General features: G+C 59.7%; 39 protein-coding genes (2 of these 39 cut by a window edge). 12 read left to right on the top strand and 27 right to left on the bottom strand.

Annotated features, from left to right (window positions below):
- Positions 1-578, bottom strand: partial view of a S8 family peptidase gene (locus tag M9Q49_RS33670; protein ID WP_254513727.1) — the beginning only. Its footprint begins 1,162 nt before the window's first position; only the first 578 of its 1,740 coding nucleotides appear in the window; it begins with the start codon at positions 576-578; its stop codon lies off the left edge, out of view.
- Positions 579-797: 219 nt separating this feature from the next.
- Here M9Q49_RS33670 and M9Q49_RS33665 point away from each other — a divergent pair, with 219 nt between their 5' ends.
- A complete protein-coding gene (locus tag M9Q49_RS33665; RefSeq protein ID WP_254513726.1) occupies positions 798-1,328 on the top strand; it encodes a chemotaxis protein CheX in 531 nt (176 codons plus the stop codon).
- A gap of 70 nt (positions 1,329-1,398) precedes the next feature.
- Here M9Q49_RS33665 and hemW read toward each other — a convergent pair whose 3' ends face one another.
- The 4 genes from hemW to M9Q49_RS33645 all read right to left on the bottom strand — a co-directional run bounded on the left by hemW (position 1,399) and on the right by M9Q49_RS33645 (position 5,643).
- Complete coding sequence (hemW, locus tag M9Q49_RS33660; RefSeq protein ID WP_254513725.1) at positions 1,399-2,550, bottom strand: radical SAM family heme chaperone HemW; 1,152 nt, start codon at positions 2,548-2,550, stop codon at positions 1,399-1,401.
- Entirely contained in the window at positions 2,547-3,386 is an 840-nt protein-coding gene (locus M9Q49_RS33655) for an MBL fold metallo-hydrolase (protein WP_254513815.1), read from the bottom strand. Before M9Q49_RS33655 ends, hemW begins: the two co-directional genes overlap by 4 nt.
- Before the next feature lie 85 nt (positions 3,387-3,471).
- Complete coding sequence (locus M9Q49_RS33650; RefSeq protein ID WP_254513724.1) at positions 3,472-4,737, bottom strand: FG-GAP repeat domain-containing protein; 1,266 nt, start codon at positions 4,735-4,737, stop codon at positions 3,472-3,474.
- A gap of 264 nt (positions 4,738-5,001) precedes the next feature.
- A complete protein-coding gene (locus M9Q49_RS33645) occupies positions 5,002-5,643 on the bottom strand; it encodes an OmpH family outer membrane protein (protein WP_254513723.1) in 642 nt (213 codons plus the stop codon).
- A 232-nt stretch (positions 5,644-5,875) separates the two neighbouring features.
- Here M9Q49_RS33645 and M9Q49_RS33640 point away from each other — a divergent pair, with 232 nt between their 5' ends.
- From M9Q49_RS33640 to M9Q49_RS33610, 7 genes are read left to right on the top strand one after another with little or no spacing between them, the layout of a single operon-like run.
- Positions 5,876-6,907, top strand: coding sequence for a vWA domain-containing protein (locus tag M9Q49_RS33640; protein ID WP_254513722.1), 1,032 nt, complete (start codon positions 5,876-5,878; stop codon positions 6,905-6,907).
- Complete coding sequence (locus tag M9Q49_RS33635) at positions 6,904-7,689, top strand: hypothetical protein (RefSeq protein WP_254513721.1); 786 nt, start codon at positions 6,904-6,906, stop codon at positions 7,687-7,689. Before M9Q49_RS33640 ends, M9Q49_RS33635 begins: the two co-directional genes overlap by 4 nt.
- A gap of 36 nt (positions 7,690-7,725) precedes the next feature.
- Positions 7,726-11,454 (top strand): hypothetical protein, encoded by a 3,729-nt coding sequence (locus M9Q49_RS33630; protein WP_254513720.1) that lies wholly within the window; start codon positions 7,726-7,728, stop codon positions 11,452-11,454.
- A 42-nt stretch (positions 11,455-11,496) separates the two neighbouring features.
- Positions 11,497-12,483, top strand: a complete 987-nt coding sequence (locus tag M9Q49_RS35895; RefSeq protein ID WP_254513719.1) for an AAA family ATPase — start codon at positions 11,497-11,499, stop codon at positions 12,481-12,483.
- A gap of 9 nt (positions 12,484-12,492) precedes the next feature.
- Complete coding sequence (locus M9Q49_RS33620; RefSeq protein ID WP_254513718.1) at positions 12,493-13,344, top strand: DUF58 domain-containing protein; 852 nt, start codon at positions 12,493-12,495, stop codon at positions 13,342-13,344.
- Positions 13,345-13,347: 3 nt separating this feature from the next.
- Positions 13,348-14,181: a hypothetical protein gene (locus M9Q49_RS33615; RefSeq protein WP_254513717.1), complete on the top strand. Its 834-nt coding sequence runs from the start codon at positions 13,348-13,350 to the stop codon at positions 14,179-14,181.
- Between the two features lie 2 nt (positions 14,182-14,183).
- The gene (locus M9Q49_RS33610) at positions 14,184-15,125 is read left to right on the top strand and encodes a vWA domain-containing protein (protein ID WP_254513716.1); all 942 of its coding nucleotides are present in this window, start codon (positions 14,184-14,186) and stop codon (positions 15,123-15,125) included.
- Between the two features lie 15 nt (positions 15,126-15,140).
- Here the strand turns inward: M9Q49_RS33610 and M9Q49_RS33605 are convergent, their stop codons facing one another.
- The 3 genes from M9Q49_RS33605 to M9Q49_RS33595 all read right to left on the bottom strand — a co-directional run bounded on the left by M9Q49_RS33605 (position 15,141) and on the right by M9Q49_RS33595 (position 18,126).
- On the bottom strand, positions 15,141-16,361 hold the full coding sequence (locus tag M9Q49_RS33605; RefSeq protein ID WP_254513715.1) for a hypothetical protein: 1,221 nt from the start codon (positions 16,359-16,361) through the stop codon (positions 15,141-15,143).
- 78 nt (positions 16,362-16,439) lie between these two features.
- The gene (gene rpsT, locus M9Q49_RS33600; RefSeq protein ID WP_254513714.1) at positions 16,440-16,721 is read right to left on the bottom strand and encodes a 30S ribosomal protein S20; all 282 of its coding nucleotides are present in this window, start codon (positions 16,719-16,721) and stop codon (positions 16,440-16,442) included.
- 97 nt (positions 16,722-16,818) lie between these two features.
- A complete protein-coding gene (locus M9Q49_RS33595) occupies positions 16,819-18,126 on the bottom strand; it encodes a hypothetical protein (protein ID WP_254513713.1) in 1,308 nt (435 codons plus the stop codon).
- A 115-nt stretch (positions 18,127-18,241) separates the two neighbouring features.
- Here M9Q49_RS33595 and cobA point away from each other — a divergent pair, with 115 nt between their 5' ends.
- Positions 18,242-19,774 carry a uroporphyrinogen-III C-methyltransferase gene (cobA, locus tag M9Q49_RS33590; protein WP_254513712.1) on the top strand — a complete coding sequence of 511 codons (1,533 nt, stop codon included), beginning with the start codon at positions 18,242-18,244 and terminating at the stop codon, positions 19,772-19,774.
- A 453-nt stretch (positions 19,775-20,227) separates the two neighbouring features.
- Here the strand turns inward: cobA and M9Q49_RS33585 are convergent, their stop codons facing one another.
- Entirely contained in the window at positions 20,228-20,488 is a 261-nt protein-coding gene (locus tag M9Q49_RS33585; protein WP_254513711.1) for a hypothetical protein, read from the bottom strand.
- A 3-nt stretch (positions 20,489-20,491) separates the two neighbouring features.
- Entirely contained in the window at positions 20,492-20,695 is a 204-nt protein-coding gene (locus M9Q49_RS33580; protein ID WP_254513710.1) for a hypothetical protein, read from the bottom strand.
- 189 nt (positions 20,696-20,884) lie between these two features.
- Between M9Q49_RS33580 and M9Q49_RS33575 the strand changes: the two genes are divergently transcribed.
- Entirely contained in the window at positions 20,885-21,241 is a 357-nt protein-coding gene (locus tag M9Q49_RS33575; RefSeq protein WP_254513709.1) for a hypothetical protein, read from the top strand.
- A 94-nt stretch (positions 21,242-21,335) separates the two neighbouring features.
- Here the strand turns inward: M9Q49_RS33575 and M9Q49_RS33570 are convergent, their stop codons facing one another.
- The 5 genes from M9Q49_RS33570 to M9Q49_RS33550 are packed head-to-tail and all read right to left on the bottom strand — an operon-like array spanning position 21,336 to position 31,307.
- On the bottom strand, positions 21,336-22,745 hold the full coding sequence (locus tag M9Q49_RS33570; RefSeq protein WP_254513708.1) for a hypothetical protein: 1,410 nt from the start codon (positions 22,743-22,745) through the stop codon (positions 21,336-21,338).
- A 2-nt stretch (positions 22,746-22,747) separates the two neighbouring features.
- Positions 22,748-24,940, bottom strand: coding sequence for an ABC transporter substrate-binding protein (locus M9Q49_RS33565; protein WP_254513707.1), 2,193 nt, complete (start codon positions 24,938-24,940; stop codon positions 22,748-22,750).
- A complete protein-coding gene (locus M9Q49_RS33560) occupies positions 24,937-28,731 on the bottom strand; it encodes an outer membrane protein assembly factor BamB family protein (protein ID WP_254513706.1) in 3,795 nt (1,264 codons plus the stop codon). The genes M9Q49_RS33565 and M9Q49_RS33560 overlap by 4 nt, the downstream gene beginning before the upstream one ends.
- Positions 28,732-28,736: 5 nt before the next feature.
- Positions 28,737-29,633, bottom strand: a complete 897-nt coding sequence (locus M9Q49_RS33555; protein ID WP_254513705.1) for a hypothetical protein — start codon at positions 29,631-29,633, stop codon at positions 28,737-28,739.
- Between the two features lie 27 nt (positions 29,634-29,660).
- Positions 29,661-31,307 (bottom strand): hypothetical protein, encoded by a 1,647-nt coding sequence (locus tag M9Q49_RS33550; protein ID WP_254513704.1) that lies wholly within the window; start codon positions 31,305-31,307, stop codon positions 29,661-29,663.
- Positions 31,308-31,693: 386 nt separating this feature from the next.
- Between M9Q49_RS33550 and M9Q49_RS33545 the strand changes: the two genes are divergently transcribed.
- A complete protein-coding gene (locus tag M9Q49_RS33545) occupies positions 31,694-33,061 on the top strand; it encodes an AI-2E family transporter (RefSeq protein ID WP_254513703.1) in 1,368 nt (455 codons plus the stop codon).
- Positions 33,058-34,287, top strand: coding sequence for an AI-2E family transporter (locus M9Q49_RS33540; RefSeq protein WP_254513702.1), 1,230 nt, complete (start codon positions 33,058-33,060; stop codon positions 34,285-34,287). The genes M9Q49_RS33545 and M9Q49_RS33540 overlap by 4 nt, the downstream gene beginning before the upstream one ends.
- 4 nt (positions 34,288-34,291) lie before the next feature.
- Here the strand turns inward: M9Q49_RS33540 and M9Q49_RS33535 are convergent, their stop codons facing one another.
- The 12 genes from M9Q49_RS33535 to M9Q49_RS33480 form a co-directional block, all read right to left on the bottom strand.
- The gene (locus M9Q49_RS33535; protein WP_254513701.1) at positions 34,292-36,043 is read right to left on the bottom strand and encodes a carbon starvation CstA family protein; all 1,752 of its coding nucleotides are present in this window, start codon (positions 36,041-36,043) and stop codon (positions 34,292-34,294) included.
- 107 nt (positions 36,044-36,150) lie between these two features.
- Positions 36,151-37,644, bottom strand: a complete 1,494-nt coding sequence (locus tag M9Q49_RS33530) for a hypothetical protein (RefSeq protein ID WP_254513700.1) — start codon at positions 37,642-37,644, stop codon at positions 36,151-36,153.
- Between the two features lie 230 nt (positions 37,645-37,874).
- A complete protein-coding gene (locus M9Q49_RS33525; protein ID WP_254513699.1) occupies positions 37,875-40,040 on the bottom strand; it encodes an alpha-amylase/4-alpha-glucanotransferase domain-containing protein in 2,166 nt (721 codons plus the stop codon).
- Positions 40,041-40,274: 234 nt separating this feature from the next.
- Positions 40,275-41,288 carry a galactose-1-phosphate uridylyltransferase gene (galT, locus tag M9Q49_RS33520; protein WP_254513698.1) on the bottom strand — a complete coding sequence of 338 codons (1,014 nt, stop codon included), beginning with the start codon at positions 41,286-41,288 and terminating at the stop codon, positions 40,275-40,277.
- A 247-nt stretch (positions 41,289-41,535) separates the two neighbouring features.
- Positions 41,536-42,021, bottom strand: coding sequence for a tetratricopeptide repeat protein (locus M9Q49_RS33515; RefSeq protein ID WP_254513697.1), 486 nt, complete (start codon positions 42,019-42,021; stop codon positions 41,536-41,538).
- Between the two features lie 9 nt (positions 42,022-42,030).
- On the bottom strand, positions 42,031-43,806 hold the full coding sequence (locus M9Q49_RS33510; protein ID WP_254513696.1) for a carboxylesterase family protein: 1,776 nt from the start codon (positions 43,804-43,806) through the stop codon (positions 42,031-42,033).
- 46 nt (positions 43,807-43,852) lie between these two features.
- Positions 43,853-46,765 (bottom strand): hypothetical protein, encoded by a 2,913-nt coding sequence (locus M9Q49_RS33505; RefSeq protein WP_254513695.1) that lies wholly within the window; start codon positions 46,763-46,765, stop codon positions 43,853-43,855.
- A gap of 8 nt (positions 46,766-46,773) precedes the next feature.
- Positions 46,774-49,590: a hypothetical protein gene (locus M9Q49_RS33500; protein ID WP_254513694.1), complete on the bottom strand. Its 2,817-nt coding sequence runs from the start codon at positions 49,588-49,590 to the stop codon at positions 46,774-46,776.
- Between the two features lie 77 nt (positions 49,591-49,667).
- Entirely contained in the window at positions 49,668-52,565 is a 2,898-nt protein-coding gene (locus M9Q49_RS33495) for a hypothetical protein (RefSeq protein ID WP_254513693.1), read from the bottom strand.
- A 1-nt stretch (position 52,566) separates the two neighbouring features.
- Positions 52,567-55,395, bottom strand: coding sequence for a hypothetical protein (locus M9Q49_RS33490; protein WP_254513692.1), 2,829 nt, complete (start codon positions 55,393-55,395; stop codon positions 52,567-52,569).
- An 83-nt stretch (positions 55,396-55,478) separates the two neighbouring features.
- On the bottom strand, positions 55,479-57,512 hold the full coding sequence (locus M9Q49_RS33485; protein ID WP_254513691.1) for a M20/M25/M40 family metallo-hydrolase: 2,034 nt from the start codon (positions 57,510-57,512) through the stop codon (positions 55,479-55,481).
- Positions 57,513-57,598: 86 nt separating this feature from the next.
- Positions 57,599-57,671 carry the 3' portion of a TrmH family RNA methyltransferase gene (locus M9Q49_RS33480; protein ID WP_254513690.1) on the bottom strand. 719 nt of this gene lie beyond the right edge of the window, so the window shows 73 of its 792 coding nt (coding positions 720-792); the start codon falls outside the window, past its right edge; its stop codon occupies positions 57,599-57,601.

The following is a 57,671-nucleotide window of genomic DNA, read 5'->3' as shown; positions in this document are numbered from 1 at the left end:
GGCCGCATGTCGGTCGATCGTGAGACCGGCGGCAAGCGAACGTCGCGATTCGGGTAAACGCCAGAAACCATCGGCATGCGAGTGGGTAGCGCAACCAACTCATCGCGCGTCAACTCCATCGTCATACTGCTCGAACTCCAGAAGACTTCTGGTTGGTACTTGCGCTTGGCATGAATCTCTTTGACGAAGTCCGAACTATTGAGAACTTGGCTAACCCTTTCCTTGCCAAAATGCTCCACTTGATCGCGCGTGGTTGAAAGGTATGCCAATTGAGCTGGCTTGAGTTGGGCCCGCACCGCTCGATCGGTATGCCACGAGGTGCTTGTCTTGGTTTTGCTGCTGACGTTGTTCTTGCCCTTGGTGCGCGGGTTGGGAATCAACTGCTTCGCGCTGATTAACCCGGCCCGGCGTTCCATAATGCTCGCCGAAACCTTGATATAAGTTTCAACATCCTGACTGGCATCCATTTGGATGATCACCCGGCAAACATCTCGGCTGGGAGTCAGGTCCGCCAGTTCTCGACACTGCATTTCCAGCTGAAACGCTCGGTCGTGAATTCGCATCGGTCGGGTGCTCATCGAGTAGCTCAAATGCTGAATGTCAGGGGTGCAGATTTCTGCCTAAAACGTAGCAATTGATGTAATCATTACAATCCTCACGAACTCAATTTCATGGTTTTTCGCACCTTATGAATGACAAGGATTGTCGCTAACGAACGGGAATTTCTGGTGTCTACGTTTATCATTTGACCGCGCGCCGTCCTGACGTAGGTTTCCGCAGCCATTCTCCCAGGCACGATGATCCCACGCCTTTGGAAAGTCACGATGCGCGCCGATTACATCAACCCGTTCATTAGTTCGCTGATCAACACCTTCGAGACGATGCTCGGCTGCACACTCACGCGCGGCCAGTTGTACTTGAAGACCCCGGAGACGCGACTGCACGATGTGAGCGGCATCATCGGGCTCAGCGGCCAAGCCCAAGGGACGGTGGTACTGAGCCTCGATAAGAATGTGGCGCTGCAAGCGACCACCACCATGCTGATGTGCGAAACGACCGAGCTCAACACCGACGTCGTCGATGCGGTCGGCGAACTCACCAACATGGTGGCCGGCAGTGCCAAGGCGCTGCTGACCGATTACAAGCTTTCGATCAGCCTGCCGGGCGTGATCAAGGGCGCCGGCCATGAAGTTTGTTTCCCCTCCGATGTAACGCCGATCTGCGTGCCGTTCACTTGTCCGTGGGGCGATCTGAAGATTGAAGTGGGCCTGGCCGAAGTCCGAGCACTCGTGCCTGGTGCTGCTGCGCCGGCCATGGCGATGGCCTAGCGTACAGATGAGCTCGTGTTGGCCGGAACAAGTTTACTCGCGCAGTTCCGGCCCGCTCTCACAGAGAGCTCTAACTCAGTAAGTAAGGCCATAAGCTATCGCTGATCAAGAGCCCGCGGCGGGTGAGGCGGAGCGAGGTAGCGGTTCGCTCGAGAAAGCCTTGGTCGAGGAAACGCTGCAAATCCGCGCCGCCGAGTTGTTCGATCGAGAAGCCGGTTTCGCGCGCAAACGCCTGTGATTCGATGCCCGCAAGTCGTCGTAAACCAAACACGAGTCGTTCGCGCGCACGCTCTTCTCCGCTCAGCGTTTCGCGCTCGGCTGTTGGCGATTGATCTTGCTCCAAACGCGATAGCCACGCCGTCGTGCTGCGGTGATTCATTTCGCGTACGCCGTTGACATAGCGAGCGGCGCCCGGACCGACCGCGAAATAGCCGCGGCCTAACCAATAGGTCTCGTTGTGGCGGCAGCGATGACCGGGGAGTGCGAAGTTCGAGACTTCGTAATGCTCATAACCAGCTGCCGTCAGCACGTCGATGGTTCGCTCGTACATGGCCGCGGCGGTGTCTTCTTCGGCGGGCTTTAGTTCGCCACGGTTCACGCGCGGGAAAAAGCTCGTTCCCTTTTCGATGGTCAGCCCATATGTCGAAATGTGCTGCGGCTGGAGCGCGAGCGCATTCTGCAAATCATTCTCCCACTCGGTGAGCGTTTCGCCGGGCACGCCGAAGATGAGATCGAGGGAAACCGAAGACGCGACCTCTTTCGCCGAGCGAAAGGCCGCGCCGACTTGCTGCGGTGAATGATCACGCTCGAGGATCGTCAGTTTTCGCTGGCTGAACGACTGCGCGCCGAGGCTGATGCGATTTACACCAGCCGTTTGCAACACCGCGCAGCGCTCGGGAGTCAGATCGAGCGGATTGGCTTCGGCACTGAATTCAAAGCCACGTTGCAGATCAAACCAATCTCGCACGAGCGCAAACAACTGCGCAAGCTGAGCCGGCGGCAGATGCGTCGGCGTGCCACCGCCGAAGAACAGCGTTTCCACTGGCCGGCGCGACTCCAGCAGCATCAGCTCTTTGGCCAGGGCCCGCAGATAGCGCTCGATCAGGTCATCGCGGCCGGCGATCAGCGTGAAGTTGCAATAACCGCAGCGATGCCGACAAAACGGAACATGAACATACGCAGCACGCGGCGGTGGAAACGAGACTGCGAACTCAGCACTCATAGCCACAGCTTCAGCCGGCCGCCGAGCATGTCGGGGAAGGCTTTGTGAACGTAGTGCTTCACTTGCTTGTCGTGATAGCGCGTGCTGAGATGCCCCGCGATGATCAACTCATTTTCGAAGCGGTCCTTGCGCTCGACCCAATCGTCGAGATGCATGTGGCCATGCTTGTGAATCTTTTCCTTGCGATGGCTGGGCGCGACGAAGGTCATCTCCGCGATCAGCACCTTGGCTTGATACATGGCCGGGCAAGCGTCGAGTCCACCCGGCGCGGTGTCGCCCGTGTAGGCCAGCAGCGGCAGTCGCTTTTCTTCCGTCACATCGGCGCCACTGAGGCGGATGTCGCGAATCTGCTCGCCAGTCAAACCCTGATACTCAGCTTTTAGTTTCTTCCGCTTCTCCCACACGACGAAGCCGACCGAGGGAACCGTGTGCTTTGTTGCCGAGACCGTCACGACATGCTCGCGCGACAGATCGATCTCATCGCCAGGCCGCAGGCCGATCAGTTCACACGGCAGGCGGCCGCGATCGAGTTTGCCGACGATCTTCAGCAGCATTTCAACGTTATCGACGGCATGCTCTGGCAGATAGATTGTGGGCGGTTCCATCTTCATCATTCGCCGCCGCGCCACGTAGACCGGGATCGCGGCCATGTGATCGAGATGGAGATGCGAGATGAACCAGGTCTGCGTCCCCATGAAGTCCCAGGGCTGGGCGCCGAGATCAAAGCCCAGCTTGAGTTCAGGAATCCGCCAGTATGACTGCACGGCTGCGCGCGAATACCCTTCGATCGTCAGATCCTGAAAAGGGAGCGAGAGGAAAGGTGCGTTGTCCATGATTCAATTGCAGATTTCAGATTGTAAATTGCAGATTGAAATACAGATTTGTGAATTCAATCTGCAATCTGAAATCTACAATCTGAAATTATTTTCCGTTCCAATAAATCTTGACGTTATGGGTCGCGCGGCCGACGGCGACGATGTCGTTCTTCCCATCACCGTTGAGGTCGCCGACGGCGAGGTCTTCGACGGCGACGCCGCCTTGATCGACGAATTGTCGTTCCCACTTTTGACCGGCGGCATCTTGCGGGTCGTAGATTCGCACGCCGCTCTTGCGGGTCGGGCCTAGGTCGTCGCGGATGCCGATGATGAGCTCTTCTTCTTCGTCATCGTCCATGTTTGCGCACCAAACGGCGTGGCCCCACTTCAGTTCCTCGTCGACGACTTGCCGATTCCACAGGCCTTCGCCAGGCGCGGGCCGATCAGCGGTCGGCTTGGTGTAGACGACAACTTGATTGCCATGCCAAGGCTCGATCGTGGCGATGTAGTCGCTGGTCTTGCCAAGTCGGCCATGCTTGATTTCGCTCGCGCCGCGGTTGGGCGATGTTTTTTGGTTCCCTTCGCCGATGTGCTGATTCTGCCACTTGCCGCTGTCGTCCTTGGTGAGGAGCGACACTCCCTCGAAGCTGACATACAAGATGTCGGGGTTGCCGTCGTGGTTGAAATCGGTCACTTGAAAGTTGTGCGTCACGTGCAGCTTGTCATCGATCACGGTCGGCTCCCACGGCCCCTTCACCGGATCGGCGGGGATCTTGAACGACAGCAACTGGCAGGTCGCTTCCTTCCAATCGGGCGCCTTCGTGCCGCGGCCCATCAGGGGCGACACGATCAGTTCCGGTTTGCCATCGCCATCGAGATCGGCAAAGTTCATACGATGCACGGTCGGCACTTCGCTGATGGGATGGACCTCCCACAGCCGATCGGGGTTCGCTTCATCTGCTTCTTTTTTCGAAACAGCCTTCGATTTATTCGGCCCGATCCACTGCACCGTGCCGCCACTCATCGTATTGAACGGCTTCCAATCGGCGCCGACGGCGAAGTCGAGCGAGCCATCGCCGTCGATATCGGCTGGGGCAAAGCAAACGTTGTCGGGTCGCGTCTGCTTGTCGATCAGGATGTGTTCCTTCCACGTCGGGTTTTCGAGCCAGAGAATCCGCGTCTGATCGACAATACAGATGTCGAGTTTCTTGTCGCCATTCATGTCGAGCAAGCGAACCGCGTAACCGACGCCGAGCTTGGTCGGCAACTCTTCGGCGCGGAGCGGAATTTCAGCGGCGGACGATTTTGCAACAGCTGAAAAAGCGAACGAAACCAGCACGGCCAACAGGCGAGCAGCGGAGGTGAGTCTCATCGGTAGGTTCCTGGGGGAGGAGGTTTGACCCCCAGGATAGCCGCGCGCGCTAGATTTGGGCAGAACGCTACCGGGGTCGGGAGTATTTTCCGGCAGCGCGCCTTATTCGGCATTCGACGGCTGGCCGGAAAATTCTCCCGACCCCCTTCACGCCGAATCGCGAGCGACTGCCGATCAACGTCAGGGGGGCAGGACGATTTTCGGGCCAACCTTTTTCGGCCAATGCGACGTCGTGTTGCCCGAAAGTAGTCCCAACGCCGGCAGCTACCGCTGATTCAGGTGCGCGATGATGTCCTCGGTAATATCGAGTTCCGGCGTGTGGAACACGACGGGGCGGTTCACTCCTTGCAGCACACTGTTGCGGTCTTCACGTTTCATATCGTCGGAGTTAAATCGCACGACTAGATTCACCTTGCGCTGACGCGCGACGACTTTGGTGGCGGCTTCGACCTTGCGATAAGCGTCGTAGTAGACTTGCCCTTCGACAGCCAAAAGGTCGGCTTTCTGCAACGCAACCCGGGCTTGCACTTCTTTCGACTTGGTGTCGTACTCTGCCAGCCGCTGCTTGTGTTCTTCGCTGCCCAGTTCCTTCTGCCGCAACCGCTCGGCCAGCTCAGTCAACTTGTTCAACGCTTCGACATCCCGTTTCACGAGTCGGTCGAAGTCTTCAATTTTCTGCCGGAGCTTGTCCATTTCGTCGTTGAAGGTGCGAAAGCGTTTGAAGGTGGCGGCGATATCAACCACGGCGATGGTTGCTGCCGGCAGTGGAGCTGACTCGTTCGCGTTGGGTTGGGTCGGAGCAGCAAACGCCAATCGCTGTTGCCCCTGACTCTCGATTCGCAACCACAGCCCGCCGAGAGCGAGCAAAACAAGCATCCAGCCATACCGGGACGAGTAACGATTCATGGCAGCCTCCTGAGAATCGAGATGGGAATGACTCAAAATAGCAGGTTGTGGTGGGCGCTGTAGAGCCGCGACAGTTGCAGTCACATCGGGGGATAACTAGATTGGGAGTGCTGCCAGATTTACTTTCCCGCCTGACTACTTCTTACCGCCGATCGCTGCTGGCCAGAGTTCGCGATCAATTGGTGCAGCCGTCAACGCGCTGCCCCATTTCCTCTCACGTTGTTGAATCGTTATGCCCATTGCTGCTTGGAGTCCGAACTTCGTAGCCCTGCTGCTGGCCGCAGTGGTGTTTGCGTTGTCGGCTTGGGCGGAGTGGATTCACGCGCGGCGGAGCGCCGCGCTCGGCCGATTGGCGTTTGGCCCCACGGGTGAGCCGCGCAGTTGGACCAAGGCAGCGCCGCTGCTGCGAGTGGTGGCCGGCAGTTTGCTGGCCTGGGGTTTGGTCATTCTCGCGCTGTCGCCCAGCGAAGCGCTGAGTACCACCGGCGCCGAAGCCGATGAGCCCGCGCCGGAAGATTTGCAGCGGATCATTTTGCTGCTCGATGTTTCGCCGAGCATGGCCATCAGCGACTCGGGAGAAAATCGCAACCTCGAACGCCGGCAGCGGGTGCTGCAGGTGGTGAAAGGGATCTTCCCGCGAATCTCGGTCGCCCGCACGCGGTTCAGCATCATCGCTTTTTTCACTTCCGCACGGCCGGTGGTCGTCGACTCTTACGACACTGCCGTCATCACGAACGTGCTCGATAACCTGCCGCTGGTCTGGGCCTTTGAGCCGGGCAAGACCGACGTGATCAAAGGTCTGCAAGCGACGGCTGATATGGCCCGCGATTGGGCGCCGAAGAGCACGACAGTCATTTTGTGTACCGATGGCGACACGGTCGACTTCAGCCAGATCCCGAAGATGCCGCGCTCGGTCAGCCAGGTGCAGATCTTTGCCGTCGGCGATCCGGTCGTTGGCACCTTCATTGATGGCCATGATTCGCGGCAACAGGCGGGCGTGCTCCGCCGACTCGCTGCCGAGCTGCGTGGCTCTTATTACGATGTCAACACGCGGCATGTGCCGACGTCGGCCCTCACTGAGCTCGCCGTGAATCCGCCGAAGCCCGCGAAGCTTGGTTTCACTTGGAAGGACCTCGCGCTGGGCGCGATTGCCATCGGCGCGACGATCCTCGCGCTGTTGCCACTGCTACTCGAATACTTCGGTTGTGCCTGGAACGCCGGGCGCGAACTGCCGGCAAGTCGCCCGCGGGAGATGGCAGCATGACATCTCCATTAAATCTTAAACTTAATTTCAAAATCATCAGGAAGTGGCTGATCCTGCTGTGGTTGCTCGTGCCTGTCGCGCTGGTGAGTTATCACTTCGGCCCGGGTCAGCGCGAACTCGCCTGGCGCGAAGCGGCCGAGCTAAAAGCTGAGGCAGAGAAGCACGAGCAGAATCAGCACTGGGAACAAGCAATCGCCGCTTACGGCAAGGCCGTGAGCGCCGTGCCGGTGACAAGCGATAACGCCACGGCTGCGACGGTGGCCCGCGATCAATTGCGATTGGCTCAACTCAAAGCGGCGTTCCAGCTCGGCAAGCTCGACGATACACTCACCGACACGCGGCAGTTCGTCGAACACGTCGAAGCCACCCACGGCCCGCAGTCGCAACTGGCCTTCGACGCCCGCGACTTTCTCGGCCGCGTCCATTATCAAGCGATGATCGCGCTCCGACTGGAATCGGCCGAGAAGCAAGTCTGGATGAAACAGTGGGAACTTTCGCGGCAGAACTTTCGTTTCCTTGCCGAGCACAGCCTTGCCGACCGCAACGGCCTCGATCGCAAGAATCTGGAAGTGGTCATCAAATCGGCGAACCTTCCCACACCTCCACCGCCGCCCGCTGGTGGTGGTAGTGGCGGCGGTGCTGCGACGACTGTCACATTCACGCCGCCGACGCAAGCTCCGCCGACCTCGGGAACCAATGTCGCTCCGCCCGACAGTCGCCCGCGTGCCCCCACACTGAACAACAGCGAAATCACGCCGCCTGAGTTTGAAAAAGGCTCGTAAGGAATCGCATTCGTGTTTTGGATTTTGGAATCTGTGATGAAGCATCTCCTCCAAGCCCGTTCTTTCGCAGCCTGCAGCCTGCTCCTGCTGGCCGTGAGCGTTTTGCAGCCATTCGCTCGTGCGCAGGAAAAAGTAGACGAACCGGCCAAGACCGAAACCAAACCGGAAGACCCCAAGAAAGCGGCGGAAGAAGCCAAACGCGCAGCCGAGGAAGCCAAGCGGGCTGCGGAACTCAAGAAAGCCGAGGAAGCGCGACTCAAGGTCGAGGCCCGCCTCAAAGCCGAAGCCGAAGAAGCCGCCGCGCGAGCGGCCATGAAGGTGATCACCGATCGCGGCGATGCTTGCTTGCGAGCTAAGCTCTCGCGCACACCCGAAGAAGTCTTCCGCGCGGTTGCTCGCATGGGCAGCGGTGGCGACAAGGACCTGCCCGACGAAGAGAAATTCCCACTCTACGTGCATGCCGGCGAATGGGAAAAATTCCACGATCTGATTGTCAAATATCCCAGCGATTTTCCGCAGCGGATGTACAGCAAGGTTCTCAACGAACTGATGTGGGCCAACCCCAAGCCGATCTTGCTGCCGCTTGATGTGCTTCGCATCGCCGATGCTGCCCCGACCGAACTCACCGACAAGCAAACGATCTCCATCGGCAAGCTGCTGAACCACGCCATCGCCAAAAACGAGTCGCGCACCGAGCTGATGAATCAGCTGAAGAAGGGAACGGCCCGGCTCGGCGGCAGTGATCCAGCGAAACGAAACGCTGCGGCCCGCGCGCTCGCTTCGGCAGAGTTTTGGACCGAAGCCAAGGAATTTGGACTCAAAGAAAACGAAATTCCTGAGCTCACGGCCGGCCTGAAGCCCGATGCTCCCGCAAAACTGGCCGAGCCCAACTGGGAGCCACTTCTCGCCACGCTGCGTGATGCCAACCGCACCGCCGAAGAACGTGACGAAGCACTCACGAGCCTGCACCTCGCCATGCTGCAATCGACGCCCGAAACGGTTCGAAACCGGCTCGGCGCAGTGCTCGGCGACGATGGCCAGAAGGAAATCGGCTGGGAACTGATCGCGCTCCTCGGCCGCAAAACGGCCCGCGGCCAAATCGATGTCGACTTCCACATTCGCCGCGTCAATCTCGAACTACAAGAGACCGCGATGCAGCTGCTCGCCAAGAACAAGCGACTCAGCAGCCCTCCTGGCCCAACCTTCGCCAACCTCTACGCCCGCAACTGGCACGCAGAAGCTCAGCAGACGTTGAGCGTTTATCCGACCTGGAAAAAGGCCTCGATCGACAGTCGCGAAAAGTATCAGCACGTGGGAATCGAAGAGTTGCTCCGCACCGCCCCTGCCGATGAATGGCTGGCCGTGCTCGAGCCGCAGGTGTCGAGCTCGGTCAAGCTGATGATCGCGCGCGTCACGCTCCTGTCTGACAATCTCGAGCGGCTCGTGCCGCAGCTCGCCGAGTTCAGCCGCCGCGACAAAGCAGCCGCCGGCGAACTCGGTAGCGCTTACCTGCTCCGCTGGACACAACTGCACGACCCCAGCTTCACGCCCGAAGCAATCCGCCAATACAAGCTCGATGGCCACTCGATTGTGCTCACCCGCGCCGAGCAAGAGCAGAGTTTGAGGCAACTTGGAGCGATGCTCAAATCGCTCGATCCCGAAGCACGCAAACTTCTTAACGAGGGAATGGTCGTCACCGCCTTCGATCTCTGCCACAGCAAAGCAGAAATCTACACTCGCGATCAAATGGTGCAGGTCTTCGGTCCCCTCGAAAACTTGCCGCCGACTCTGTTGCTTTCGCTGCTTGAGCGGATGCGTTTCAAGCTCGGCGCTCATTGGCGCAACCTGGCTGTGCAAACCGACGCTGCGACGAAGCGCGACTCCGATGATGTTTTTGAGCTCGTGAACGATGGCTATTCGCAAGCCGACACCATCGCCACCGAGTGGCTGGCCGCTCATCCCGACGATTGGCGAACGACCTGCACCGGCGGCTCGATTCTCGCCGAATGGGCCGAATTCGCTTACTTTCAAGCTGTGGCCTCGAGCACCGGCGGCAGCGATCGCTTTGCCACGTATCTCAAACGCTCTTCGGCCGCTCTCGAGCGCTTTCGCGCTGGCGCCAAAGCCTATGCCGAAGCAGTGCCGAAAATGAGTCGGGCTGAGTTCAGCCTGTTGCCGTATCGCTCATGGTTTTATGGCATCCTCGGGATTGCCAACGACAGCGAAGTGAACTTGCGAAAAGGCGTCACGCACGAGTCGCTCGTCGAAATCAGCCAGGCCATGAAGAGCCTGCCGAAGGGCGCCGGCGGCGTACACCTGCAGATGTTTTCGACGATGGTGGCCGACAACGTGAAAGCCAACGTCATCGCGCCGCAGATGAAGTACCGTTACTTGTCGAGCGCGGTCGAGATCACTGGCCGCAACGCGACGGTCTATCCCGCCGAAGAAAAGGTGCAGTACTACGAATCGCTGCTGAAAGAGATTCGCCTGCGAGCTCGTGTCGACGGCAGCACCAAGATCCGCCAGAACGGCCAGTTCGGCGTCTTTGTGACGCTCGTCCACACTCCCGATCTGGCCCGCGAAGCCGGCGGCTTTGGCAAATACCTGCAGAACGAAACTCGGCGAACGGTCTCTGGAAAAACGATCGTTGAGAATCCTCTCTATCGCGATCGTTTCGAAGAATCGCTTCGCTTGGCTCTCGCCGATTTTTTCGAAATCAAGTCGATCATCTTCGCCGATCCGATGGCCGGCGCTCAGCCGATGATTCCCGAAGGTTTGGAAATGAGCGTGGCGAAAACTGCTGCAGCGCCCGAAGTGAAATCAACCGAATCGAAAGAGAAGTGGCAAGAAACGCCGCTCGCCTATTTGCATCTGGTTGCCAAAGACGGCACAGTCGATCGTGTGCCGCCGCTGGAGATTGAACTCGACTTTTTCGATCGCGATGGCAAGGTGGTTATTCCGCTGCCGTCGACGCCGGTGCTGATCGAGATCGCTCCCGATGCACCGTCGCGCCGCACTGCGGCCGCGATTGCCATCACCGAAATCGTAGATGCCCGCGAACTCGCGGAACACAAACGACTGAAGCTCGACGTGATTGCCACTTCGAACGGATTGGTTCCCGATCTCGACGATCTGCTTGATCTGAAGTCGTTCGGCCTGCCAGTGAAAAACGTCGACAACCGCGAAGGGCTGCACGTCAGCGAGTTACACAGCGGCGACGACGGCTTGTACGCGAAGTCGGAACGCAATTGGACCGTCGAACTCGATCCCGCGCCACTGCTGCAAGGGGCGACGAACAAGGTGGAGTTCCAATTTCCGCAGCCGAAGAACGAAACGACCGCGGTTATCTATCGCACCTACAAAGACATGGATCCTGTCGAAGCGGCCGCGAAAGTGACGCTCGTCGAAGGTCAGGCCGCGGCCGCTCTTGCTCAGCCGAACTACTATGCCTGGATCGGCGGTGGGCTCGTGGTGCTGGTCGTCGCCGGCCTGGTTCTCACGCAATTGCTGTGGAAGCAACCGGTTGCCGAAACAGCAGCGCCGGCCTTTGTCACTCCGCGCGATGCCACGCCGTTTGCCGTGGCGAACTTGCTGCATCGGATCCGCAACAGCAAGCAAGCGACACTGAGCGACGCGCAGCGAACCGAACTCGAGCGTGAGATCAACTCGCTCGAGCGCGGCAGCTTTGCTCCCGACTCAAGCCCGCGCTCGACGAGCGACTTGCGTTCGCTGGCCGATCGTTGGGTACGTACCGCGCTCAGCTAATTCTAGTTTTCAACAAAACAATCCTTTCTCAAAGAACGTACTGTGAGCACTGCTGAAATAAACTCCGTTGCCGCCGCGCAGATCCAAGAGATCCGCGCTCGCGTGGCCAAGGTCGTCGTGGGACAGGATGTCGTCGTCGAACGTATTTTGATCGCCCTGCTAACCGGCGGTCACTTGCTGCTGGAAGGGGTACCGGGCCTCGCCAAGACCCTGCTCGTCAACGCCGTCGCGCGGACCATCGGCATGGGCTTCGGCCGGGTGCAGTTCACCATCGACATGCTGCCGTCCGATGTCATCGGTTCGGAAATTCTCGATCAGGCCACGCACAAGTTTCGCATTCACAAAGGGCCGGTCTTCACCAACCTGCTCCTCGCTGACGAAATCAACCGCGCCGCGCCCAAGGTGCAGGGCTGCTTGCTCGAAGCGATGCAAGAACGCAAAGTCACGCTCGGCGGCAATACGTTTTCCCTGCCAGCGCCGTTTCTCGTCATCGCCACGCAGAATCCGATCGAACAATCAGGCACGTTCGAACTCCCCGAAGCGCAGCTCGATCGCTTCATGCTCTGCCACCGGCTAGAGTTCCCCTCAGCCGATCAGGAAAAGGAAGTCTATCGCCGTCAGCTCAATATGGGTCTCGCCAGGCAAGAGGGTGGCGGCGCAGTCCCCCGTTCGGCCTTCGACATGATCGGCGAAAGCCCGGTATGCGGCATTCCGGAACTCGTCAACATGATGGAGCAGGTGCAGACGATTCACGTCAGCGATGCTTTCACCGAACACGTGGTGCGTACTGTTCGCCGCACGCGCGAACATCCAGCCCTGGCCGTTGGTTGCAGCCCACGCGCGGGACTCGCGCTGCTGCAAGCTTCGCGAGCGCGGGCGTTGTTGCATGACCGCAGTTACGTGGTGCCGGAAGATATGATCGCGCTCGCCGAAGACGTGATCCTGCACCGCATCCGTTTGACTTACGAAAGCGTCGCTCGCGGCGTGCATGCTCGCGATGTGCTCGAAGAGATCATGCGAGAGCTGTAATCCATACCCATGTCGTACTTGCTTCCACCCATCACGAATCCGCGCCGGCAATTTGAATTCGAAATCAAATTGCTGGCCGATAGCCTCAGCTTTGGCGGCGATGCTTCGCGCTTCCTCGGCTCGGGGCTGGAGTACGCGCAGTCGCGCAAGTACGAGCCGGGCGATCCCGTGAAGCTGATCGATTGGCGAGTGACGGCACGTACCGGCAAGCCGTTCGTCAAAGAATACGAAGCGGCCCGCCAAGTGCCGATTTATCTCGCGGTCGATACTTCCGCGTCAATGTGCGTGGGCTCAGTCGAGCGCAACAAGTACTACTGGGCCGTTCGCCTCGCGGCCGGCATTGGTCAGGCGGGGCTCGAACGTCTCAGCCCGGTCGGCTTGATCGCCGGCGGCGAACGTGATTTGCGCATCACGCCGACGCTCTCGTCGCAGAGTTTGCTGCAATGGGCCGAACAGCTGCGGCAGTTCGATTTTCAAGAGCGTACGCAACTGTCGACGCGGCTGCGAACGCTGGCAGCATCACTTAAGTCGCGGTCGATCGTGTTTGTCCTCAGCGATCTGCACGACGAAGGTTCGCTGGAAGTGATGGAACTGCTGGCCACCAATCACGAGCTCGTCGTGCTGTGGCTACAAGATCCCGCCGAAGTGAAACTTCCCCGCGGCGGTATCTTTCGCGCTCGCGAAGCCGAGACCGGGACAAAGGCAGTACTGCATGGCTGGACGAAATTGACCAGCAGCGACCGCATTCGCGAATCACTCGTGCAGAGCGGCATCGAGTTTTTGCACATTCCCATCGACGAGCCAGTCCTGCCGCGAGTGCGGTATTTTCTGAAGCATCGCAAATCGCTGGGGCACGATTAATTCATGTCATCGTCGGCAACTACACCTTCGAGCAACCTGCGATCCGTCTCGCTCCGCGTGACGATCGTGCTGCTGTTGCTGGTTGGCGCGGGAGCTTTCTTTGCGATTCGCTGGCGACGCAACGGTGCTGTGACGATCGGAGTCGAAGGGCAACGGACGATTGAAGTCGCCGGGCCGAAGTTGATCGCAGCGCCGTTCACTCCAGGTGATGCACTTTCCGTTCGCATTGCGAGCGAGGAGAAAACGAAGGACGGCTATCGCTACGACATTCGCTACATGGCCTTCGGTCCCGGCCAGCACGACATCGGCAAGTCGCTCGCCGACCCCGATGGCAAACGCCCCGCGCCGCAAACTGCATTCGATGTTTCCGTAGCAGCTCTCATTCCCGAAAAATATTCGGGAGAGCTATTCAACACCAAGCCTTCATCGATCGACTTGCACACCAACTACAGCCTGCTGATGACGCTCGCTTGGGGTTCGTGGGCTCTGCTACTCGTGCCGCTGATTTATTACAGCCGAGACTGGAGCAAACGCCAGATCACTGCGCCGCCGCGGCCGAATATCACGCAACGATTGCGGCAATTGCTGCAACAGGCAGCTCGCACCGAATTAACGCCGCAACAGCAGACCGATTTGGAACAACTGCTGCTCGCCTTCTGGTCGCAGCGACTCAACCTTTCAGAACAACGGCTGAGCGAGACGATTGAACAATTGCGGCAGCATCCGCAGGCCGGGCCGCAGTGGAGCAGCGTCGAGCGTTGGTTCCATGCACGTTCGACCTCGGCCAGCAATGTCGCAGCCAAGCAACTGCTCACCGATTTAGAAGCCCTCAACTAACCATGATCTTTTCCCGTCCAGGATTGCTGCCGCTTCTCTGCCTGCCAATTTTGCTCGGTTGTTGGCAATGGTGGCGGCGCGGCCGGCCGGTGGTGCTGCCCTTTGATCATGGTCAATTACGCCGCGGGGCCTGGCTGCATTGGTTAGTGCGGACCACGGATTTGCTTCCTGCAGCCATTCTGGCAGTCGCGATTTTCGTATGGGCGGGGCCGCTCATCGAAGGGCCGCCGAACTATCCGTCGCAGGTTGCCAATATTCAGATCGCGCTCGATACCTCGGGCAGCATGAACGATCCGCTCGGCGACAAGATCAAAAAGGACGGCAAGGCCTACACCAAGTATGACGCGGCCATGGAAGCGATCAACGAGTTCACGACGTTTCGCAAAGGGGACGCGTTCGGCTTCACGATTTTCACCTCCGGCGTGATGCACTGGGTGCCGCTGACGACCGATCTCTCTGCCATTCGTCTCGCCACGCCGTTTGTCGGACCGGGGACGTTTCCGCTCAAGTGGTGGGACGGCACGAAGGTGGGAAGCGCCCTGAAGGAATGTGCCCGCGTGCTCGAAGAGCGACACGATGGCGACCGCATGATCATCGTGCTCACCGACGGCGAAAGCCCCGACCTGAAAAACGGCCAGGCCGAGATCATCGCGCGGGAACTGCTGAAGAAAAACATCGTGGTCTACATCCTCTCGATTCGCAACGGCACGCCGCCCGAAGAACTGCGGACCGTCGCGCAGATCACCAAGGGTGAGATTTTCGAATCGGGCGACATGCCGGCGCTGCGCGGCGTATTCAAACGGATCGATAGTCTGCAGCGGGCCAAGCTCGTCGCTGCACAAACAACTTGGCTCGACTACTTCCCGCCGTTCGCGCTCGCCGGGCTAGTGCTACTCGCAGTACAACAACTGACTGCTTTTGGATTGCGATTCACGCCGTGGTGATGGAGGCAGTTGCGACTAGCGCGGCAGCTTCACTGCCGTCATGGCTCCATATCCGGCCGGCCAGCGACTGTTGACTTCGATCTCCGTCAGCAATTCTTTTGCGCCGAGTTGAGCCGGGTATTCCTTCGTCAGCTTGTCGTTGCGATCGAGATAGATTTTGGCTAGGTACTTGCCGGCAGGAAGCGTCGCATTCCGCAGCAGCTCTTTCGCTCGCGGCGAATCTTTGGGCGCGACTAAGCTCAAGTGATTTTGCCACAGGCCACCTTTGCCAAATATCTGCCGATCTGCCGTAGCCCAGCGCTCGCTGGAAAACTTCTTGGTCTGCTCGTCAAACGGATAGAGTTCGAGGCGCAGCACCAGCTGGTCGTACTCGGCGGGAATGTCGGTCAGCTTGAACCAGATTTCGGAAACGACGGCGGCTTCATTGCTTGGCTGCGGCAGCTCCTTCGCAGTTTTGTATTGACCGGCTTGCGTCGCGGCGTAGTCATCGATGAATTTGCGAAACTGCTGATAAGTCCGATCGCCGAAGGTCATCTTCACGCCGCCGCCGTGCTCCACTTTTTTGAGCGGCTTGAGCAGGAGCAGGCTCTTTTCGGGCTCTTTTAGATCGATCAGTTCATGCTCAAGCAGATGCGCGAGCGTGGCTTGCGGATCGCGGAGCTTCATCCAGGAAATGTGTTCGCCGTGCTTCTTCACTTGCTGGGCATTGCGATCGGGCGAATGGCAGGCAGCACAGCGGCCCGCTTCGGCCCAGACGTTGTCGAGGAAGGATTGCAGCACGCGGTCTTGGCGGGCGTGGCGGATCACTTCCGGCGGCAACTGCGGGCCGATGGCGGTGTCGGTCGCTTTGGCGGCAGCGAGCGACGGATCCTTCACGGCGGCTTCGATCCAAGCGCGAAAGGCCGCTGATTCTTCGGCCCGGATCTTTTCGGTGACGATGCTTGGCTTGGCCGGTTTGCGGTCGATGAACTGCAGCAGCTTCGATTTTCCTGGCTGCTGCACATCGATGAGCCCGCCGTCGCGGAGGGCGGCAAAGGTTTCGGGCTGCGTCGGCCGAATGTAGTCCTTCAGGTCGACGCCGCTGAGATGGCATTCACTGCAGCTCGATGGCCGCTGCGCTTGTAGGATCGGCGCGATCCGTTTTTGAAAGATCGCGAGCGCGGTATCCTCGGCGAAGCTGGCCGAGGAGAGGCAAAGAAAGAAGACAGTCGCCGCGAAGAGGATGTGAGTGCGCATGGCAGCAGCTTAGAAAAAGAAAACTGCTGCTGCCACGAAATTTCGCGAAATTGTCACCTGGGGTGACAATAGGCGCGACTACTTGGCGGCCTTGGCCTTCTTCAGCATCGCCGACAGCCGCGACTTCTTGCGGGCGGCAGCGTTCTTGTGGATCACACCCTTGGCGGCGGCGCGGTCGAGCTTTTCGACGGCAGCCTTGAATTCGGCGTCGGTCTGGGCCTTATCGGTGCCAGCCGCGGCGGCGACGACCTTGCGGACCTGGGTCTTGAGAATCGACTTGGTGGCCCGGTTCACGGCCCGATTCTTCAAGTTCTGACGGGCACGTTTCTTAGCGCTGAGGGAGGATTCTGACTTTGGCATGACTAACCTGCGACATCATTCCTGCAAAACGATTCATCAAAGCCGACCAGCGACCGGCGGGAGATCAAGCTCCAGCGGAAGGTCGCCCGGCAGGGAATCAACCTTTATGGCAGATTGCCCGCAAGTTGTCCAGCCTTGCCTGGGCGTCTTTATAGGCGGGATTGGCAACGACGAGCTGCTCCAGCCAGGCCACGGCCGTCGGAACCTGCCCCAAAGCCTCGGCCAGCACGGCCCCCCGGTGCCAACCACGCTGCACATACTCGTTTTGGGGGTCAAGATGCGGCGTGGCGAGTGCCTCCTGATAGGCCGACAAAGCCCGCTCGAACTGCCGCAGTTGTTGCCAGTTCTCGCCGATCGCGACCTGGGCCCGCAGCCGCCAAGCGGGGTCGGCCTTGATCCGTTCGAGATACTTCAGGGCCTCGCTGAAATTGCCGGCCCGCGTCAGGCACTCGGCCAGGTCGAAAATCGTGGTCGCGTCGGACGAGAACCGCTCGTACCGAGCAAAGGCCACGCCCAGCTCAATCCGCCGTTGCTCTGTGAGCAATTCCGGGACGAGTCGCTGCTGCACGGGCGTGGGCGACAATTCGGCCAGTTGCTGCGCGATGGCAGTTCGCTCGCGAGCCCGGCCAACCATGACTTGCTCGCCTAGCCAGCGGAGTTCCAGACTTGCCCCAGCCGCTCCCGATTCCGCGGCCAGCAGTTGTTCGGCGGCATCCCACTGTTGTGCGGTCAGCTGTGCCTCGACACGGTCGATCAGCGTTTGGCCAGCTGGCGTCTGCGATTGCTTGGCTGGAATCAAGACCCGCAAAAACTCTTTCGCCTGCTCATCGCTGGGAAGTTGCTCCAGCAGTTGTCGCCAGATTTCAGCTGCTTCGGTGAACTGTCCTGCCGCACTTAGAGCGAGCGCCAGTGGACGGAGCACGGCCACGTTCTGAGGAGCAGACTTCCGCGCCGCGCGCAGTAACACAATCTGCGTCGGGCCATGATCGAGCGATTCACAAATCTGCGCGAGCTGCCGCAGCACCTCGGCATCGCTGGGGACTTCGCCCAGAAGCGACCAACCGGCGTGCAGCGCACTGGTCCACTGCTTCATCTGAATCGCGCTCGCCAGTTCGCCGCGCAACTTCCAAATTTGCCAGAACCAGGCCGAGGCTGTTTTGCCCTGCGCGTTTTGCAGATTGGCGAGCAGCGTCGCGACGAAGTGTGTATTGCCCGGATCAAGCGTGCAGACCGCCGAGAGAATCTGATGAGCACCACGAAAATCCGGCGGCGAGCGATGCACCAATCGCTGGAAGTCGGCAAACTGCCGCGCCAGCTCGTGCCGCTGCGCCGCCGTGAGCACCGCAGGCGGAGCGTGGCTGGTCGGGCTTTTGTTCAACGGGGTTTCGCTGGCGAGGTTGGTCATTACACTCAAAGGAAATTGAATCGTTACTACAGTCGCCTTTCACTCTGTGAAAGACGCGTCTTGCAGCCGTTGCGGCTTGCGGCAGCAAAAGCCGACAATCAGGAACACTTCCCTCATGGTACCCGCCGAACAACCTGCTGCGACGGGTAACGTCTACCTCGTGGGCGCCGGCCCCGGCGATCCCGGCTTGATCACGCTCCGCGGCGCGGAAGTGCTCGCCCGCGCCGATGTCGTACTGTACGACTATCTCGCCAACCCGCAACTCCTGCAGCATTGCCGTGCGGGTGCCGAATTGCTCTGCCTCGGCCAGCATGGTCGCGGCCGATTGCTGACGCAGCAGGAAGTGAACGAGCGAACGATCGCCGCGGCATCTGCGGGTAAAAGCGTCGTCCGGCTGAAATGCGGCGATCCCACAGTCTTCGCCCGCGCTGCCGAAGAGATCGGCGCCCTCGTCGCCGCGAAAGTTCCCTTCGAAATCGTCCCCGGCATCACGGCTGCGTTTGCCGCGGCCAGTTACGCTGGCCTGCCGCTGACGCAAAAAGAACAAGCCTCCGCCGTCGCCATCGTCACTGGCCAGGAGAACCCCGAGAAAACAGGCGAACGTCTCAACTACGGCGCGCTGGCAAGCTTTCCCGGCACTCTCTGTTTCTACATGGGTGTGACTTCTGCCCGCGAATGGTCGCGCGGTCTGCTCACAGCTGGAAAATCGCCGAGCACTCCCGTCGCGCTGGTTCGCCGCTGTTCGTTTCCCGATCAGCAAGTCTGGCAAACCACGCTCGGCGAAGTCGCTGCCTTCGTCGAACAAACCAAGCTCCGCCCGCCGGTCATTATTGTCGTCGGCGAAGTGGCCGCCGCCTCGCGCGATTGGTCCTGGTTCGATCAGCGGCCTCTGTTTGGGCAGCGCATCGTCGTTACACGTCCAGCCCACCAAGCCGAAGACCTGCTCGCGCCGCTCGCCGAGCTCGGCGCCGAAGTGCTCCTGCAGCCAGCCATCGAAATTGGTCCGCCCGCTGATTGGTCGCCAGTCGATGCTGCGATTTCTAAGTTGAACGAGTTCCACTGGTTGGTTTTCTCCAGCAGCAATGGCGTGCACTATTTTCTGCAGCGACTTTGGTCGCTCGGCAAAGATCTGCGAACGCTCGCTCAGGCGAAGATCGCCGCGATCGGACCAGGCACCGCGGCCGAACTCGAAAAGCACTCGCTCCGCGCCGATCTTCTTCCGGATGAATTCCGCGCGGAAGCACTCGCCGATGCACTGAAGGGCTCGGCCCGCGACCAAAAGTTTCTCCTGCTCCGCGCCAGCCGCGGCCGTGAAGTGCTCGCCGAAGAATTAACAGCAGCCGGCGGCAGCGTCGAGCAAGTCGTCGTCTACGAAAGTCGCGACGTCGCCCAGCCGGCGTCAGAAATTGCTCCCTTGCTCAGCGCCGGCAAGCTGGATTGGGTGACGGTCACCAGTTCTGCAATCGCCCGCTCGCTGCATGCGATGTTCGGCGATCAATTGCACAAGACAAAGCTCGCCAGCATTAGCCCAATCACTTCGGCGACACTCCGCGAGCTTGGCCTGCAACCCGCCGTGGAGGCGACGACCTACACCATGCCAGGACTAGTCGCCGCAGTGCGCTCTTCCGCTGCCTCTCTGCTGCGTTAGGCGATTACCCTTAGCGATCGTTCGCTTGCGAGTTTTATAACACCTTGCGCAAATTGTTTTTCGCTCAAAACGCCCAACCAGACAAGCACTTGCGCAAAAACATCTGCAAAACAATATAACAACTTTATCACCATGTCGCTGCAGATATTGCGCAACTGATTATCGTTGCAACCCGCGACCGGCCAAGCACTTGCTTGTCGCACCGCCGTGCAAGCCCTTATTTGGCCGCTATGCGGATATTGCACGCTGATAACCCCTCGTATTGCCCCTGCTGCCCCGCAGATAGCTCGTCACCGAATCAACGGCTCTCCGTTCAGCGCGCACGATCCCTGTGGTAAGTCATCAATCCACCAGCTTGCCAAAGATCGAGGCGCGCTTTGTCGCCAACTGGATTGGCTTTGCCCAATAAGTCCCGTTTGCCCAACAAGTAGCGCGGCTGCCCAATAAGTCCGTCTATCCATCGCCGAATTCCATGTCGGGCGGAAATGAGCGGATTTGCTCGTCGTTTGCCTGGCACTCAGCGATGGTCATGTTGCGACCATTCCAGGCGCGATTCAAGTCTCGATAGATGGACTCGATCCACGCCTCCAAAACACTTTCTCCCTGCCGGTCTTCTTCAATCAGCTTGACTGCCGATTCGATGTGCTCAGCTGTTTCTCGCAGGTTTCCCAGAACCCACGTCTTGTTAAAAACCTTGCGCCGTTTCTTTGCCATCGTTTACTCCCGCACAATCGTAGACAGCGCCACCCCCACAGCGTCCGCAAACCGCCGCAGCATCGAAATCTGAGGGTCGCGGCTCTTTAGAAACTGGTTGACGGATTTGCGCGCGGTATCGCCCTTGTAGCCCATAGCTTCGCCCAGCCTTTGCTGGGGCCAGCCCTCGACCTTTTTCTCTTCCCAAAGCTGCCGAACTCGCAGCATGGCAGGATCACCTTAGGTGGATTTCGCGTTCATGCCCGAAGCCTATTCGATATGGACAGTTAGGCAAGGCTAAACCCATTACCTAGTCCACCGATTCTGGAGTGGCATTTTTGGGCACCCGACCTACTAGCTCGATGAAATGATTGATGCCTGGCGTGAGTGGCGATACGCTTAAAGGCGCTTGTAAGGATGAATAATGAATCCCCAATTCCTCTCCAGCCAAACCGCATCATGAAACGCGAATCGCGCGCACCGCTGATCGTCGCTATTGTGCTGCTGCTCTTGCCGGTTCTGTACGTGGGGAGCTATCTGGCGCTGGTCCGCCCCGGTTCCGCGTATCATCAGGAGAGAGACGGCCGGTTCTATCTCCTCAACTATCGCTACTTTGGAGATGACAATTTTGTAGTCCCTCCTCATTCAGCTTGCATTGCTCCTAGAGTGTTCTGGCCCCTGGAGCAGATCGACCGGAAGGTGAGGCCGAGGGTGTGGCGTAGCGGCATCCACGATATGGATGGAACCGGCCTGGAGAACAAGTTTCCGCACTAGGCAGGCCGCGTGCCAATCGAAAACGGGTCCACTTAATCGCCCACTACCTCGTCTAGCGATTCTAGCTTGGCATTTTTGGTCACTAGCTCCGGCATCACGGCTCGTCGGTGGGCGCCGCAGTCAGTCGTTCGAGCGCATGCCGGGCCTTTTGCAGATCGGGGGCCAGGCGACTTTTGGTGGCTTCGTCGGTGGCCGCCGTTTGTTTCTCTAGCTCCGCGAGTCGCGCGGCCAGGCGCGGGTTCTTTGTCGCGGCGGTCAGCTCTTGCGATACGCGGCCGGTGAGAGCAAGGTCGCGTTTGAGCACGGCTTCGCGCTGTCGCACGGCCAGGATCGCGACTCGGCTCAGTGTATCGAGCAGATCGTCGTTGAGTTCGGCGATGGCCGCTGACAACTCCAAACGTTTGCGATCGTTCTTCACCGCGATCACCACTTCGCTTTGTAATCCGGCAATCACCGGCCGACTGCCGAGCGTCGCGCCGCCGCGAGTGACGAAGATCCAATTTACGCCCGGGCCAAGCTCGGCGCGCTCGACAGTTCCTTGAGAGTTGGTCACTCCCAACGGCGTCATTTTCTTGCCTTGGTTGTCGATGGCAGCCCGCTGCAGTTCGTAGCCAGCAAGCGGCTGTTCGGCGGCATCGGCATCGACCACACGCACGCGAACCGGCAGCGCTGATGGAGACAAACCAACGGCGAGCCGAAGTTGCGCGGGATGATACGCCGGAAAAACGTCGCCGCCGATCGCCGACGCGCTGCCGCACTTCAGCACGCCGCGATTGCTGCCCGAAGTCGGCGCCGGCGAAAGTACCGCGAGATAGGTCGAGGGAATCACTGTGGTCGTTGCCGGTTGCGGTTGACCTTGTTTGTCGGCTTGGACAAGCACGGGGCGAAAGCACGTTCCCTGTGGCACAACCCACGCGCTGCCGTCGCGTTTGGGAATCGCGCCGCCGCGCACGCGCGCGAGTACGCCGGTGCTCTTGTCAGTAATTTCTTCAATACGGAGCAATGGCCCGAAAGCAGCTTGCACGGCGGAGAACGCTTCCTCGGCAATCAGGCCGACTTGCGCGGTCGTGCGCGCGACCGGCACGTTCCACAATCGCGTCGTGGCGTCCCACTCGCGCGCTGTGATGCTGAACTGGCTGTCTTGTTCGCTGATGGCCACGAAGATCACTTTGTCGCAACTTGCTTCGACGTCAATCGCTGCCGGCGGATCGGTCGCGGCGAGTTCTCGCAGCCAACGATTGCGAGCACTGGCGAACTTTTGATTCGACGATACTTGCCACGGTCCGCCATTCACTGCCGTGGCCTGCGCGACAAGTTGCTCGGCCAATTCTGCTTCACGCACGCTTGGCAAACGGGACGAAGGTCGCACGAACACGCACAGCTGAATGCGATTCGGCGTGAGTTCCCAACTGGTCGCTTGTCCGCTTGACTCATCTGGGCCGTTTGCGCGCAGCAACTCTGGCGTGAAGAAGGCAAATAGCAGAAATAGACAGCACAAGCGCATCGTCACTCCTGCGGCGGTCGCCAGGCGACCTGCCAGTTGAGGACATCTTCGTAGAGCGACACCGGCCGTTCGGCGAGACCTTGCAGGCTGGTGTGAACAGCGAGGTAGTTGGTCGTTTGCCACAAGGGAATAACCGGCAACTCGGCAGCCACGAGCCGATGCATGGCTTGTAACCGAGAAGTTGCGACGGCCAGATCGGCAGCCGTCTCCAAGCCGCGAAAATGTTCCTGCATCAGCGGGCTGCATGGCGCGGCGATTCCCGCCGGGCCGAGCAACGACCACACATCGACCAGCGGCTCGGTGATCGCTACTTCCACATACTGCAGATCGGCATTCGCATTGAGCGTGCCACCGGTCGTCTGCTGCAGCGTGATCGGTTGGCCGATGCGGGCCAGTTGTCGTGCGATCGACTGGCAAGCGATTTTCGTCGTCGGCTGATCGTCGTGCGCGAGAACGAGCGCCTGAGGAGTTGGTTGATTCAGTCCCGCTTCGGCCCGGCCGATTTCCAAAAGAACGCTGGCCAGGCTCGGATCGTAACCGCGCGGCCGAATTTCGGGATCGCAAGCGTAAGTCCAGGGCAGACGATCGGGGCCTTTGGGAAACGGCCCGCTGATCACCTCACACCCTGGCAACGATTCATCGCCGAGCAAGCCTTGCTTCAAAATCGATTCGCGATCGAGAGCATACAGCAGCGCACGTCGCACATGGCGATTGGCAGTGAACGGCTTCGCACTGTTCGGAATGAGCAGATGCACGGTCGGAATCGCATACGGCAGCAGCTTGATCTCGTTGTTGTTACGCAGCCGCGCGAGTTCCCACGGCGGAACGCGATCGAGCACATTGATCTGCCCGCGACGCAGCGCGAGGAGGGCGGGCGTCGCTTCGGGGAATTTCCGCTCGTGAATCAACTGCGGCGCTGCCGTGGGCGCGGTGACGCTCGCGCGGCGGCGGAGCGTCGTTCGTTCGTGAATCGCTGGCTCCGCCGTGTAATTGCCGACGGTTGCATTGCCGTTGGAATCGAGCAAACCAAACTGCAGCCAGGCCGCGGGCCGAAGTTGCGGGTTTTGAAATTCAAACACCAACTCGCTCAGCCCTCGCGCCCGCACTCCCGTAATCGCCGTGGCCGTGACTCCCGCCGGCTTGATGCGGCGCGCGAGATCGGGCGCACTCTCCTTGTTGTTTTCCAGCTTCAGCAGGAATTGTTTTGCGTCGGCCTGCAAGTTGACGCGGCCGTAGTGTGAGCGATAGACAGGGCCCTTTTCGCTATCGACGAGTTCGACAATCGGCGTGGCGAGCAAATGATTCAAGCGACGGACGTGCCAATCGGTGAGCGCGGAGCTATTTGGGGTCGGCAACACCGGCGAACCAATCACGCCGACAGTGACGGCGGGAAACTTGGTGTGGATCTGCTGCGAGAGTGCGCTGCCGCCTGCCACGGCGGGCCAGACATCGAGCGCCTGCTGACAAATGGTGTTGGCTTCGCTCCATTTTTCCGCGGCGGCTGCCGCTTGAGCCTGGGTCACCAGCGCTGTTGCTTGTTCCTGCAACTGCGTGTGATAGGGGGCGACCACAGCCGGGCCCGCTTCCGGGAATCGCTTGACGTACGAGGCGAGCAAACCGCGCGCGCCGCGATAGTTTTTTGTCGCGAGTCGCTGCTTCACCAGTTCGATCGTCGTTCGCTCATAGGCGGTGCTCAGTCCTTGCCGCTGCGGATTGCGGCGATGCAGTTCGACGAGCAGGGCCAGCGTTTCGTCATGCTTCCCCGCGCGAAAGCTGCCGCCGATCTGCGACCAGAGGAAATTTTCGATGGCGGGTTTCAAACCCGGCAACTGCGGATGCTTTTGCTCGAGATAACGGAAGCTTCCTTGCGCGTCATCATACTTGCCATCGCCGGCCAACTTTTCTGCCTCGGCGAGCACGCGATCCTCGAACAGCCGCACGTCGACGATGCTCGACCAGGCGATGGCAAATTTCTCGCCAGGCCGATCGAGCAACTCCACCTCGAGATCGCCGCGACGATTGGCTGGTGGCGGAACTTTCCTCTCGATCAAATCGAGCGGCTTGACCTTGAGGAGCACGCTATTGTTGTTTTCGTCGAGTTTGATCTCATCAAAGGGCGCTTGCCGGTGGAGTGGTTCGGCGGCGAACGCGGTGAGCGGAGCGATCAGGAGCAAAAGCGTGGGGATAAATTTCATTGGGCCATCTCCGTAGGAATGGCCATCTGAATGACCTGACCGAAGTTCGTCGTCAGCCAGAGCGATTTGCCGCTGAGGAGCGCGGAGCCGGCTAATGGTTGACGGGTGTTCGCGCTCGCCATGATTTCGCCAGAGCCTGCCGAGCGAACTTCGACCGTTCCGCTCGCGGTCGTAACAATCAACTTGCCATCTTGAACGAGCGGCGGGCCGATGAGGTGACCGGCTGAGAGGGGTTGTTGCCAGCGCGGTTGCCGCGTCGCATCGCAACACCAAAGTTCGTCGCGATCGGTCGCCAGCAACACACAATCGCCGACGCGGTGCGGCCCCCAATTCACCTGGCCGCCTTTCAAATCAACGCTTGTCCCAGCAGTTAGCTCTGGGAGTGAATAAACTTGCAGTTGGCCACGGCGATCGGCGGCAAACACGACTTCCGCGAGCGTCGCGGGCGGCGCTGCGAGCGGTTGCTGCAAACGAACTGCAGCTTGCTCGCTCCAATGCGGTTTTGGTTCCGCGCTCAAACCGATGCGAACGATGGTTTGCGATCCATCGCTAACGAGCGCACTTTGGCCGCCATCATCGAGCGCGATCACCGCAACAGAATTTGAGGCATTGGGTAGCATAAATGGAGCGGCCATGATTTCACCACTGGCCGCGCTGAGGCACTGAATCGAACCGTCACTCAATGGCACCAGCAAGTTCTGCCCCGCAACGGCTGGCCGGCCTGCGAGCGATCCAGGGAGCGGCAATTTGCGAACGGAGAAATCAGCTGGCTTAACGAACAGCAATTCGCGCGACCCCAACGGCGCGATCAGTTGTTCATCGCCGACGGTCAGCCGATCGCCAAGCGGCGATGTCTTGAGATTGCTGTGGATCGGCTGTGAAAGGATTTGTTTGAACGCCGCGTTCAGATCGGCCGTTGCATCGAGCGTCAGTAACTTCGCCACGGCAGACGACGGAATCGCGATCGGCAGCGAGTCCTCTTCTTTGTCAGCGAGCAACATCAGCGGCGGATTGAGAGGCGATTGCCAGGTCGCGACGCCATCGCCAGCATTGACCTTCGCGGCGATCAGCGTTTGGTGCTCGGCAGCATAGCGAGTGGCGAGGATTGTTTCTTCCTGCTGAGAACCGCTGCTGTCGAAGAGATCGGCGGCGAAAATATTCCAGCCGGTCTGCACTTTGCCGGCAGCATCGAGCTTGAGCAGGGCCAGGCCGCGATCGGCGGCGAGAACTCCGCCGCGCGTCGCCTGCACCTGCCGGATCACACGTGGACCCGCGGCTGGTGGAATGGTTTGCACAATTTTGAACGGTTCGTTGCCATCGGCCGGTTCCAGCAATTGAAGCTTGCCATCTGTAGTAGCAATGAACAGTGTTTTTCCCTGTGCGGTGAGCGGTGCTGCAATCACGCCGGCGATGCGTTGGCGTTTGATCGTTGGCTTGGCTTCGTCTGTGATGAGACAGAGTTCGGTTTGATCGCCGCGTCTGCTCGCGACCACTACGCGGCGGTCGTACGACAGCGGTGGAAAGCGAGCCGTGCCGCGCTCGAAGCCGAGATGGATCGCGGAACATTTCTGCTCGGCAAGCGACAACTTATACAGCAAACCTTCGTCGCCGAGTTGCCATAGCGAGTCGCTGGCCGCGACTGGGCCGATCAACAAAGGTTGCGGCAGTTCGAGCGTTGATTGCAGTTCGCCCGAGTTGGAGTCGAGCGTCAGCACCTTGCCACTGGCGAGTGAAACATAGAGTTTGTCGCGGACCATAAGCGGAGCGCCCGCCACGTTACTCGGCAGTGGCTGTCTCCAGAGTAGGTTGCCGTTGCTGGTCGTTACGCTTAGCAGTTCGTTCTGCTGCCGATCGATCAGCCAGGTGCGTTTGCCATCGGCTGACGTCAGCGGCCAGTCGCTGTTGGCGAGATAGCGACTCCAGCGTGCCTGGCCGGTCGTCTGATCGAGCGCGTGCACCGCGCCGGCGGCGGCGAAGAGCAGGACTTGTTCGCTGGCCGGCGGCGGAGTCGGTTGTAAGCGAGCGTTGAGCAACTGCCAGGGGAAATTCGCCTTGATCGGCGAAGGAAGCGGATCTCGTTCGGCAGCTTTCTTTTCGGCGATGAGCTTTGCGCTACTCGTTGCTGCGGTAGCGAACTCCGGCGCGAGTTCGGTCCAAAGTTCATCGCTGGCCAGTTCAGGATATTTTGCGAGAGCGTTGCTTCGTGCCTGTAAGGCAGCAGAAAGATTCCCCGAAGTGAGCGCCGTCGAAACGGCAGACTTGGCTTGCTCGCGGGCAGTGGCTTTGTTCACTTCGCGGCTGACAAGCTGCAAACGGTCTTCGATATCGGCCAGCTTTTGCCAAGGGCGAAGCGTGCTGGGCAACAAACGAGTATCGTTGCAGAGCGCAAGAGCTGCGCGGGCTTGTTGCAATCGGCTTGGTGTTTGTTGATCAACTTTTTGACTGGTCGCGACCTCGGCGAGCCCTTCGGTCATGCTCACCAATAGTGGCGCGAGCTCGGCATGGATCTGGCCGAGCGCCGGTTCGGCGGCGATGTCGTCTGCGGCATTGCTGAACACTGGCAACAGTTGCGGCCAATTCGGCGGCGAGACATTTGCTAGTTGAATCGCACACATACCGCGGTGCACACGAACAAGGGAGGCTTGCTCGTGCCGCGGATGAAGGCGGAGAAAGGCATCGTATTTTTCACTCGCGGCAGCGTACTGTTTTTCCTGATAAGCCTGTTCGGCGGCTTGAAAGGCGATAGCTCCATCGCCGCGTGGCCACAGAAAAAGCGCGAGACCGATGACAATCACCAGCAGCGCCGCGCCACCGATGCCGAGGCCGACGAAGAGAGTTGTGCGACTCTCACTGGCTGCTTTCGGCGCGGTGACCGTGGCGGGAGTGATCTGTGCTTTAACCGGCGCTGCAGTCTGTGTGGCGAGCGCGCCGAGGTCGGTCAGGCCGCCGCTGCTAAGAGGATCGTCGCCTAGCGAACTTAGACCATCGAGCGACTGCAAATCATCGAGTGTGCTTAAGTCGTCGAGGGCTGGCAGATCGGCGAGACCAGTGGCTGCCACAGCGGGAGCAGCCGCAGCTTTTTGAATCGCCGATGGTTGTGGCGATGCTTTCTGCGTGACAGCTTTTTGCGGAGCTGCGGGAGCTGCTTTTTGAATCGTTGACTTGGCAGCCGGTGTCGGCGCGGTTGCTGGCGCGGCGGCAGGAGACAAGTCATCCAGCGGCGCGAGGCCGAGGTCGTCGAGCGACGGCGGCGCTTTTGCTGGAGCTGCCTTGGCTAGCGGTTTGGCGACGGGGAGTGAAGCTGCCGCTGGTTTTTGTGCGGGAGCTGCAGGAGTTGGTGCGTCGAGCTCGTCGAGCGGCGCGAGGCCGAGATCATCGAGTGACGGCGGCGGTTTGGCTGGCGCGACCTTCACTGCCGACTTCGCAGCGGTTGGGGTTGCCGTTTTCTTCTGTGAAGCGGACGCCGCAGGACTCGGCGCGTCGAGTTCATCAAGCGCCGCGAGGCCCAAGTCGTCATGCACGGAACTGCTTTGGAGCGGCACGGCTTTTACCGGTGCTGCGGCAGCAACTGCTGGTGCGGCTGGCTGCTTGGCGATTTGCGAAGCGCTCGTTTGCTCCAGGCGGGCTGCCTGGTTGGCGGTGAGGTGGCCTTTATCGACGAGTAGCTTCGTGACTGCCGACGGCGGGACCGGATCTTTGGACGCGGCGACCTGACGGCGCAGCGTGGCGATGATCTCGGGAGCAACCAAGTCGCTCTTTTCGAGTTTCGTCAGGAGTTCGTCCGCGGTCATTCGCTTCAGTCTCCTTTCTGCTCGACCACGGCCAAGCGAAAGCCATCGCCGGCGCCAGGCTGAAAGCTGAAGACCGTGCGGCGGACCTGCGTGAAGTTGTTGGCCTTAGCTTGTTCGGCTTCCACCCGCAGCATGTCGGCTTCGAGGGCCGGCGGACAGAAATGAGCGAGCACTTTCCCCTCGATGCTCAGTCCCGCGCGGCCGACGAGGATTTCATCGGCTTCACGCATCGGCCCGCGATTCCAGATCAAATAGAGTCGTGCGTCAGTGTTGCCGGCCGCGACGCGGACTTTCGGTTTGGGGTTGGAGAGTTCTGACAGATACGAAACCTGTTGCGAACCACCGATAACGCCGAGTTCCATCTGGAAAAAATCGAGTTGCCGCGCATAGGCTTCGATGGTGAGGCCCGGCGGGAATTGGATTTCCCAACGCTCGTGATTGGGGAGCTCGAGCTTCGCGGAATCGCCGGCTCCACCGCCGCGGACGATGAACTCGCGCGGGGCGGTCGCTTCACCTGCGCCGACCAACAGCCTCGCTTGCAATCGCTTGGCGGCAGCGGTGATTTTCTCGAGATGCTCTTCTTCAGCAGCAACGCTACGTGACGTCGGCTTGGCTTGTTCCAATTGATACGCGGGCAATGGCGGCGCGGTGCCGCGGTCGGGAGGAACGGCCGCCGCTTTGATCATTTGCACCGGCGGCGATTTGGGCAGGAACAACAGCGCTGCTCCGCCGCCGACGACGATCAGAGCCGCAACCAGGCCGATAACCACATACAGCAGCGTGGAGTTTTTCTTCTTCGCGAGCTCAACGGCGGTTGTGGCCGCAGCAGGCGATTGCTGTGCGGGAGCGACGGGTTGGTTCGCCGGAGCGAGAGAATCGGGCTGCGCGGGCTGGCTGGTCATGCAACGGGTGCAATCGAACTGGAGTGATCAATTCAGGAACTCTGCATCCGGGCGAATGTTCAATAACCAGCGCTTCCAGGCCTGGATGGATTCTTGACGCACCGTTTTGTTCGGCTTGTCAGATAGATTGCTCGGCGAAACGATTCGCCCTAGCGAACGGAGGCTTTCATCGGCGGCCAGCACCACGCGCCAATCGGGATCGTCGAGCGCGGCGATGAGCGACTCGGCTGCCGACAGGTCGCGCATCTGACCGAGGACCCGCACGGCCGAGAGTCGCGCATCGGCAACGCCGGTTACCACTAGGCCGCGGAGTCGCGTGAGGAGCGGCGGCAACTCCGCTGGCGGCAGGGCCACGAGTCGTTCGCGGAGCAATTCCAGATCGCCGTTGACAGTGGCGAACGCGCGATGCTCGGGCTGATGCAAGATCTCGACAAGCTGCGCCGCCGTGACATTCACTTTGGTTTGCACGATGCGGCCCGAGCGAATGGCCACTTCTTGATTGTTCGCCGGCAGACCGCGGCCTGCGACGAGCAACCCTTCGGCGTACGCTTTCGAACGTTCGATGGCTTTCTTGGTCGAACGCAGGAGGAAGAGCGTGGCGAAGGCCGTGTCGGGAACATCGAGGCCCGGGTGATCGCTCTTCCACGAGCCATCTTCCAGCTGATCTTTCTTCAGCATGGTGTAGCCTTCGCTGTACCAGCGCGGTTCCTTGAGGAACCGGCCGTCGGCTGCCTCTTGAAAACTCTGGAACCGCTCGAAGCCGTAGAGGTAATACATTTGGAACGACTTCTGTTCCAGCTTGGCATTTTTGCCCATCCAGCCGCGGCCTCGTTCGAGGGCGGCCTTCAGCAACCGCACATCCACCTTGTCGCTGAGGGCGGCTTGCGCGCCGCCTTTTTTCAGCAAACGCACCGCGGGGGGCAATTTGGCGTCGCGCTCGCTTTGCAGTTCGGTGAGTTTCAGCAGATCGGCCACCATGTGCAGACAGCCGAGACCGGCCGCGGTCATGCTCGCGCGCGTCCCCGCTTGTTTGACGAGTTCGACTTTCGGCCGCTTGCCGTCTTCTTCGACGATGGCGGCTTCGCTGCCTTGATAGCCCCACGCGCCGCTGGGGTCCTGCGTGCGAATGATCCAGTTGCCCACTTTTTCTGTCGTCGGCACGTCCAAACCGAGGCCGACCTTCGAGACTTCCCAGTAGGCGAGCACCGCGTACTGAGTCATCGAGGTGTCGCCGGTCGCGGCGTGCTGGCCTTGGGCGTAACCCCAGCCGCCTTGCTCTTTTTGCCGCAGCACGAGGGAGTCGCGGAGCTTGAGAATCTCGATGTGGTATTTGCTGGGATTGAGCGTGCAGAGAAAGATGATCGAAATGCCGGTGCTGTAGATGTCGTTGTTGATCGCGGCGGGTTCACCGCGAGTCGCTTGCAGACAGGCCTGCACGGCGGCTTCGACCTTGGGATGCGTTTCGTCGGCGCCGTTCTTCAAAAAAGCCAAGGCGATGAGGCATTTGCCGCCGAGGCGGGTGTCGTCGGCCGTCTCAAGAAATTTGAAAGCCTTGTCGAGCACGGCTTTCACTTCGGGGGCCTCAGGAGTGATGGCGACGGCAGCGCGCGGCGCGGCCCCGAGGCATGTCGCAAAAACCAACAAGGGGACCGACAGACGAAGATGCTGGCTCATCACGTCCGCTCCTGATCGGCATTCACCAAACGACCTCGAGACCTGCGGCTGAGTTGCCGGAGCCTCGAAATCCGCTTCAGAATTGAAGTTCGGAACTTCCAGGGATGCTAACGAGCATGGAGGGGCATGTCAAATAAAGTCTGGAGAAAATGCAAGTTAATTGAAGTTGTGTGTCGCGCGGAGCGACAGGATCGCTTTCAGAGTTTGCGCAGCCGTCGCGGAAGGCTGCTCGCGCCGATGCCAAGGTGCGGGGTCGGCGAACAGGCTGTACACAGGTATTGGAACCTGAAGTGATGCAAATGGCCGTGGAACTGACGGATCACTTCCGGCACGGGAAGTGCTTAAGCGCGGCTTGAACTGTTGTCGAGCTTGAGAAAGTCCCTGCCATGGCTGGTCCGCACGTGTCGTTTACGGTTACTAACTTGCCCACGGAAATCGCGGGTGCAGAGACAGAAGTTCCTGCGCTCGTCGTGGCCGAGGCCAGCGAATGGAAGGTTCGCAATACCGTACAGGCGACGCTGATTGCGGTCAGCGTCGCGCTGATCGCCTTCGCAATTGCCTGGCATCGGCAGTTGGGACTGTTGTTCTTTGGTGGCATTGTGCTGGCAGTCGCACTGCAACCTGTGATTCGCCTGCTCGAGTCTCGCCTGCGGATGAACCATGCGTGGGCGACCGTGGTGGTCTACTCGCTCTTCACGCTGCTGCTGATCGGCAGCGTTGTGCTGCTACTCCCCGAGTTAGTCTCGCAAGGCCGAGCTTTTTGGGAGCGGCTGCCTGGATTCTACGATCAGGGGCGCGATTTCCTGCTGGCATCAAGCAATCGAACGCTGCGAACGATCGGCAATCGCGTTCCGGTCACGATGCCCGAGATCACCGGCATCGGCTTGATGAGTCTCGGCCTGGGTGATTCGAGCAACTCGCCGCTGTCAATGTTGTGGCAAATCGGAACGGGCATGCTGGGTTGTCTCGCGGTCGGCGTGCTGGCCTTTTATTGGTCGACGCACGAAGAGGCGACGACGCGCTCGATCTTGCAGCTCGCCCCCGATCATCGCCGCGAGTTTTATCAGGATCTGGTCGATGAGTTGCTGCGGAAGCTCGGCGGTTACGTACGCGGGCAGTTGCTGCTGTGCGCTGCGGTCGGCGTGCTGAGCTTGATTGCGTTTTTACTGATCGGCTTGCCCTATTCGCTCATGCTCGCGCTGATTGCCGGCGTGCTCGAAGCCGTGCCGATCATCGGGCCGACGCTCGGCGCTGTGCCGGCGATTCTGGTGGCGCTGTCGCTGGGGCCAGAGCAAACCGCGCTGGTGATTGTCGCCGCGATGTGTGTGCAAACGCTCGAAAACTATCTGCTTGTACCGAGCATCATGGGAAGCAGCGTGGGCCTAGGAGCGGTGGTGACGCTGGTTGCGATCGTAGCGTGCGGCGCACTGTTCGGCGTCGTTGGGGCGATCTTTGCGATTCCGCTGGCCGCCGTTTGTCAGACATTATTCGAACGCCTGGTGCTGCAAGCCGATTTCAAAACGCAGGAATTCACCTCCAGACGCGACGCAGCCGGGGTGCTGCATTACGAATTGCAGGATCTGATCAACGACATCAAACGGCAGCAGCGGCAAAAAGATACTCCGGCCGATTTGTGGACGACCGAAAGCTTTGCCGAGATCGAAACCTTGGCAGTGACGATGGATGAAATGATTCGCGACGAACTGGAGGACGCTGTGCCCGCTCGGACCGTAGCGAAGGTGACCGTGACATGACCCAACTCACTTTGGCGAAACATCTCGCGGCGATTGCGCTCACACTCCTCGCCCTGCTTGCGCTGTGGACAGCAGGATCGGCTGTTGCGATCTTTATGGCATCGCTGGCGGTAGCGGCGGCCTTGCATCCGCAGGTCGAGTATTTCAGGGAGCGCGGCTGGCCCTCGTGGGCGGCGGCGGGAGTTGTCGCCAGCGGTTGTCTGCTCGTGCTCTGCGTGCTGCTCATCATGCTTGCTCCTTCGCTCGTGGCGAATTTGCGTTCGCTCGAACAAGACATCTCGCTCGCGGCCACTTCGTTTGCCGAAGCCTCGCCCGATCACTGGTTCGTCCGCATGACCAGCCCCGTGGCGGAAATCAGTGAAGAGATCAAAGAAGAAATCAAACAAACTCCCGCTGGTGAATCGCCGGCGGCAAAGTTGGGGCAGATGCTCCTCACGCCCTTGATCGGCACGGCGGCGGGACTGGTGCAGCTCTCGGCGCTAGGTGGTATTTGCTTTGCGCTCGCGTTTTATTGGACGCTCGACCGCGAACGTTTCGAACGACTCTGGCTGTCGCTCGTTCCGGTGCGCCGTCGAGTCGGAGCGCAGCGAATGTGGCAATCGATCGAGCGCGAGGTCGGCGCTTATTTGCGGAGCGAGATTCTGCAATTTCTGCTCGCGGTCGTGCTGCTGTGGGCGGTGTTTTCGGTACTCGATCTGCGCTACGCCGCGCTGGCTGCGGTGGTGGCGGGTTCGCTCACACTCATTCCTTGGTTGGGCACCATTTTCGGCTCGGCCGTTGTCATGATTCTTACGTCGCCCAAGCTGGCCGATTGGAACGGGCCGTGGGCGAGTTCTCAAACCTGGGCAGCGCTAGCCGCGATTGTGCTGGTCCTCTGCCTACTGGAATTTGTCATCGAGCCGAAGTTGTTTCAGCGCGATCGCTACAACCCGCTCTGGACCGCACTCGTCGCGATCGTGATGGCAGCGACCTGGGGCATTTGGGGATTGCTGTTTGGGCCGCTCGCGGGATATGTGCTGCAGATTCTGGTGCGGCAGGTTTATCCGCGACTGGTGCAAGTGCAGCCGCGGATTGCCAGCGAAGCGAGCCTGCAAGAACGCCTGAAGCAATTGGAGTCGCGCTTCAGTGAACAGGCCGAAGTCACGCCCGAACTCGTCAGTCTGAAAAAACGACTGACGGATCTGGTAACGAAGCGGGCCGAAGTGGGAGTTTCGGCAACTGGCTGATGAACTACGCCGCGGCCGGTTGCAGCTTGGGTTGCGACGGCGGACTGCCGATCGTGGCAATCACGCGAATGGCTTCGCCGAGCATGATGATGGCGAGCACCATCAGCACCACCCCGGCCCACGGCACGGGATCGGCCGGCACGGTGAACTTGCCATCCTTGAAAAAGCTCGGCCACGTGAGCGCTGTCAAAGCCCAGGTGCTCATCGTATACATCCACACGGTGGGAATGCCCGTGACGACCCACACCCACCAAGCCCGCCGTGTTTGCCACAGCCAGACCGTGACGCCGAGGAGCGTGAGGGCGGCCAGCAATTGATTGCTCGCGCCGAACAAGTTCCAGAACATTCGCCACACCGGTACGGCGGCGTCGCTGGGATGTCGCAACAAGAAGAACAGCGGCGTGCCGGCGGTGAGTGCGGTTCCCACAAACATGCCGGCGAAATTGTGTTGGCCGGAGAGTTCTTGCAGGATGTAGCGGCCAAGTCGCGTGCAGACATCGAGCGTGTCGTACACAAACGTCGTGAAGGCCATCAAGCCGAAGGAAATCGCGAACGCGCGAAAGGCTTCGTTGGTGCTGATCACTTCCATAAACTTGCCAATGCCCTGGGCATAGATCATGTCCGGGCCATGCTTCGTCAGGTCGAGTTGGGGCGAGCCCTGGGCAAACATCATCACGCAGCAAAGCGAAACGATGGCGACCATCGCTTCCATCAGCATCGCGCCGTAACCGATCGAGCGAGCGTCGGTCTCACGCTTGAGTTGTTTTGACGTGGTGCCCGAAGCAATCAGCGAGTGGAAACCGCTGCAAGCGCCGCAAGCGATCATGATGAACAGCGCCGGGAACAGCGTATTGATGCCCGAGCCGTTTTTCACTTCCCAGCCGAGGAACTGCGGGTATTGAATCGTCACACCGCCAAAGGCCAGGCCGATGGCGCCAGCGCCGAGCGCGGCATAGAGGAAGTAACCACCCAAGTGCCCGCGCGGTTGCAGCAGCATCCACACCGGCACCATGCCGGCGACGAGGCAATACAACAGCAGCAGCACGTCCCACACCTTGCGGGAGTTGCCGGGTGAAAGGTTCAAAATCTGCTGCAGATCAACGGGCATGTACTTGCCAACGTAAATCGCCACGGCGACGAGCGGCACGAAGATGACCGTTGCCATGCCCAGCGAGAGCTTTCCGTATTTCATCCACAGACCCATGATGATCGGCAGAATCAAATACAGGATCGACGACGAGGCAATCGCGCCGCCGCTGACATTCCCCGCCTCGGCTTTGGGAGCTTGAATGAAGCAGCCCGCCGTCACGTCGGTGAAGGCCACGATGATGTAGACCAGTGCGATCCAGATGAACGTCAGGAACAACGTGTACGACAGCGGGCTCATGTGTTCGCGTACGACCATGGCGATCGATGTCGCGCGGTGGCGGATCGAAGCGACCAGGGCGGCCATATCGTGCACGCCGCCGATGAAGATCGAGCCGATGAGAATCCAGATGAGCGCCGGCAACCAGCCGAACGTCAGACCGGCGACGATGGGTCCCACAATGGGCCCCGCCGCGGCGATGGCCGAAAAGTGCTGCGGCAGGAGCGAGTGGGCCGGCAACGGCTCGAAGTCGAGGCCATCGTTCAGTTCTTCGGCGGGTGTTTGTTTGTTCGGGTCGAGCTGGAACAAATGGGTGAGAAGCCTGCCGTACGTAAAGTAGGCAATTGTCAAAATCACGGCACAGGGGAGAACGATCCAAAGCAGATTCATGCAACACCCGAAGAGCGGGAGGGAGGGCCAATCGCAGCTTTCAGGATAAGCTCGGATTGGTTTTTAGGCAACGCGAAGGGCCGTCGGGCGGCGAAGTGAGGAGAGTATTACTTGATCGTAAACTCGATCATGGCTTCGCCCTGTTTGCGGCCCTTGAAGTCCTTCTTGGCCTTCAGATCTTCGACGGCGAGTTCCAGGCGGTAACGGCCGGCCGCGAGTTCGTTCGGCAGGTAGATGCGATAGGCCAGGAAATAGTCGCGGCGGAAATTGCGGCAGACTTCGCGATCGAGGGGGAGTTGCCGTTCGTCGACAATGCTGCCGCTGGCGTCGAAGATTTGATACGAGCCCTGCAGTTCGGTCTCGAAGGCGTTGCGGTTCTTCTCTTCGGCGGCGAAGTTTTGCACTTCAACGTACAGAATGACCTGCTGCTTGGGGGTGAATTCCGCTCGTGGAAACTCGGTGTACCAGCCGAAGCTTTCGACCTTTTCGCAGAACATCAGGTTCTTCAGGTCGAGCTTGCTGACGGCGGAGAGGCGTTCGTTGGCTTCGTGCAGCGAGCGGAGGATCTTGGCGTTTCGCAGGCTGGTCCGCTTGGCATCGTCGGGTGACATCCAAGTGGTGAGAGCGAACATCAACTGCTTGAAGGCTTCGCGCTCGGCAGGGGGCATTTGTTCGATCTGATCGACCGCGCTGTCGGTTTCATCGCCGACGAGTTGCAGCAGTCGCAGCTTTTGCTGGAGCGCGGGGAGTTGGTCGAGTTCTTTCCGCTCGGTTCGCTCGCGGATTTCTTTTTGCAGCGAGGCGATCAATTTCGGCAACAGCACTTCAGCTGTCTCGGTTGCATCCGAGGGGGAAGCCGGTTCGGTGGGCGGAGTGGGCGGTGATTGCGGTACGCCAGGAACATTTGCGGCGGGAACATTCGCAGCAGGAACATTGGCAACGACTTCGCTCGGGGAGACGAAGGTCGGTGGTGTGAACGGTTGGGGCGGCGTTTCGACGACGGGCGTGAAGTGTGCGACCGGTTTTACGTTGGCTGTCGGAGGAGAAACTGCGGGCGGTTGCTGCGAGTACGCGGCGTGTTGCTGTGGATAGGTCGGTTGCTGCTGCAGAGTGTTAAGGCTGCCGAGCGGCGTGTTGACGGGCCAGGATTTGTCGGGCGAAGGGAGCAGAGCATTCGCCAGCGCGCTGGGCGTGGTGACGTCGAGTGTGATCGGCGGATTGACGGGCTGCGAGGGTGTTTGCGGCTGGTTCTCGGCGGCTGGTTCTGGCTGCGATTGAACGGTGGCCTGTTTTTCGAACCGCATGGGCAAGCGGCCGGCGAGTTGATTGGGATCGAGCTGCTTGGCGATCGGCGTGCCGGTTTGTTGCAACGGCAAGGGCTTGGCAGCCTGGGCTTGCGACTTGCTAAGCGCCGTCGGGTATGGCTGCTGCTCGCGAACGAGTTCGGGCGGCGGCACTTCGGGCGTGGTGAGCTTGCTGAGGATCTGATCGTGATGCTGAGGCGTGCCGAAGGGATACGGCAGCGCGCAGCCGCTGAGAGCGAGAGGCGCCAGGAGCGCGCTCGCGAGCAGCAGGAATCGGCGACGACGTAGACGGATCACGCTGGCTTCCGCGCAACAGTGGATCGTGGGAAGACCTTCCTCCCAGCGCGGCGGATGTTAGTGACCGAAGAGAATCAACGCAAGGGAGAATGCGTTGCTAGCGAATGTCGGCTTTCGCTTTGCGACGGTAGGGTGGGTCGAGCGGTACTCCGCGAGGCCCACCACGGTTGACGTCCTAATTGGTGGGCCTCGCGGGGTACCGCTCGACCCACCCTACGGGAGAAGCTGGCTTACGCCATTACGGCGGCTCGTTCCGGTTGCATGCGCCGTTCGGCGATCGCGGTGCTGGTGGTTAGCTGGATCGTGGCGGTCCACTTGCCAGCAGCATCGCCGCGGACGTGCCAGTGTGGCAGCACCGCGACAGACTGGTGGACCAATTCAAAACCACCTTCCGATTGACTAACGGTTTCGATCGGGAAGGTCCAGAAGCTGGTCTGGCGGTTGGCGACCATCTGCACGTCGATGCCAAGCCATTCGTCGGTCAAGCCGAGCTGATTGGCGTCTTGCAGATCGAGTTGCGTGCCGAGTTGGCCGTAGCGGATGCCGTTCAGGTTGTGGAAGTAGCGATCGTCGGCGCCTGAGGGCAAGCCGGCGAAGTTCAGCTCCACGGCGAAGTGCAACAGCTCGTGCGGCGGCAGATTTTCGAGCTGGTAGGTCAGCTCCATCGTCTGGCTGCCAGCCATCATCGTCACGGCCTTGGTGATGCGGATCTCGTGACCATTCACGTGACCGGGCCGAGTCAATTGCACTTGAATGCGATCGGCTGCCCGGCGGATCTTGGCTTCATACACGCCGTTGATGAAGTCGCCCAGCTCGCGAGCTTCGCCGCGGCTCACGCCTTGCAGCGTCGCACCCAGATCATAGAAGTGATCGAGCAGGCTCTTCCGCTGAGTCGGGTCGTATTGCAGCCGTTGATCGAGGCCCGGCTGCTTGAAGACGACGCGGTCGTGAATGCTCGACACGCTGCCATTCGCGCCGGCAGGACCGGCGAGCACCTTGCGGTGATACGACTCAGGCCGCCGCGTGAGCGTGGCGCCCAGGTTGTGGCAAATCGAGCGAACATCGAGCTCATACAGCATGCCGCCCTGAGCCGGCGCGAGGAGCGCGATCAGCTTGTCGCTGGCAAGGCGGACTTCTTGCTTGAGATCGAAGTTGTAGTCGTCGGTCGTGGCTTCGACGTAGGCTTCGGTCTTGCCGGCCGCTTGATCGATCAGATTGTCGGCGGCGATTAGCTGATTGAAAATCGCGTTGCGCAAGTGCGGTAGATAAATGCCGCCGAACGCGCCGTGCCAGTACGGGCAATTGCATTGACCGCGGTAGAGCGCCTGCCGAGCGTTTTCGAAAGCCTGGCCAGCCACGCCATCGCGCTCGGCTTGGGCAAAGCGTTTGCTGGTCATCATCATCCGCGAATACATTTCGTTGGTTTCGGGATACTTCACTTTGAAGTTCCGCCAGAAACCGCCGCGGACGAATCGCTTGATTTGCGGCCAGCGATGATCGTGCTCGAGTTCGTGCACGACGTGGTCATATTCGAGTTGCTGATTGACCGGCAGAGCCCACTCGGTCATTTCGCGATAGCTGCCGTCGGGCAAATAAATCTTGCCGACCGGCGGTGTGCTTTCGTTGGCTTCGGCCAGCGTGCTCATCTGCAGCCAGTCGCGATTGGCGAGCAACGCATCGAAGAACTGCCGCAGCCAGCCGTTTTCGTAAACGTGTTTTTTCGTGTCCGGCCAAGTGCCGAACTTTTCGCCGTCGTCGCCGAAGACAACAACCGCGCCGGGAAACTTGGCATGGATCCCGCGGAGATAGTCGATGCTGGCCTGCGGCGATTGAAACGGAATGGTGTAGCGCAGCGGCTCGCTGCCCGGAAAGACGCACAGCACGCGGCCGTCGTCTTCGGTCAGGTAATAACCGTGCAGCTGATCTTCGGTCAGACCGGCGTTTTTGAAGTGAAAGTCGTCGAGCACGGTGTACTTCATGCCCGCGGCAACGAGGTCGCCCGTGAGCGATTGTTCCCACACGCGTTCCGGCATCCACATGCCTTGCACGTTCGCGCCCAGGCGGTTTTCGAGCCAGCGCGAGTACGTGGTGATCTGACCGACGCGATCGCGCGGCGGAATCATCGTGAGGATCGGTTCGTAGAACGGACCGCCGACGATTTCGATGCGGCCGGCGCGCACGAGGCGGGCCACGCGATCGATGTATTCGCCGTGGCGCTCGTCGAGCCACTCCATCAGCGGGCCGCTGGTGTGCAGCGAAATCTTCAGGTCGCTGTACGACTCAAAGACATCGAGGAACGGCAAGTAACTATCTTGATAGGCTTGCTCGAACACGCCGTCGAAATTGCCGACGGGCTGATGATTGTGCAGAACCAGGCACAAGCGAATCGGATTCATCCCAGGACCACCATCATTGACGCTTTAGGATTGCATGCTCGCACGCACCAACGGCCGCTAGCTGAGCGCATGGAGAGGCGCAACAACAAACGGTCGTCCTCAACATCGGCCAGCTTCCTACGGCTTAGCTAGTTATTTCAATCGGAACTTTTGGCGCCGTTAGGCAGAGCAGTTGTCAGCGACATCATGCTAGCTGTCTGTGTATTCACAGCGAGCACGCAGGGAGAGAATGAATCACACCGCTCGGAGCGCTGCCGCAGCTTGCTCGGGCAACTGCGGGTTGAGCCAGCACCCGGTGCTCCACTCAAACCCGGCTGCCTTCGTGAGCCGCGGAAAAATCTCGATATGCCAGTGATAGTGGTCGCGCGGGCCGATGTCAAAGGGTTCCGTATGTAATATCAGGTTATATGCTGCGCCCCCGATCTTACGTTCGATACGACCGATCAGCTCACCTGCAATCGTTGCCAGTTCGCTAAGTTCGCCAGCCGGCAAACTCTCGATCGAACCAGCCGCCCGCCGCGGCGCGATGCAGACTTGATACGGAAACCGACTGGCCCAGGGACAGAACGCCACGAGGTTTGCCGACTGAGCCACCACTCGCTCGCCGGTCGCCAGTTCCTCGTCGACAACCTGCGTCAACAGCGACTGACCAGTCTTGGCCTGGTGCTGGTTGAAACGTTCGAGTTCCTTCTGCACGTCATCGGGGGTCCACGGCAGGGCCACGACCTGGCTGTGCGTGTGTTCGAGCGAAGCGCCGGCTGCCGCACCGACGTTTTTGAAGATCTGCACGTACTTGAACCGGCCATCCTGCCGCAGTTGGCGGAGGCGATCTTGATAGACCTGCCAGACCAGTCGCTGCTGATCGGTTGTCAGCTGAGTAAGGCTGGTAATGTGCTCGGGCGATTCGATGATCACCTCGTGCTGGCCGAAACCGTTGCGGTGCCGGTGAAGCGAGCCGTTCGAGCTGCCGTTGCTGGTCGGCGGCCCATCGGGGATGACATCGGTTGACACCGCCGGGTACTTGTTCGGCACGACCCGCACCTGCCAGGGAAAGAGCTTGGCCCGGCCGTTGACGGCGGGATAAACCTGCACCGGGTTCGGCGTTTGAGACTCTTGGCCGGCACAGAAGGGGCAGCCAAAATCGCTGCGGCGGTCGGTATGCTCGACGAATTCCTGAGGTCGAGCGGCGCGGTCACTGCCGACGATCACCCAACGCAACGACAACGGATCTTGGCGATACTCGGGCATTGCGGGGGCCTGCCAACCGAACAAATCTGCCAAATAAACAAGGTGGGAGGGGTCAGTCTAGCAAGCGCCCCGGCAGGTGCGTAAGGTCGTATCTTCGCTGTTTTTCGCGGATTTTTGGCATCCAGCGCGGCTAGCACGGCCGCGACTAACTGACAGGCTGTGTCGCAATCTCGGTTGTGCCGGATCTGTGTTCGTCATGCCCGGAGCGCCGGAGTCTTTTCCGCCGCTAATCGTCGACTGCACTCTTTTACGCCTCATTCTTCGCGGCATCCATCAGCCGGAGGGCAGACTCGGCCATGCCATTTTTGTTGCTAGGAAATTCTTGCAAGGCCTGTTCGTAGTACGCGCGAGCACGCTTTCCGTCGCCGATTTGGCCGTAGCAGAACCCCAGGCTAACCAGCGCCATCTCTCGATAGGGGATGCCCATTGAGAACAAGGTGATGGCCCGCCAATCATCGATCCAACGATGGGTCTGAAAAAAGTGCAGACTTTTTTCAAACTCCGGAATCGCTTGTTCAAATTGCCGCCGTTTGCACAGGGCGACTGCCGCTCGATGGTGGCGCGAAATCGTACCCCGTAGCAACAGCGCCACAATCACATACGCGAGAGCGCCGTACGACGGGCCATATCGTGGAGCGATCAACCAGCCCAGGGAGACGAAAACAGCCACGATTGCCAGGTTGATGGCAACGTTTGGCCAGTGAATTGGTCGAACGATCGGCGTGCGCGACATAATGGAACTTTACTTCTTCAGGGCTGTCGCCGTTTCCTGGTACTGAGCCCAGGCAGTTTCCTGCAATGACTTGGCAATATCGGCCGAAATTCCTTCCGGCGCGGCGAGCCCCACCGGACTGCGGCCAGTCAGCACGCTGTAGATGCCGCAGGAGTAAAGGTACGAACCTTGCAGGCCCGGATGGGCACGGTCGCTGGCGAACAGGCTTTCCATCTTTTCCTTGGTCGGCGTGTCCCCGAAGTAACGCACGTAGGCCTGGCTGGCGTCAACGATCGGCGTCTCCAACTCTTTTCCCATGGCGACATGCAAGCGGTGGAGTCGCTCGAAACCCTTGGGGTAATCGCTCAAGATCGAAGCCGTGCCGAAGAGCACCGTGCGGCCGCCGTTCTCTTTCACCAGTTGATGAAACTGGCGGGCGTAGGGTTGAAAGGCGGCTTCTTCGACGTTGTAAATATCTTGCAGCACCACGAAATCCCAACCGCCGCCAGCGATCTTGCCGCGGGCCGTTTCGGGGCCGGTACCAGCTTCCCAGTGCGAACGGAGCGACGCGCCGCCGCGCACGCAACCAACCAACTCGATCGGCCGACCACCTTTGTCCGATGCGTCCAGCTTCTCGAGCAACTGCTTGCCCACGATCGTGGGACACTGACTGTTGCCGATGAGCAGCACTTTGATCGGCTTGGCTTCGCTGCTCTTCGGCTTGTCTTCCTTTTCGTTCTCATTAGCAGCGACGATCTTCTCGACGATGAGCCAGGCCCGCTCCTCGAGGGCAATCTTGCCCGTGATGGCGTAGCTTCCTTGCACTTCACCCTTGCCGATCTTGGCGAGCAGTTCGGCGACGGCTGCGGGAGCATCGTCGGCCGCTCGCAATCGATAGCGAACATCTTCGATGGCTAGCCGCGGCGCGCTGTGGCCAGTGCGTTCGACTTTGCCCGTCCAGGTATCGCGCATGCCGTGCGGCAGAGTCTTAGTGATCAGCGAAGCATCGGCGGGAACTTCGCTCGGTGTGAACACCGGAGCCGTCGAGCGTTTCTGCGTGAAGAGCCATTCCTGCAGCGCCGGCTCGGCCAAGGCTTGGTTCATTTCATGCGAGCCGTTTTTGTATTCCGTGTATTTCACCGGCGCGGCGATCTCCTTCAGCGCGGCGACAATCGTGCGACTGCTATCTACAGGCGCGATGCGATCTTGATCGCCATGAAAGACCCAGATCGGCACGTCCTTGATGAGCCGTGCGAGCCCTTTGCGATCTCCCGGCGGTCCCGCAATCGGAAACGCCGCGGCGAACAGATTCGGATAACGACTCAGCAAATCCCACGAGCCGCAGCCACCCATCGAAAAGCCACCGATATAAATCCGCCGGTCGTCGACGTTGTACTCCTTCTGCAAATCGCCGATCGTGGCCACGATCATCCGCGACGGCTCGGTGATTTTGGGCGGCTCATTCAAACCGACGCCTAGCCACGAAAATCCTTCTGGGCATTGCGGCGCCATCACAATCGCCTGGCTCTTCTCTGCGTTCCCCAGAAACGTTGACGTGATGCCGCTCAGTTGTGCCGTGTTATTGCTGCCGATCTCGCCGCTGCCGTGGAGCCAGATGATGAGCGGCCAGGCCTTCGCGGCGTCGTAGCTTCGCGGCACGAGCAAGCGATATGGCAGCTTCTTTTCACCCTCGCGATGCTCGCGCACTTCGAACTGCGGAAACCGCGGCGGTTGCTTGTCTTGGGCCTCGGCCGAACAAGCATGAAGCGACACTGCAACCATCAGCAGAGTGACAATCCGGTGCATGGCTGACTCATCCCAGGGGAAAGAGAGGGGAAATGGCTGCGGTCGATTACTTCCGTTCGTACACGGCCTCGCCGCTGATAAACTTCGTGCCGTCCGCCGAGTATTCGGCCAAATCTTTAGCTTTGTCGATGGAGCGCGGAGTGCTGCCGTCGAGATCGTATTCCTTTTGATATTTCCCGATGATCATCGACTTGCTGTCGCGCGCAAAGCGAATCTGGGCGTCGTAGGGAATTTTGAGCAATTCCTTGACTTCGAGACTCTTCAAATCGCAGCTCACCAACTGCGTTCCGCCAAACATTAGCACTCGATCGGTCTCATCGTGTACGGCAAATCCAACCTGCGGCGATTCCTTGAACTCCCGCTCGGGAAGCTCGATCTGTTCCCAACTTGTTTTTGACTGAGCAGAATCGGCGGGGTTGAGCCGCAGCGCATAGGCTCGCTGCCAGATGCCAATCAACAACGATTCCTGACGTGGGCCGAAGGCGACTGACTTTCTATAGCCGTCGCGCTGTTTGGGTTTTAGTTTGTCAGCGTTGATCGTGGTGACGATCGCACCATCGCGCAGGTCAATCAGATCGAACCGATACCCCCGCGTAGGTATCGACTGAAAAATCCAAGGACTGCGCGGATGTGTCGCCCACGGTTCCTGCCATGCATGGAATTCGAAGGTGCGCCGGATCTTCAGCGTATCGGGGTCGAGGACGGCCAGCAGATGAAGCCGCGGCATGCTCGCCACAAGCCCCGCTTGGGTCCAGCGAATTTGGTCGATGTGGTAGGGCTTTTCGGACCACTTTTCGCCGAGCGGTAAGGAATTCGAAACACTCCAGGTGTCGGTGTTGACACGGTAAATGATTCCATCTGCATCCAGCACGTACAGGCGGTTGGCCCGCTCGCCCCAAATGGCTTGTGAACCCTTGGGAAGTTGAGTGACCTTGTAACTCTCGTCGCCGAATTGTCGACCCGTTCCCGACTTGAATTGCAGTGGCGGTCCGTCGCTGTAGGGATGCATGCGCAGGTCGACGGTTGGATAGTGCTCCGTTTTGGGAGGGGCCTGCGCGAGTGAATGATCAGGCGCGACCACGAAGATTCGCTTCTCGGTAAAAACCACCACCATTTCCAACGGCGAAAGCGACGCCAGGCCCAGCGTCTTACCAGCGTCCGGGAAATTCTGTGCGGAAATCTGCGGTCCAGCAGCGTCGTAGATCAGCAGGTTGTGTTGATCGCTACAAGTTGCCAGCCGATTGCCGCTGAGCTGCGCGAACTTTCCCGAATCGATTCCCTCGGCGGGAACGACGGTTTGCCAGTGGACATCCGCCACTGGCCAGCGCCGTACGGCGGAAATGATATTCAAGCCATCCAAGCTCACGGTGGCAGTCTGCAGAGACTTATGTTCGCGCTGTGTCGAATAATTGGGCCAGCTGGGGTTCGGTTTGAAGTTCACATCGGGCAGCAGGACGGCTGGCAACTGGCCGCGGCAAATGCCCTCGGGCCGGCTGACGTAGAAACAACCTTCGCGGTCAATCGTAAAGCTGCGGCCGTACTGGCTCTCGGCAAACGCTCCGCCCGGCGCGCGCGATCGAGCTCTGTCCTGTTCGCGAATGCTGGTCAGCAAGTTTCCTTTCCAGGTGGCAATGAGTGGTTCCTCGCCGCCGGTGCCCACTTCCAATTCATCGTCATCCGTGAGTGTTACCTGCCGAGGCGCGACCACCCTTTGGTGCGAGGCATCGACTTGCAATCGTTCGCCGGTGCGAGACAACGCGAGGCGAATCACGCTGTCGTCAGCGCACACTTGCAGCTGTTGCCCGCCCCCTGGTTGCAAGAGCAGATTGAAATTGTGGCAGCGGGTCTTGAGGGGATATTCGTACTCCGTTTGCAGATCGGTCAGGCGGATCTGCAACAACGTGCCGTTGGTTTGCAGCAGCCACAAGCTGCCGTAATACACCACCGCTTGCGGTACGAAATCTTCGCCCGCCAGCCGGAGACGCCGGACCTCGAATCCTTCCCGCAGCGTGCGACCGTCGACAAGCGACTCGGTGGCTGCTGACGGAGTGGGCCTGAGTGACGGATGGAAATTGAGCTTTTTCCAGTCGAGCGAATAGTTGTTGTTTTGCTCGCCGGTGGGACCTGCGTACTCCGGCAAGGGAGTGGAGTCGACACCTTGCGTCAGCCGCAGGCGCAAGGCCTGACGATAGTTGCCGGGCTTGTCGTTCCGTTTGATTTCCTCCTCACGCAGGGCCTGTTGCTGAACCTCCGCTTCGCGGGCGGCGCGTTGCCTGTCAGCAGCCGTCGCGCGCCGAATCTTCTCGAGTGTTTCCTCTTTCTCTCGCGCTTCCTTGCGGGCAGCTTGCGCGGTGGTGACTTCGGTTGTTCGTTTGGCCAATTTTGCGGCGGCAGCGTTTTCTCTTTCCCGGTTTTTGCGCAGGTCCATATTCTGCGCGGCGGTCAAATCGGGATCACCCTGGTTGGCCGCTTGCCGGTGGAGTTGTTCACGGCCGGCGTCGGTTTTGCTTAGCAGAATCGCGGGCATCTTCCAGGCGCAAACGGCCATCACTCCCACGGCCACGCTCAGCAACACGCCAGCGATCGAGAGACAGGCGAGAGCCGTTCCTCGTTGGCCTGCCTGGTAATACTTGGGCGTGCGAAAAAAGGCCACGATTGCAAAAACGAGCGCGAGGGCCAGCAACACCGCGAGCGGTACGAACCAAGTATCGAGGCTCAGCAAGAGGAGGTGGGTGTGGTAGTAAACGATCAGCGGACCGATCACGATCACTCCGAGCGCAGGAAGCCAACTGGCAATGGCCAGGGTGATGGCAATCCTTCCCTTGATGGCCCGCTCGATCATCTCCGCTTCCGATGGTCCGCTCAGCGCAGCCCAAGCGGGCAGCGGCTCGGGAGCCAGTTCGCAGAGGATCGGCTCCTCGTCAGGATTGCTCGGCAGTGATGCAAACAAGTCGGTCATGCGCAGCGTTACTCGGTGAGTTCGATCAATTGATTGCCGATGATTAGTTTCTTGCCGGAAGGGCTGATGCTCACGCCGCCGCCGGTCTTCGGCAAATCGAGCGACAGCGTCACGTTTCCTTTGAGGTCGCACCGCTTACCGTTGTTGAGCCAATACGCGTCGCCATCGGGGACGAATTCAATCGCGGCTTCGCGCGGCTTGACGATCGACAGTGGCAATTCGTTCGCCTCGCGCAGGTTGTAAGAGGTCAGTGAGGTGTCGTTTCCCATGAACACCCGCCGCGGACCCCACGTGTAGGCGAAAAAATCCGACTCGTAATCCTCGCGACCATTAGGCACCGGCTCTTGCGACCAACCGGTGGCGCCCCACTTGATGCAATACAGGCGGCCACCCGCGACGGCCATGACAATGCCGTCGCCCATCGCCATCGTCTGCAGTTCGGAGACGGGCGGCTTCAGCTGTTTGGGATCAATCGTAAGGAACACCGTTCCTAGTCGGACGCTGACAATATCGGTCTTCTTGTCGTTCGGCGGGCCGCAGCTCAAGGCGATGTAGTTGGAGTGCCGCGACGAGGCAAAGTAGTCTGACCCAGCCCCCGACTCGTTGGCGGTAAAGTCATTCAACTGATAAGTGGTCGGCTTCATCGATGGCAAATTGAAGGTCATCAGCTGTCGCAGCTTCGGCACGACGGCGACAAGCCGACTTTGTCTCCAGGCCAGATGAGTGACCGGTGCATCGGCGGGCGAGAGCTCGATCGAACGCTGAATCGTGCGACCCGAGACTTCGATCCAGTGGAGCGTGTTCCCTTCGAGGGCGAAGAGCAAGTTGTCATGTTCGAACCAAACCCAACGCCGCGCATCAAGTTGGAGTTCGGTAATCTTCGCTTTCTCGAGTTGCTTGCTCGCGCCGGCAATATTTCGTTGCAAATCTATGGGCGACGCGGCGTTCGCGACGCTCAGGTACCGCCGCACGTTCGGCCGAAATTTCTCCGGCGGCGAATCAACCGGTTTCGTCGTGGGCGATTTTGGCGAAGTAGAAGGATTTGCACCGGCCAGCGGCCGTTCGACAGAAACCGCCGCGGTACTTACGGCGAAAAGACTCTTCTCGGTAAAGACGAGCACCATCGGCAGGTCGCCAGCGCTGGCGATGCCCAGCGTCTTGCCAGCGCCGGGCCAGGTGTGCTGCGAATGAGGCCGGCCTTGCTTGTCAAAGAGAAGCAAGTTCGCTCGATCATTGCAGGTCGCGAGCAACTCATTTCCGAGCGCGGCGAACTTCGTTACATCAATGCCGACGGCCGGGAGCGTTTTGGTCCAGGTGATCTGCTCGAGCGGGATGTTTTCCATTCCCACGGAAAAGTTTTTGCCATCGAGTGTCGCGAAGCCGGCTTGATTACTGCGCGATTGACGTTTGCTGTTGCTCGCGGGCAACTGACCGCGATACACGCCGTCTTTCTGCGCGACGAAGAATTCTCGATTGGCATCGACAAACGAATCGCGGCCGAGCTGCTCAGGAAGAAATCGCCCGTTCGCCTCGCGCACCTTGGCGAGCTCTTGGACCTCGCGCAGATCGCTGAACTCCGTGCGGGCCAGTAGCGGCGGCGCGGCAGCGTTAACGGTTTGGTACGAGGGGGCGCCGTCGACGCTAATGCCGACGGCCAGTTGCAGTGGCGCGACCATCGGCGTCTGATGGAACTCGACCAGATCGCCGGTGCGGGTGTTTTCGCCGCGGTATTCGATCTTGAGGATCGAACCTGGATTTTCGCGAGCGACAAAAACGTTGTCGCTCAGGTAACACAAATCGTGGCACACTCCGCCAAACACCAGCGTATGTTGGAGTCGCCAATCTTGAGGCGTTACCTCGAGCAACTCGCCGCTGCGGCGCACGAAAATCAACAGCGACCCCCGCGGTCGCTTGCGGAGTGCAACCTCCGGCAGAAACTCCGCTCCCGTCAGCTTCAGTTGCGTGACCAGCAGCCCTTTGTCTGCCGACGTTTTCTCGACGAGATCGCCGGGAGTTGCCTCTCGAAAAAACTCAAGCCGTTTTTGTCCCAGCGTGCGATTCGAGACGTAGACATCTTTCCAATCGAGTGGACCTGCATACGTGGGGATTGAAACGCCCGGCGTGCGCATGGCCTCGACGAGCCCAGCGGCGTACTCGGACTTCAACGCATTTTCTTTGGCGGCGACTCGGCCGGCAGTGGCTTTGGCGTCGATTTCGAGATCTCGTTTCTCTCCCTTCTCGATTTGTGCCAACTCCCTTTCGATCTGTCGTACTCGATCGTTGAGCCTTTTCATCTCATCGCGATAACGAATCGGCGCCATCTCTTTTCGTCGCTGCGCGTTCCACCGCATTTGCGCGGCAAATTGCTCGCGCTGCCGCGCTTTCTGCAGAGCGACTCGAGCTTCGTCGGACTTCAAGAACAGGAGGTACTGCATCGGCAGAAAGCTGATGGCATATACGGTGGCGGCCAGCATCAGCAGCAACAGGCTGTTGTTGGCGAGTGCCAACGACAGCCGTCGTCGAGGTCTTCCTTCGACGGGCGTCAGTTGATATGCCAGGTAAGTGAGCAAGCCGGCGACGGCGAGCAGAAACAAAATACCGATCCACCATTGCGCCACGTTCACATCGCGCAGAAAATGCATCCCTACGCAAAGCGCGCAGCTCAGGATGACGAACACCGCAGCCACGATGCCCCAGGTGGCACAGATCTGCCCACCCGTGCGCTGCTCGCGAACCGGCGACGGCTCCCAGCGCGCACCACCGCCCGGCGGCAAGGGCTGCAGCGGCTGAATACTGCCGAATTGATAGGGCGGGTCGCTGCTCATAAGAGCAGGTTACGATAATCCACTACGGCGGCAAAAGCCAGCAAAACGGGGGTCGCTTATGCGTCAAAGCGGCGCTGTCACTTCGCTATATAAACCGTTTGGCCGTTGCTGATAAAGCTCTTGCCGTCGCGAGCGTAGACGGCGCGCGCCAGTTCCTTTTCAATCGGCCTCATCTCGCGGCTGGTCAGGTCATACTCGCGTTCGTTCAGTACGATCGATTTGCCATCGCGGCCGTAACGGACCGGAGAACCGGCAGGCACATCGGGAAGTCCCATGATCCCTTTGCCTTCCAGTTCGCTGAGCAACACTTCCACGCCGCTCGACATCAACACTTGCTGGCTGTCATCGTGTACGTCGAACTCAACTCGTGAGCCCTTGAAGAATCTATCGGGCAGGTTTATTTGTTCGAAACCGGTCGGCGTGAGCTTCACAGCATAAGCCCGTTTCCCCGCTCCGATGAGGAACGACTCCTGCCGTGGACCAAAGGCGACCGACGTCTTGAAAGGAGTGCGTTCTTTCGATTGCAGTTTGTCGGCGCTGATCGTCGCTACTAACGCGCCGTCGCGCAGATCGATCAAGTCGAACCGCTGCGCGGGAAGCGGGATGGCCTGAAACACGTAGGGGCTGTTTGGATGAGTCGCCCAGCCCTCCTGCCAGCCGTGGAAATTGAACGTCCGCCGAACCTGCAGCGTGTCGGGATCGATCACGGCCAGCAAATGCAACCGCGGCAGGCTGGCCACAAGCCCCGCCTGAGTCCAGCGCAATTCATCAATGCTGTACGGCTGGTCGCTCCCCTTGTCGCCGAGCGGCAGCGACTTCTCCACCAGCCAGGTGCTTGTGCTGACCTTGTGAATGCCCCCTTCACTGTCGAGCACAAATATCCGATCGGGCTGTGCTCCCCAAATGCCCTGCGTCCCGGCGGGGAGGTTCGTTACTTTAAAAACCTCGTCGCCAAAGCGTCGATCCGGTCCCGGCTTGAACACTAACTCCGGTCCGTCGTCGCGCGGCCGCGCGGGCAAGGCGACCGTGGGATAGTGGCCCGGGCGCGCCTTCGCATCAACCAAGCCGGGATCAGGAGAAACGACAAAGATTCGCTTCTCAGTGAAGACCACCACGACCTCGAGCGGAGCCAACGAAATCATGCCCAGCGTTTTGCCCGCGCCTGGAAAGGTCTGCGCGAGCAGCTGTTTGCCGTTGCGGTCATAGACCAGCAGGTTGTGCTGAGCGCTGCATGTCAGCAGGCGATCGGTGGAGAGCTGCGCGAACTTTTCAGGATCAATTCCCGCGGCGGGAATCACGTTTTGCCAAGTGATGGTTTCCATCGGCCACCGCTGCTTGCCGGAGAAAACGTGCCGGTCGTCGAAGCTGACCGTGGCCGAAAAGAAAGCTTGCTGCCGGTTGGGAGTCGCTTGTTCGCGCGGTCCAGTAGGAGTTTGATTGACCTGCGCGTCGGGCAAATCGGCGGCCGCCAACTGGCCGCGGAAAATACCTTCGGGCCGACTGACATAAAACGAACCCGCGCGGTCGATAGGAAACGCTTTGCCATGCTGACTGTCGGCAAAGGCTCCGCTTGGCGCACCCTGACGAGCCCGCCCTAGTTCACGAATGGTGGTGAGTTGCGAACTTTGCCAGGTGGCGAGGATGGGCTGTTCGCTGCCGGCGACGACTTGAAACTCGTTTTCAAAGACCGTCGCTTGTCGCGGGAACGACAGTTTCTGCTGCGTGGCGTCTACTTCAAGTTTTCCCTCGGTGCGCGAGAGACCGATACGAATCAACTTGTCATCGGCAAACGCGAGCAAGCGCGTGGCATCTGGCTCACGCAGCAGATTGAGATTGGTACAGCGGCTGCGAAGAAAAAAGTCCTGCTCCGGCCGCAAATCCGCCAAGTTAATCTCCATCAGTTGGCCGTCGGTTTGCAACAGCCACAAACTGCCGAAGTACATGAAGGCTTGCGGTACGAACACTTCGCCCGCCAGTTTCAGGCGGCGGATCTCGAGGCCGTTGACGACGAAGCGTCCATCGAGGAGCGACTCCGTCGATGCCGGCGCGCGGGGCCTGAGCGCGGGGCGGATGTCGAGCGTGTTCCAAGTGAGCGACCAGTTGCCGTTTCGTTCGCCGTCGGGGCCGGCGTACTCGGGAAGAGGCGTCTTATCGCCTGCGGTCAATTGGGCATACATGGCCGCGCGATAGTTGCCGGGCTTATCCGATGACTTGATGGCTTCGGCGCGGCGGCGCTGTTCCTCGACCTGTGCGGCGAGAGCAATTCGCCGTTGCTCGGTAACCTCGTTGAGTCGAGCCGTCTCTTCTTGCTGACGCTTGTTACGCGCGAGCTCACGAGCCATGCGCGCGCTATCCGTTTTGTTGATCCGTTTTCGGACCTTGCTAATCGCGAGTTGCTCCCTGTCCCTTGCTTCTGCCAGCCTTGCCTTTTGCTCCGGCATCAGCTCCGCAACTCCTCCCGCCGCGGCGACGGCTTCTCGCTGGAGTTGTTCGCGCTCGAGTTTCGATTTGGCGAGCAGCAGCGATGGCATCATAAGTGCGCACACCACCAGCACGCCTCCGGCCAGGCCGAGCAAAAAACCGGCGATCGATACGCAGACCAGCGGCGCGCCGAGTCGCGTCCCTTGTCCATAGGAGAAGAGACGGAGAAAAGCCAAGAGGCCGAAGAACAACGCCACGCCGAACAGCACCGACAGCGGCACGAACCAGTTGGTCAGGCTCAGCAGGTAGATCCGCATGTGGTAGTAAATCACCAACGGACCGCAAACGATCAGGGCCAGGGCGGGAACCCAGCTGGCCACGGCCAGGCTACAAGCCATTCGTCCTTCGATGGCCCGCTCGAGTTGCTCTGCGTCCGGCAAGCCGCGGCGATTCGTGGGTGGCGGCGGAGGAGACGGTGGCCAGGCAGGGTCGGCTTCCGCCAGGATCGGCTCCTCGTACGGGCCGTTCGGCAATGAGGAAAACAGGTCGGCCATGTTACTTGGTTAGTTCAATCAATTGATTGCCAATCATCAGCTTGTTGCCCAAGGGGCCGATGGTTACGCCGCCGCCGGTCTTGGGCAGGTCGAGCGCCACCGTCGCGCGTCCGTTCAGATCAAATTGTTTGCCATTGTCGAGCCAGTAATATTCACCATCTGGCGTGAAAGCGATTTGAGCATCGGCAGGTTTTTCGATCGGCGGATAAGGGTCGTCTGGTCCCTTTAAGGTAAGGAAATTGATCGAAGTCTTGGTTCCCATGTAGAGGCGTCCGGTTCGCCGGTTGTAGGCGAAGGAATCTGTCTTGTAATTGTTCGTGGCTCGAGGATTGGAGATCACGCGCCAGGTGTTGGCGTTCCATTCGACGGTGTACAGCCGCCCTCCTTCCACGGCGATCACCAGGTTCTCGCCGAGGGCCATGGTCTGCAACGAGGCGCAAGGGGGCGTAAAAAACCGAGGCTCGATCGTGGTTACAACGCGTCTCTCCCACACGTTGAAGATGTCGGTCTTTTTGGCGAAGTCGGGACCGTAGCTGATCGCGATATTGTCCGTGTCGCGCGTCGCAGCAAAAAAGCCAGGCCGGGCCGCTCCTTCTTTGATCGTAAAGCCAGCCAGCTCGAATGTGACGGGATGCAGCGTAACCGGATTCAGCACGGCCAACTGCCGAGCCTTCGGCACGATGGCGACTAGCTTGGTAATCGTCGCTGCAAAATGGGAAACCGAACCTTCCTCGGGTGCAAGGTCGACTGAAATCTCGATGCTTTTTGACTGCACATTGATCCGATGAATCGTGTTGCCTTCGAGCGCGAAGATCTGATTTTCATCCTCGCCCCAAACCCAGCGCTGCGCGTTCACCTTCAACTCGGTGACATTCGCGCCGCGCAGTTTCGTCGACTCGCCAGCGATGTTCTTGTTATTGGCGCGCGGCAAGGCATGACTGGAAACGACGGGATATGTCCGTTCGCCCGGTTTGAGCGCTGGCACTTCAGGCGGAGGTACGGCCTGTTTATTTTCCGGTGGAGGCGGATTCGGTTTACCAACATTGACCACAAACGGCGGATCTGTGGAGACCACTTCGTTGCTGACCGCGAAGACACTGTTTTGCGTGAACACAATCAGCAGGGGCAGATCGCGCGCACCGGCGATTCCGACGGTTCGGCCCGCACCGGGCCAGGTGTGCTGCGAATGCGGCTTCCCTTGCTTGTCGAACAGAATCAAGTTCGTCTGCTCGTTGCAAGTTGCGAGCAGTTCATTTCCCATCGTCGCAAACTTGGTAACGTCGATTCCTGCCGCGGGCAGCACCTTCGTCCAAGTGATTTGATCGAGCGGAAAATCTTCGTCGCCGGCGGAAAAATGCTTCCCGCTGAGCGTCGCGAAACCGCCGCTATCGTTGCGCGACGCGGGACTTGTTGCATTGCTGGCCGGCAGTTGGCCGCGGTACACGCCATCTTTCTGCGCAACGAAGATCTGCCGGCCTCCATCAACGAATACATCACGGCCGAGTTGCTCGGGCAGAAACCGGCTATTCGGATCGCGAACCTTTGCCAGTTCTTGCACCTCTGTCACCACGCCACGGTCGATCTTCGCCCACAACTGCGGCGCCGTTTCGCTGGTCACGCCGAACAGGGTGCGGTTGTTGACGGTGAGTTGCCGCGGAGCATTGACGAGCGTCTGACTGTAATCGATGAGGACTCCCGTGCGCGGATCTTCGCGCCGATATTCCATCGTCAGAATCGATCCCGGATTATCGCGCGCGACATAGATATTGTCTCGCTTGAAAAAAACATCCTGACAACGGCCACCAACCACTATCGTGGCTTGCTGCTGCCAATTGTTCGGCGTTACTTCCAGTATCTCGCCGCTACGGCGCGCGAATAACAGTAGCGTGCCCTGCGGTCGCTTTCGCACTGCGATCTCGGGAAGAAAATCTCCGCCGATCAACTTCAACTGGTTGATCGTCAGGCCGTTAACCGGAGTCGTTTTTTCGGATAGCAACACAGTTGTTGCATCGCGATGAACCTGCGGCAACAGCCGCTCGCCGGCGCCGCGATCGCTCACGTTCACCTGTTTCCAATCGAGCAATCCCGCATAGGGGGGCACCGGGTGACTATCGGGCTTGGTCAAGCACGCGAGCAGCGCCGTGGCATAGGCAGTTCGCGACAGACGATCGCGCTCGGCGACTAACTGGACCTCGGCCGCTTTTTCATTTTCGATTTCGAGTTGCTCCGAGGCATCGGCCTCGGCCAATCGGCGTTCCGCGTCGCGAATGTTAGCTTCGATCGTCAGCATCTCCCGCTGATACGCCGACTGAGCAACATTCACCTGCCGCTGCTCTCTGATTCTTTGCCGCTGCGCCATTTCTGCGCGCTGCCTCACTCTCTTCATTTCGGCCGCTCCCGCTTCCGACTTCAGGAACAGCAGAAACGACATCGGAAAAGTGGTGATCGCAAACGCAGACGCAGCAACCGCCAGCAGCACCAGACTGTTACCGGCCATGCCGAGCACAAATTGCCGCTGCGGCTGACCTTCGGCGGGCGCGATTTGATAGGCAGCGATCGTCAGCCCACCGGCGACGGCTACCAGAAACAGAATGGGAATCCACCACAGCGGCACATTGACATCGTTCAGGAAATGCGTTCCCACGCAAATCACGCAACCGACGATGACGAACGCGGCAGCCACCATGCTCCAGGCCGCGCAGATCTGCGCGTGCGTGCGTGGCTCTAGAGCGCGCGGCGGCTCCCAGCGCACGCCGGCAAGAGGCGGCAGTGGCGGTGGCTGCAGCGGCTGAATATTGCCGGATTGGTACGGAGGATAATCGTTGCTCATAGGAGCAGATTACGATAAACCACTACGACGGCAAAATCCAGCAAAACGGGGGCTGCTGATGCGTCTGGGCTGATCCTCGTCTCTCACCGCATTCGCTTGGCGAGAGTGACCTCGAGCGTCACTTCCTTGCCATCGCGTTTGACGATGACTTTGATCGTTTCGCCGATCTTGTATTTGAAGAGAGACGACTGCAGATCTTCGATGCCACTGATTTTGCTCTCGCCGAGCTTGATGATGATGTCGCCACCCTTCATGCCCGCTTTTTCAGCCGGGCTGCCGGGCGAAACACCGGTGATGGCCAGCCCTTCATCGTTGGCGGCGAAATCCGGAATGCTGCCGAGGTAAGGCCGCTCACCTTCCGGACCACCACTGGTGCTGCTGGCGATCCCTTCCTGCTTGTCGTTCTTGATGTAGGTCGGGCGAGCTTCGGCTGAGTCGGTCTTGTTGACCACATCGAGTAGAAAATCGGCGATCCGCTGCATCCCTTCGATGTTGAGCTTCGGCGAGTCGTCGCTGGGGCGGTGATAGTCGCTGTGCGTCCCCGTGAAGAGATGCAGCACCGGAATCTTCTTGGCATAGAACGAACTGTGATCGCTGGGACCAAAGCCACCTTCATGCTTCGTGATTTTGAATTCGTACTTCTTGCCGAGTTCGTCGACGAGCGGATCGAACTCCTTCGCTGTGCCCGTGCCGTAGACGATCAGCTTGTTCTGATCGAGACGGCCGACCATATCGAGATTGAACATCGCGATCGTGTTGTCGAGCGGGAATCGCGGTTGCTTGGTGTAATGCGCGCTGCCGAGCAAGCCGCGCTCTTCACCCGTGAAAGCCATGAAAACAATTCGCCGCTGCGGCTTTTTGCCCGAGGTCGCGAGAAGGCGAGCAACTTCCAGCAGCGTAGCCGTGCCCGAGGCGTTGTCGTCGGCGCCGTTGTGAACTTCGTGTGTCCAAGGAGCGAGCGAACCCGAGCCCTGGCCGCCGAAACCGACGTGGTCGTAGTGCGCGCCGATGACGATGGTTTCGTCCGCGTGCGGGCCTTCGCCCTCGAGCACCGCGATGACGTTCTTGACTTCGGCTTTCTTCTGCAGAACGCTGGCTTCGCCATCGGCTTTCCAGCCGGTGAGCGCGGCCGACTGCGGCTTGAGATCGGCGTCGATGCTGGCTTCGATTTCGTCGAGGCTCTTGCCGAGCGATTTCTTCACTACGCTGTCGATGATGGCTCGTTTGACGAAAAACACCGGCATCTTTCGCTGCTGACTGTCCGGACCCGCGCCTTGAAACGGCAGCACTTGGTCGGGATCTTTTTCGGCCTCTTTGGCGAGTTCCGAAAGGCGATCGTTCAATTTCTTGACGGCTTCTTCGTGCTTGGCCTTTTGTTCTTCGGTCGGTTCTTTCAGTTCGACGAACTTCTTGTTCTCTTCGACGAGCTTGTCTTGCGCTTCCTTGGTGATCTTGGCAACTTGTTCGCGGGCAGATTGCAGCTCGAGACCATCGTTGACAAAAATTACCGCAGCCGCGCCGTGGCCGTTGGCGTTGGAAATCTTCTGCATGAACGGAGCATGCCGGCTGGGGCGTTCGCCGTCGAACTTGCTCTTGGGGTCTTTTTGCTGCGGCTCTTTGCGAATGATGACCACGACCTTGTCTTTGACGTCGAGGCCTTCGTAATCGTCGTAGTTGAGGTCCTTTGCCGAGATGCCATAGCCGACAAAGACGAGGTTGGTGTCGAACTTGGCCGAGCCGCCGACGGCGAGCGGAGTGAAGTCTTCGCCAAGTTTCAGTTTCAGCTGTTCGGGACCGACGAGCGTGAGGAAGTTCTGATCTTTCGGACCCAGGTCGGTCGAGACGGTTACTTCGAACTTCTGAAACGGCGTGCCGTCGAAGAGCTCGGTTTTCAGGCCCAATTTTTTGAATTCACCGGCCAGGTAATCGGCGGCTTTGTTCAAGCCCTCGGTCCCCACGCCGCGGCCTTCGAGTTCGTCAGAAGCCAGATATCCGACCGATTCCTTGATGCGACTCTGCGAATCGGCTGCGTTCCGTTCGATGGCGTGCAGAACGAACGAACCGCTGCCGGCGATGGCCAGCGCGACGATGGCGACGAATTTTGACTGGTGATGCATGGTAGGAAACCAGGAAGGATGGTGCGTGTAGGAATCCGCATTCTAGAGAAATCAGCGAGGAGCAACTACCTGCGTACTCGCAGCAATTACCTGCGGAAGTGATATAAGAAGACCGCTGCCGCAATCGAAACATTAAGCGAATCAATCCCGGCGCGCATC

Origin of the sequence: Anatilimnocola floriformis (genome assembly GCF_024256385.1) — a bacterium.
GTDB classification, from domain to species: domain Bacteria; phylum Planctomycetota; class Planctomycetia; order Pirellulales; family Pirellulaceae; genus Anatilimnocola; species Anatilimnocola floriformis.
The sequence above is the reverse complement of the archived record's forward strand: the minus strand, read 5'-3'. Positions and strand labels throughout refer to the sequence as shown.

Coding starts and splice junctions, on each gene's coding strand:
- M9Q49_RS33495 (WP_254513693.1), bottom strand. CDS start 52,565: ATGGCCGACCTGTTTTCCTCATTGCCGAACGGCCCGTACGAGGAGCCG.
- M9Q49_RS33665 (WP_254513726.1), top strand. CDS start 798: ATGATCCCACGCCTTTGGAAAGTCACGATGCGCGCCGATTACATCAAC.
- M9Q49_RS33585 (WP_254513711.1), bottom strand. CDS start 20,488: ATGGCAAAGAAACGGCGCAAGGTTTTTAACAAGACGTGGGTTCTGGGA.
- M9Q49_RS33640 (WP_254513722.1), top strand. CDS start 5,876: ATGCCCATTGCTGCTTGGAGTCCGAACTTCGTAGCCCTGCTGCTGGCC.
- M9Q49_RS33500 (WP_254513694.1), bottom strand. CDS start 49,590: ATGAGCAGCGACCCGCCCTATCAATTCGGCAGTATTCAGCCGCTGCAG.
- rpsT (WP_254513714.1), bottom strand. CDS start 16,721: ATGCCAAAGTCAGAATCCTCCCTCAGCGCTAAGAAACGTGCCCGTCAG.
- M9Q49_RS33635 (WP_254513721.1), top strand. CDS start 6,904: ATGACATCTCCATTAAATCTTAAACTTAATTTCAAAATCATCAGGAAG.
- M9Q49_RS33620 (WP_254513718.1), top strand. CDS start 12,493: ATGTCGTACTTGCTTCCACCCATCACGAATCCGCGCCGGCAATTTGAA.
- M9Q49_RS33510 (WP_254513696.1), bottom strand. CDS start 43,806: ATGCACCGGATTGTCACTCTGCTGATGGTTGCAGTGTCGCTTCATGCT.
- M9Q49_RS33560 (WP_254513706.1), bottom strand. CDS start 28,731: ATGACCGCGGACGAACTCCTGACGAAACTCGAAAAGAGCGACTTGGTT.
- M9Q49_RS33615 (WP_254513717.1), top strand. CDS start 13,348: ATGTCATCGTCGGCAACTACACCTTCGAGCAACCTGCGATCCGTCTCG.
- M9Q49_RS33550 (WP_254513704.1), bottom strand. CDS start 31,307: ATGAGCCAGCATCTTCGTCTGTCGGTCCCCTTGTTGGTTTTTGCGACA.
- M9Q49_RS33545 (WP_254513703.1), top strand. CDS start 31,694: ATGGCTGGTCCGCACGTGTCGTTTACGGTTACTAACTTGCCCACGGAA.
- M9Q49_RS33535 (WP_254513701.1), bottom strand. CDS start 36,043: ATGAATCTGCTTTGGATCGTTCTCCCCTGTGCCGTGATTTTGACAATT.
- M9Q49_RS33570 (WP_254513708.1), bottom strand. CDS start 22,745: ATGCGCTTGTGCTGTCTATTTCTGCTATTTGCCTTCTTCACGCCAGAG.
- M9Q49_RS33485 (WP_254513691.1), bottom strand. CDS start 57,512: ATGCATCACCAGTCAAAATTCGTCGCCATCGTCGCGCTGGCCATCGCC.
- galT (WP_254513698.1), bottom strand. CDS start 41,288: ATGCCCGAGTATCGCCAAGATCCGTTGTCGTTGCGTTGGGTGATCGTC.
- M9Q49_RS33645 (WP_254513723.1), bottom strand. CDS start 5,643: ATGAATCGTTACTCGTCCCGGTATGGCTGGATGCTTGTTTTGCTCGCT.
- M9Q49_RS33565 (WP_254513707.1), bottom strand. CDS start 24,940: ATGAAATTTATCCCCACGCTTTTGCTCCTGATCGCTCCGCTCACCGCG.
- M9Q49_RS33490 (WP_254513692.1), bottom strand. CDS start 55,395: ATGAGCAACGATTATCCTCCGTACCAATCCGGCAATATTCAGCCGCTG.
- M9Q49_RS33595 (WP_254513713.1), bottom strand. CDS start 18,126: ATGACCAACCTCGCCAGCGAAACCCCGTTGAACAAAAGCCCGACCAGC.
- M9Q49_RS33650 (WP_254513724.1), bottom strand. CDS start 4,737: ATGAGACTCACCTCCGCTGCTCGCCTGTTGGCCGTGCTGGTTTCGTTC.
- M9Q49_RS33605 (WP_254513715.1), bottom strand. CDS start 16,361: ATGCGCACTCACATCCTCTTCGCGGCGACTGTCTTCTTTCTTTGCCTC.
- M9Q49_RS33525 (WP_254513699.1), bottom strand. CDS start 40,040: ATGAATCCGATTCGCTTGTGCCTGGTTCTGCACAATCATCAGCCCGTC.
- cobA (WP_254513712.1), top strand. CDS start 18,242: ATGGTACCCGCCGAACAACCTGCTGCGACGGGTAACGTCTACCTCGTG.
- M9Q49_RS33575 (WP_254513709.1), top strand. CDS start 20,885: ATGAATAATGAATCCCCAATTCCTCTCCAGCCAAACCGCATCATGAAA.
- hemW (WP_254513725.1), bottom strand. CDS start 2,550: ATGAGTGCTGAGTTCGCAGTCTCGTTTCCACCGCCGCGTGCTGCGTAT.
- M9Q49_RS33555 (WP_254513705.1), bottom strand. CDS start 29,633: ATGACCAGCCAGCCCGCGCAGCCCGATTCTCTCGCTCCGGCGAACCAA.
- M9Q49_RS33580 (WP_254513710.1), bottom strand. CDS start 20,695: ATGCTGCGAGTTCGGCAGCTTTGGGAAGAGAAAAAGGTCGAGGGCTGG.
- M9Q49_RS33630 (WP_254513720.1), top strand. CDS start 7,726: ATGAAGCATCTCCTCCAAGCCCGTTCTTTCGCAGCCTGCAGCCTGCTC.
- M9Q49_RS33540 (WP_254513702.1), top strand. CDS start 33,058: ATGACCCAACTCACTTTGGCGAAACATCTCGCGGCGATTGCGCTCACA.
- M9Q49_RS33515 (WP_254513697.1), bottom strand. CDS start 42,021: ATGTCGCGCACGCCGATCGTTCGACCAATTCACTGGCCAAACGTTGCC.
- M9Q49_RS33610 (WP_254513716.1), top strand. CDS start 14,184: ATGATCTTTTCCCGTCCAGGATTGCTGCCGCTTCTCTGCCTGCCAATT.
- M9Q49_RS33505 (WP_254513695.1), bottom strand. CDS start 46,765: ATGACCGACTTGTTTGCATCACTGCCGAGCAATCCTGACGAGGAGCCG.